A 56926-nucleotide genomic window follows, 5' to 3' on the forward strand; every position below is an offset into this window, starting at 1 on the left:
GACATCCTCTCGGACCTCGGGGCCGGCCTTGTCGGCGGGCTCGGGATCGTGCCCGGCGCGAACATCGGCGACGACGCGGCGGTCTTCGAGGCGGTGCACGGGTCGGCGCCGGACATCGCGGGCAAGGGCTACGCGAACCCGACGGCGCTCGTGCAGAGCGCCGTGATGATGCTGCGGCACCTCGGCGAGCACGACGCGGGAGATCGGATCGAGCGGGCCCTGACGACGCTCTACCGGGCCGGCCAGGTGCGCACGCGCGACCTCGGCGGCGCCGCGAGCACGAGCGACTTCACCCGGGCGCTCTGCGCGGAGATCGAAAGGCCTCGCGCGGAGGCCTAGCGGAGGGCATCCTGATCCCGCAGACGTGGGATCCGCCTTCACGTGGCTGCTCGAGTGGTGCGCCGAGCTCGTCGGCGCGACGGACGGGGCTGCCGGCGCCGCGGGCGACGACGCGAGGCGCCGGCGGCGGCTGCTGCTCTTCCTCACGCTCTCGTCGCTCGTCGCGGCGAGCTATTTCCTCAGCGAGATCTGGGGCGTGAAGGGCCTGCTCCCGGCCGCCCTGTTCTTCGCGCTCGCGGTGAAGGCGACGCGCGCCGTCCTCGACGCGCGCGCGTCCGTGTGGCGCGCCGCCGCGCTCGACCTCGAGGACCCGGCGCAGCGCCCGCGCGCCGGCGCGGATCCGTGGTTCTCGCCGCCGACGGCGAGGGTCCTGCGCGCGCTGGCCGCCGTGATCGACGCCGCGCGCCGGGAGCGCTACGCGGCCGCGCTGGAGCGGCTCCCGTCGATCGATCGGGCCGCGCTCCGGCCCGACGAGGCGCGGCTGCTCGAAGCGGCCCGCGCGCTGCTCTCGCTGGGCCTCGGCGACCCGGCGCGCGCGGCGCAGCAGGCGATCGTCGCGCTGCCCACGGGGATCGACGCCATCGACGCGCGGCTCGGCCGCGTGGTGATCGCCGACGCGTGGAGGAGCCCCGCGCGGCTCGAGGCGATCGATCGCGCGTGGCGGCAGGAGCTCCGGGGCGGCGTGGCGTCCGAGGCGCTCGAGCGCCTCCTGTCGCTGTCGCGGCTGCGCTTCGCGCCGCACGCGGTGGAGGCGCTCCAGCCCGTCGAGGCGCGCGCGCTGTCGGCCGAGGCCTGGTCGATCGGCGAGGAGGAGCTCGCCGCGGCGCTCGAGTCCCGCGCGCGGAGCGGCGTCTACCGCTGAGCCGGCGGCTCGCGGCGGCGGCTCACGGCGGCGGCTCGCGCGGCACGGCGGGCGCGATCTCGCGCAGCAGGCGGAGGCCGCCGAGCGAGATCTCGACCACCGCGGCGAGCCGCTCCGCCACGAGCTGCTCCGCCGAGGGCCCCGCGGCGCGTGTCTCCGCGACGAAGGCGAAGCAGCGCCGGCCGGAGCCGCCGAAGGCGACCGCGAAGCCGTCGATCGGCGCTCCCGGCGGGGAGTCGGCGACGCCGATCACCACGACCGTGTCGAACCCCTCCGGCACGTCGATCCGGCGCTCGGCGGCGGTGAGGCCCTCGCCGGGGCGCGGCAGGTCGCGCCAGAGCCGCGCGCGCGCCTCGCACGCCGCGCGGCTCGCGCGGCCGTCCTCGCGCCAGGTGCGCACGAGCAGCGACGTCGACGACGCGGCGTGGGTCGCGACGAGCCAGGGGCCCTCGCCGTCCTCGACGCGGAAGCCGCGCGCGTCGGGCAGGGGGAGCCGGAGATCGAAGCGATCCGAGCGGTATTCGCCGAGCTCGCCGTCGCCGAGCGTCGACGCCGCCTGTGCGGGCGTCGCGGGCCTCGGCGGCCCGGGCGGCGCGGCCGGGGCGGGCACGCACGCGGGTACCAGGGCGAGCAGCGCGGCGGCCGGCGCGAGGGCGCGGCGCGGCGCGCGCGCCTTCGGCTGCAGCGCGTGCCCCGGCGCTCCTTCGGGCTCGGCGCGCGGCTCCGGCCTCATCGCGTGAGCAGCACGAGCAACGCGCCTGCGCCGCCCTCCGCGTCCGGGGCCGTCGCGAAGGCGGCGACGTGGCGGGCGACACGGCCGTTGCTCAGCCAGGCGGCGATCTCGCCGCGGAGCACGGCGTGGCCGCCGGGCGAGTGGTTGCCCTTGCCGTGGACGATGGCGACGACGCGGTCGCCGTCTCGCTGGCGCTTGCACACGAACGCCTCGACGGCCTCGCGCGCCGCCTCGAGCCTCAGGCCGTGCAGATCGAGGGTGCCGTCGACGGCGTAGCGGGCGCGGCGGAGCCGCCTGAGCTCGCGCGGATCGACGTCGAGGCGCCGGCCCTCTATGCGCTCGCTGTCGTCCGTGGTCTCGAACTTGATCCCCTCGATGACGAGCGAGCGCATGCGCGAGCGCGCGTCCTCGTCCGGATCGAACGCGATCGTCGGGAGCGCGGCCCGCTCGACGCGGCTGGCGGTGACCGGGATCCGGGTCGCGCGATCCTCGAGCACGCGGACGCCGGCCATGTAGATAGCGAAGGTCTCGGGGTCGACGGGCCGCGGCGCCGGCTCGGCGCCTGCTCGCGGCGCCGCGCCTGCGCCCGGGGGCGCGGGCGATCTCGTCCTGGGCTTCGCCTCGGGCGAGCCTGCCGTCGTCCTGGGCTTCGCCTCGGGCGAGGCCGCCGTCGCCTTGGGCTTCGCCTCGGGCGCCGGCTTGGCCTTGTTCAGCTGCCGGAGCGTGGAGAACGGCTGATAGAACGCCTCATTCACCTTGCGCGCCGCCGCCTTCGCGGCTTGCTCCGGGCTGGCCGTCGTTCTCGTGTCTCTCTCGCGCTTCGCGCTCTTCGCCATCCCCCAGAACATCGCTCGCGAGGCCGCGGAGTGCAAACCGGACGGCTTCGATGCCGGCGAGCTGCCCGTCCTCGAAGTGCCAGTCGGGGTCGTCGAGGCCGGGGAAGTCGTGCGGGTTGCGGATGTCCTCGGCCGTGAGCGTCGGGATGAGGCGCCTCGCGAGGTCGATGACCTTGGCCCTCTGCGCTCCCTCCATGTCGGCGAGCAGCGCGAAGATGCGGTGGAAGAGCTCGGCGGGCGAGGGGGCGGCGGGCGGGGCGCCTGGGCGGCCCGCGTCGTGAGAGCGCATCGGGCGCAGCATACGCCATCGGGCCGGGCGCGCCGCGGCGCGAGGAACGCGGACCCAGCCGCCCCCGGCGGCCGCTCCTGGATCGAGGTCAGCGAGGCTCTCCGAGGCGCAGGATCGGCCCGGGGCGATGCTCTGCCGGCGTTGCCTCTGATCGCCCGGGGTCATCGGGCTGCCCGTAGGGATGGAAGTCCCCGTACGGCCTGAAGGGTCTGGCCGGCCGGAAGTGCCCATACGGCCTGAAGGGTCTGATCGGCCGGAAGTGCCCATACGGCCTGTGCGGCCAGAACGGCCGGAACGGCCGGAAATGCCCATGATATGGGACATCATCCGGGGGAATCCTGGCGTCGGGGAAGTCCGAGCTCGTTGTCTCCTCGACGAGCACGAGATCTTCGATGGGCGTCGTGCTCCCCGCAGCAGCCATCTGCGCGGTGCCGAGCGCCATTCCGGACAGCGCCAGGGCCCCGAGCGCTTTGACCAGCTTCATCACGGAATCCTTTCACGATGCGAGCGTCTCGCCGGGAATCATCCCGTGCGGGTTGCGTCCACGGCGATGCAAGCGTGAGGCCCGTTCGCGGCAGACCGCCGCCGCGCGCGCGCCTCGCACGCCGCGGGGCGTCTCGTGTGCGCGCGGTGGACAGCGACCGGTACCGGCCTGCGCGCGTGCGCGTCGATATCGACGCGACCGTCCCCTTCCCGGCTCAGGGCGTGATCAGGACATTCGACAGATCATCGACGATCCTGCCGACATCGCCGCCGTCGAGATTGACGAGCACGGTGATGGAAGCATCCTTGTCGACCGCGTAATAAGACGACGACGTGAAGCCCCAGATACCGCCGTCGTGACCGACCTGGACGCCGAGCGGAGATTCCCGGCGCGACAGCCCGAGGCCGTACCCGGTGACCTCGCCGAGGGGCGCGTCGACCCACGCGGTCATCTCTTCGAGCTCGGCGGGACCGAGCAGCGTGCCGTCGAGCACCTTGCGGTAGAAGCGCGTGAGATCGCCCGTGGTCGAGACCAGCGCGCCCGCGGCGCCGGCCGCCGACGCGTCGATCGCGGAGGTCATCTCGACGAGCTCCCCCCGGCTCCGCCCGTAACCGTGCACGAGGCCGGGCAGGGCCTCCTCGGCGCCGTCGAGGTAGGTGTGCGCGAGCCCCGCCGGCTCGAGGACGCGGGCGCGGAGCAGCTCGCCGATGGGCTCTCCCGAGGCCGCTTCGACGATCAGGCCGGCGATGATGTAGTTCGTGTTGGAGTAGGCGAAGCCGCGCCCTGGCTCGAAATACGGCGGCTTCGACGCCGCGAGCGCGATGAGCTCCGCGGGTGTCCACGCGCGCGTCGGATCGTCGAATGCCGCGGTCCAGAACTCGTCGAGCGCCGTGTAGTCGAAGACGCCGCTCGTGTGGTTCAGGATCTGTCGCACGGAGATCTGCTCTCCGCGGGGGACACCGCCGACGTACGCCGAGACGGCGTCGTCGAGCGACAGCCGGCCTTCCGCGCGGAGCATCAGCGCCAGCGTGGAGACGAAGGTCTTCGTGATGCTCCCTGCGCGGAAGAGATCGCCGGGCTGGATGGCCACGTCGGCCTCGGTGTCCGCGACCCCCGCCGCGCCGAGCCAGCTGCACCCGCCGAGATGCACGGCGGCGGCCGCGCCGGGGAGCCGCTGCACCTCCACGGCCGCGTCGAGCGCACTCTGGAGCTCGACCGAGAGCTCGTCACAGCCGGCGCCCGGCGCAGGGTCTGAGCCTCCAGGTCCAGCGGCGGCGCTCTCGACTCCGACGCTCCCACGGTCCTCGTCGTCCGTGGTGGCCACCATGTCGAGCGGAGCGGGCGAGGAGCTCGTGCACCCCGCGAGCAGGACAACGCCAATACAAGAAGAGAAGAGAGCTGTCGGCCGAAGGACACGGCTCATCGATCGGGTCTCCATGGCCTCCCCGTGAGGTCCATTGCTGCGCTCCGCCGCGCCGCTCCCGATCTCCAGGGGCGGCCCGCGAAGGACGGGCATCAAGACGCGACGGGTCCGACCGTGTCAACCGGCCCGCAACGATGCGGGTGCTCTCGCTCACGCAGGACGTCGATAACGCAGCTTATCGCGTGAGTCGGCAGACAGGCCGTTCCCACGAATCATGCGCGACGGCGAGCGCCCGCAGCAAGGTGATCACGGCGATCGAGTGGCTGATCCGGCCGTCCTGCATCGCCGCCCTCACGTCATCTGCGCTCATCAGGACCGCTTCCGTGCTCTCGTGCTCGTCGCCCTCGGGCTCGCCGACCCGCCGCGCGCCGCGCGCCAGGTAGAGGAAGCAGCGGTTCGCCTGGAGCGCAGGATTCGGGTGCACCCACCCGAGCGTCTCGAGCGACTCCACGGCATACCCCGTCTCCTCCAGGAGCTCGCGCGGCGCGGCGGCCGCCGGCTCTTCCCCTGGATCGACAAGGCCGCCAGCCGTCTCGATGGTCACCGCGTCGACCCCGTGCCGGTACTGCCGCACCAGGACGAACTGACCTTCATCCGTGATCGCGGCCACCGAGATCCAGTCGGCGAGCTCCAGCGTGAAGGCGGGATAAGACGCGCCCGCAGCCATGACTTCATGGCGATGGATCGCGAGCGGACCGAACGTACCGGCGAGCGCCGAGGCGTGCCTGCGAGGAATCGTGATACCCATCCCGCCTCACTACTACGGCGTGCCTCTCGCCGCCTTCTCCGGCATCGCTCCTGTCTTCTGCGACACCGCTCCCGCCTTCTCCTGCGTCGGGCTCGCCGTCTCCGACGCTCCCGCCTTCTCCTGCGTCGGGCTCGCCGTCTCCGACGCTCCCGCCTTCTCCTGCGTCGCGCTCGCCGTCTCCGGCGCTCCCGCCGTCTCCAGCGCCGCGCTCGCCGCCTTCTCCGGCGCCGCGCTCGCCTTGTCCGGCGCGGGACCCGCCATCTTCTCCGGCGCCGCGCTCGCGGACTTCTCCTTCTCGCCGCGCTCCCGCCGGAGCACCTCCTCCGCGTCCTCGCCGGGCATCCGCTCGGTCGCCCCTCGCCCTTCGTCCTGCGGCGGCGGCCACGCGGTCACATAGCGGGGTGCCTCGCCGGGTCCGGACGCATCGATCCACGAGACGCTCCCCGTCCCTGGCGCGCGCACATCGACGTGCACGAACGAGCTGTTCGGATAATACCCGCAGCCCGTGTCGGCGAGCGCGCGGCAGGCGGCTGCGAGCTCGTCGTTACGCACCCCGGCGATGCGCAGATCGAGCGCCCGGCCCGTCTGGTGCAAGCTGCCCTGGCTCTGCGGCCGGTACCCGCTCACGAGCGACACGAGCCGGCCCGGGTACCGCCGCGCCAGCGCGTCGATGCGGGAGAGCAGCCCGGGATCGAGCAGCCGCACGCCGGGCGCGATCTCCCCTGCCTGCACCCCGCTCGCCCTGCTCCCGGCGGCTCGCGGCGCATCGCCGGCGCGCCGCCCCTTGCGGCTCGCCGCTTCCGGCCTCCGCGCGGACGCGCCCTCGTCGGACAGGATCGGCCGCGGCGTGCCCCACGGGCGCGCAAGCAAGGAGAGGGCGCGCCGGGCCTCCTCGCGCGGTTTCCCCTTGCAGTCGACCAGCTCGAGGCGCTCGGGCTCCAGCCCGCTGCGATCCATCGACAGGACCGGTCCGTGGCACGGCTTCGGAGGCGCCTCCCGCTCCACCCCCTTCTTCGCTCCGCGCCGCTTGCTCTCGGCCGTGCGCGCCGCCCGTCTCTTCTCCTTCTTCCTCTCGCCGCCCGCCTTCTTCTTGGCGACCACCTTTTTCCCGCCGCCCGCCTTCGCCGAGCCACCCGCGTTTCCCTCCGCGTCTGCAGCCGCGTGCGGCGCCTCCTTGCGGGTACGGGCCCTCTCCTTCCGGTTCCGGCCCCCCGCCCCGCTCGTCTTCTCGTCGCCGGTCGCCGCCGAGGCGCTCTTCGCGCGACGATCGGGCGAGCTCTCCCGCGTCGTCGTTCGTGGAGCTTGCTCCGCGCCTGCGGGGCTCGCCGGCGCCCGATCCCGACGGGTCGGCTCGCTCTTCTCTTCCCTCGATTCCCCGGACCTCTCGGCAGCAGCGTGCGCCCTGGGCAGCGGCTCCGCGCAGACGGGCCCCGCCAGGATCGCCGGCACCGCGATGCTCACCAGCACCGAGAGCGCGGCCGCGCGAGCACGCCTCAGGCGCGCACGCGGCTCCCCTCTGCGCACAGCTCCCCCTGCGTCCCGCGGCGCCGCGCCTTCACTGCTCACGGATCGAAGGCTCATCATGGAAAGCTCCAGTCGGGTCGGGTGCGAGTGCCATCCGCCAAGGAGCGGATCTCCCAGACACGGCGTCGCCGCCCGTCCGCAGGATGTGGGATTGGGAAGGGCAGTCAGCGGTCCGCTTCTTGAATCGACCTGGAACGAGACCGGCTACCTCGAAACAGCGTCTCCGAGACGCCCCTCGCGGAAGCTCGCAAGCTCGGAAGGGAGACTCGGAAGGCAAGCTCAGAAGGGACCGAACCTGAGGGCAGGAATGGCATGAAGTGCGGAGGGCAGCCCAATTTTCTGCGGCGCTGACCAAAGGCTGTGGTAGGAACCCAGCTGCCTCGCGGCTGCGGTCGGGTCGTGAGCGCGGCTCCGGGGTGCATGGGGGCAGAGCCCCTCGTCACGCGGTCCGCGGCCGGGTATCGCCCGGCGCACCACGCACTGCGGCGTGGCCCTACCTTCACGATCAACGCAGCCAGCGTGATCAGCGCGGAGATAGGCGTCGCGTCCCTTGCGCAACATCGTCCGGGCCATCGCGGATCGCGGGGGAAGCGCCCGGCCCAACACGCACCAGCCTCATTCACCACAACATCGATGCAAGCGGGGCGCCACACGCGGGATGCGGAAGCCGAACCCGGTGGCGCGTCCATGATCGCTCCGAGGTCACCAGGGGCACGACATGCGGCGAATTCGTAGAGACGCAACCAAGGTCTGGCACAATCCCGAGCTCCACACGGCCTATGGCCGTGGTCAGCCGAACAGCGCGGGGCTGCCGCGTCCGACGCAGAGCGGCGAGGACCGGCGGGCAGCCAAGCAACACCGCGCCGCGCTCGAGGCGCTGTTCTCTCCGCGCAAGGAGCCGGAGGCAGAGGACAGCAAGGGCGGGCGCGTCAAGTCCGGACGCGACGCCGCGTCCAAGGCGCCGGGGCGCATCGTCCTCGCGCCGCCTCCGCAGAGCGACCCGAAGGCCGTCGAGCGCCAGCGGCTCCTGTCGAAGCTGCTCTGCGCGTCGGGCCGGCCCAACATCTCCAAGGCCGCGAACGAGTTCCTCCGCGCCGGCCACACCTTCCCCGCGGAGCAGGACGTGTACCTGCAGCTGCTCGAGCACAGCGACGAGCAGCGCATCCAGGAGGCGATCGACGAGCTCGCGGGCATCCTCGTCGGCGAGCTGCCGAAGCGGCGCGCCGTGCTCGAGTCGCGGCTCCGCCGCATCGAGGAGTTCGCGGAGGAGCCCGCGACGCGCGAGGCCGCCGAGCGGCTGCGCCGCCAGGTGAGCGGCAGGCCCGAGGCCCCGGCCGCGGACGGCGCGCCCCGGCGCAGCGCGGATGGGGGCGTCTCCGAAGCGAGCGGCGAGGCGGAATGACGCGCGCGGAATTCGAGGCCGAGCTCCGCAAGCTGATCCAGGCGTTCGAGACGGGCACCGGCAACGAGCGGTGCGTCGCGTGCGTCTCGTGCGAGCGCTGCGTCGACTGCACGTTCTGCCGCAACTCGAAGGCGCTGCAGCGGTGCCACTACTGCGTCGACACCCAGCGCTCCTCGGACAGCACGCACTGCCGCGGCTGCCGCGATCTCATCGCGTGCAGCCACTGCGTCGCGTCCGAGCGGTGCACGCAGTCGTCGTACCTCGTGCGCTCGGTCGACTGCACCGGCTGCACCTACTGCTTCGGCTGCGTGGGGCTCGTCCGGAAGGACTTCCACATCCTCAACCAGCCGTACGATCGCGGCACCTACTTCAAGCTCACGGCCAAGCTGATGCGCGAGCTCGGGCTGAGCGCGGGCACCGGGGCGGAGCCCGCCGCCGCCGCGCCGAGTCGAAGCGCGGCCGCGCAGCGCTAGCGATGCGCGCGGTCGTTCAGCGCGCGCTCGGCGCGCGCGTCGAGGTCGGAGGCCAGGTGGTCGGCGCGATCGAGCGCGGCCTCGTGGCCTTCGTCGGCGCCGCGAAGGACGATGACGACGCCGACGCCGACCACGTCGCGAGCAAGATCGCGGGCCTCCGCGTGTTCAGCGACGACGCAGGCAAGATGTCGCGGGCGCTCGCGGACGTGCGCGGCGGCGGCGTGCTCGCGATCAGCCAGTTCACGCTCTTCGGGGACGTCCGGCGCGGCCTGAGGCCGAGCTTCGACGGCGCCATGGAGCCCGTGCGCGCCGAGGCGCTGTACGATCGCTTCGTCGCCGCCTTGCGGGCCCGCGGCCTCACGGTGGCCACGGGCCGCTTCCGCGCCGACATGCGCGTGTTCGTCGAGAACGACGGCCCGGTCACCATCCTCATCGATTCGAAGCGGACGTTCTGAGGGATCTGCCGCGATCGGCGGCGACGGCCCCCCCTTTTCCCCGAGCGCCGCGCAGGCTACGGGGGAGGCATGCGGGTCACCATCGTGGGCGCGGGGGCGCTCGGGCGGATCTACGGCGTGCGCCTCGCCACCCAGGGAGACGACGTCACGTTCGTGGTCCGGCCCGAGCGCGCCGGCGACGTACGGCCGTTCGTGGTCGAGCAGGTGAACGGCGCCGATCGACGCGACACGCTCGACCGCCCGCGCCTCGCGGCCGAGATCCCGGCCGACGCGGACGTCATCCTGATCACCGTGCGCTTCGATCAGCTCGTCCCGCGCGCTGACCTCGACGGCGCCGCGCAGCGCGCGGCGGGCGGCAGGTCGGTGGCGGATCTGCTCCGCGGCGGCCCGGCCGCGCCCGCCGTGGTGCTCACGCCGCTCCTGCCCAGGCAGCGCGCCGACCTCGAGGAGGCCGCCCGGCGCCGCATCACCCCCGCGATGCCGGGCGTCTCGGGCTACCTCGACGAGCGCGGCGTGGTCCGCGCCTGGATCACCGAGCTCGCGCCCACGCTCATCGACGAAGAGGGAGGCGCCCCCGCGGAGCGACCGCCGCTCGAGGAGCTCGCGCGCCGCCTCACGAGCGCCGGTGTCCCGGCGCGGCTCGAGCCCGACGTGGGCGCGCAGAACGTGGCCACCACGACCGCGTTCTTCCCGCTGATCGCCGCCATCGACGCGGGCGGCGGGGCGAGCGCCCTCCTCGAGAACGACGGCGTGCTCCGCACCGTGATCGAGGCCACCAGGGAGTCCGTGGCGCTCGCGGACCGGCTGGGCAAGGTGGCCCCGTGGACGAAGCTCCTCCTCCGGTTCATCGGGCCGCTCACGCTGAAGCCGGGCGTCGCGCTCGTGCGCCTGCTGGCCCCGGAGTTCTTGCGGTTCCTCGACGTGCATTTCGGCTCCAAGCTCCACGCGCAGCACCTCGCGATGGGCGCCACCGTCCTCGAGATGGGCCGAGAGCGCGGCGTGAGCATGCCGGCGCTCGAGCGGCTGCTCGCGCACCTCGGCGGCCATCCGCGGGCGCGCTGAGCCGCGGCTTCCCGCGCGCGTCGGCGTGCCGCGGCGTCGGCGTGCCGCGGCGTCAGCGCGCGCGCGCGGCCGCGAGCTGCGCGGCGAGCACGATCGCCTCGCGCATGCCGCGCGGGTCGGCGCGCCCCGTTCCCGCGAGATCGTACGCGGTGCCATGGTCGACGCTCGTGCGCACGATCGGCAGGCCGAGCGTGACGTTCACGGCCTCGCCGAAGCCCAGGAGCTTGCTCGGGATCGTCGCCTGGTCGTGGTACATGGCGACGACCCCGTCGAGCGCGCCGCGCGCCGCGAGCCGGAACGCCGTCTCCGCGCCGACGGGCCCGGTCAGCTCCGCCGCCGGGCCCGAGCGCGAGAGCCGCCGCGCCGCGAGGCGGATCCCCGGCGTGATCCGCACCTGCTCTTCGTCGCCGAGGAGCCCGCCTTCGCCTGCGTGCGGGTTGAGCGCGGCGACGGCCACGCGCGGCCTCTCGCGGCCGAGATCGCCGAGCAGCCGCGCGAGCCACACCGCGGCGCGCGCCACCTCGCGCGGGCTCACCGCGTCCGGCACCTCGCGCAGCGGCACGTGGGTCGTCACGAGGGCGGTCACGAGCTTGCCCGAGGCGAAGGCCATCGTGACCTCGCGCGCGCGGAGCCGCCGGCCCAGGTGCTCGGTGTGCCCGAGGAAGTCCGCGGACCCCGGCGCGCCGCTCGTGGCGATCGCGTGCTTCGACGCAGGCCCCGTGACCAGCGCCGCAGCGACGCCTTCGCGGACCAGGTCCGTCGCCGCGTCGATCCACGCGAGCTGCGCCGCGCCGTCCTCGGCCTCGGGCCGACCGAACGCGCTCGGCCGCGAGAGCCGCGCGCTGCCCGCCCAGAGCCCGATCGCGCCGGGCGCGAGCTCCTCGATGGCGGCGCGCCCATCGACAACGACGAGCCGGCGGGCCGCGACGCGGACGAGCCTCGCTGCCCGCCGGATGATCGCCTCATCGCCGACGAGCACGCAGCGCGCGCCCTCGACGGACGCCGCGCCGGCCACGGCCACCTCGGGGCCCACCCCGCTGGGGCACCCGACGCTGATCGCGACGATCGGCGGCCCGGCGGGGCGCGAGCGACCGCCGCCGCGCGCCGCACCGGCGGCGGTCGCTCGCGCCCCGCCGCGGCGAGCCGGCGACGTCATCGGGTGATGCGCCGCTCGCGCCCGGGCGGCGTGGCGTCGCTCACCGAGGGCGCCGCTCGCCGCTTGGCTTGCGCGGCCTCTTCCTCGTCGCCCTCGCCCTCGTCCTCGTCGCCCTCGTCGTCGCTGTCGTCGTCCTCGTCCTCGTCGCGCAGCTCCCCGCGCTCGTCGCCCTGGGCCTCCTCGCCGGCCCCGCTCCGCTGGAGCGCCCTGCTCGCATCGCCGCCCTCGGGACCACCGGCGCCGGGGATCGGCGACTCGAGGCGGTACCCGGCCCCGCGCAGCGTGACGAGCGGCAGCGCCGCGCCGAGCTTCGCCCGGAGACGCCTCACGTGGATGTCGACGGTCCGCGCGCCGCCCTCGTACTGGCTGCCCCAGACCCGGCGAAGGAGCTCTGTTCGCGACACAACTTTTCCGCGGCGCTCGCACACGTACGAGAGCAGCGCGAACTCCTTCGCGGTGAGCGGCACGTGCATGCCGCCGACCGAGACGTCGTGGGCCGCGCGATCGATGACGATCGCGCCCACCTTCACCCGCTCCTCGGTCGCGAACTCGCTGCGGCGCCACTCGACGAGGCGCACGCGCGCGTAGAGCTCGGCCGGCACGTACGGCACGAGCAGGAAGTCGTCGAAGCCGCTGGACGGCTCGATCCGCGCGATCTGCGCGACGCTCACGGCGACCAGCGCGCCGACCTCCTCGAGGCGCGGCTCGCGGCGCAGCGCGCGCAGCGCCGCGGCCGCCAGGTCCGGCCTGTCGAGCGCCTCGACGACGATCGCCCGCGCCTTGCTCTCGTCGTCGTGGAAGAGCCGCGGTGGATCATCCCAGAGATCCAGGGTTCGCACGTCAGCGCCCAGCGAGCGCAAGACCGATGCGGCACCCTCGTCGCGCTCCAGATCCGGTCCGTGTCCAACGATGGCTATGAACGAGCGACGCGCCATGAACGCCCCGTATACGGGTGTCACGCCGGGCCGGCAAGACGCACCGCGCTAAACCCACCAATGCCGCTGCGAGGCTTACCTTTCGCCTGGCGTTCCAGCCTTGAAAATCAGCCGATCCGCGTTCCGCCGACCGTGATGAGATCGATCTTGATTGTGGGACAGCCAACACCCACGGGGACGCTCTGTCCGTCCTTGCCGCACGTCCAGATGCCGTCGGAGACGGCGACGTCGTGGCCGAGCATGGTGACGCGCCGGAGCACCTCGGGGCCGTTGCCGATGAGGTTCACGCCCTTGAGGGGCGCGGTCAGCTTGCCGTCCTCGATGAGGTAGCTCTCGGTCAGAGAGAACACGAAATCGCCGTTCGAGATGTCGACCTGGCCGCCGCCGAACTTCTTCGCGAAGACGCCTCGCTTCACGGACCTCACGATCTCCTCGGGATCATGCGGGCCCGCGAGCAGGATGGTGTTCGTCATCCTGGGCATCGGCGCGGCGGCGAAGCTCTCGCGCCGCCCGTTGCCGGTCGGCGTGAGCCCGAAGTGCCGGGCCGAGAGCCGGTCGTGCATGTACCCGACGAGCTTGCCGTTCTCGATGAGCGTGCTGCGCTCGGGCTCGTGGCCCTCGTCGTCCACGTTGATCGTGCCGCGCGACTGGAGGAGCGTCGCGTCGTCCACCACCGTGCAGAGCGGGCTCGCGACGTCCTTGCCGATCTGCCCCGCGTAGTTGCTGGTCCCCTTGCGGTTGAAGTCCGCCTCGAGCCCGTGCCCCACCGCCTCGTGGAGCAGGATGCCGCTGTCGCCCGGGGCGAGCACGACGTTCATCTCGCCGGCGGGCGCGTCGCGGGCGTCGAGCATCGCGACCGCCTGCCGGGCGGCCTCCTCGGCGTGCCACTCCGGCGACTTGCCCTCGAAGTAGGCCGTCGTCATGCGCCCGCCGCCGCCGCTCGAGCCTTCCTGGCGCTTTCCGCCGCGCTCGGCGAGCGCCCGCACGCCGAAGCGGATGAGCGGCTGCACGTCGTGCGCCATCCGCCCGTCGCTCGTGGCCACGAGGACCTCGCGCACCTCCTCGACGAAGCTCGCCTCCGCCTTGACGATGCTGGGATCGTAGGCGAGCGCCGCGGCGCTCGCGCGCTCGAGCAGCGCGCGCTTCGCGAGCCCGGGGGCGTCGAGCGAGATGCTGGGCAGCTCGTAGCGGGTCGGCAGCTCGCGGCGCCTGAGCTCGATCTTCTCCTTGCCGCCCGAGCCCGTCGCGATCTGCGCCGCCGTCTCGGCCGCGCGCCGCATCGCCTCCCAGGTGAGGTCCTCCGTGTACGCGTACCCGGTGGCGTCTCCTCGCTGGACGCGGACGCCGACCCCCATCGACACCCCACGGGAGGCCGCCTTGAGGATCCCTTCGTCGAAAGTGAACCCGCCTCCGGCGCGGTACTCGAAGAAGAGGTCAGCGTAATCACCACCCTTGGACAGGGCGACCGAGAGGAGCCGCTCGCAAAGCGCGGCGTCGACGGCATTTTCCTCTCCAGGAGCGAACGGGGCGCGGTAGGCCTGGCTGCGCGACATGGTGCCCAACTCTAGGTCCATTCGCCGGGACGGTCGAGAAACGGCGGCGCTCCGGAGCGCCCTCCCGCCGGCGCCCGCGCTCGCCCCCGGCGACGGCCGAGCTCGCGGACCTACCCCCTGCCCTTTCATCCGGCGCGGCGCGCATACATCGCCCGCGCGCGATGGGTGCCCCGGGCGCGCCCGCCCGCGATGAGCACCCCGCGCCCCCGCGCCTCCGGCGATCGCGGGGGCCGCGGGTCGGCGGGTCGTAGAAGATCGCACGAAATGTGCAACAAGGCCGCTCGACTGCTAGGCTTAACGCTGTCTTCGCGGGATTGGCGGCGCTCGCCACCTTCCCCGCGATCTTCGCGAATCCCCGGCCGTTCAGCGCGTTCCTACCGGGTAGGGCGCGCTCTTCGACGCGCCTCGACGGACCGCCCAGCGTCCGACCGGGGCGGGGGCTCGCGGCCACCGCGCCAGGCGGTGGCCGCGCCAGACAGGGGCCCCCGGGGGGCCGCACACTGCAAACAAGCACCTTCGCGGTAGCTTCCGGAACTTCCGGTGCCGCGCGCTTGTACGTGGTGGCGGGATTGGCTAGGTGTTTTTTAGGCGAGGTGAGGGATGCCGACGAGGCGCCCGAGCAACGCCTTGCTGCCCTCAGCAGGAGATTCCCATCGCCGTGGCGGTCGATCGCGACAAGGTACTCCAGACCGCGCAGAAGCTTGTCGAGCGGAAGCGCTTCGACAAGGCGATCGCCGAGTACCAGAAGCTGGTCGCAGACGATCCGAAGGACGTCCGCACGCTGCTCAAGATCGGCGACCTCTACCTGAAGACGGAGGAGTACGTCGAGGCGATCACCACCTACGAGCGCGTCGGCCAGTTCTACTCGCTTCAGGGCTTCGCGCTCAAGGCGATCGCCGTTTACAAGCAGATCCGCGAGATCATCCACAAGCACGTCCCGCAGTACGAGGATCGCTTCGGCCACATCGTCCCGCGCCTCGCGGAGATCTACACGCAGCTCGGGCTCACGAGCGACGCGCTCGCCGCCTACGACGAGGTCGCGACGCGCCTGCTCCGCGCGGGGCGCGACCGCGACGCGATCGACATCTTCAAGCGGGTCGTCGACCTCGACCCGAACAACCCCCTCGCCTATCTCCGCCTCGCGGAGGCGCTGATCCGGGTCCGCGACTACGACGCCGCGATCCAGCGCTTCGGGACGGCGGCCGAGCTCCTGCTCAAGCTCGGGCGGCGCGACGACGCGCTGAAGGTGGTCGAGCGCCTGCTGCAGCACCGCCCCGACGCCCGATTCGCCCGCATGGCCGCCGAGATCTACCTCGACCGCGGCGACCCGAGCGACGGGATGTCGGCCCTGACCAAGCTCCAGATCGCGTTCAAGGAGAACCCGAAGGACCTGGAGACGCTCGCGCTCCTCGCCCGCGCCTTCGACCTGCTCGGGCAGCCGGCCAAGGCGATCGAGGTGCAGAAGGAGTCGGCGCGCATCGCCAAGGAGGCCGGGCGGGTCGACCAGTTCACCGCGCTCGTCTCGGCCCTGATCACGCGCGCCCCGAACGACGAGGGCGTGCGCCAGCTCGCCGCCCAGATCGCGCCCTCGTCGAGGAACACGCGCGCGTCGATCGACGTCGAGCTCGAGGAGGAGGAGGACGAGGAGGCGGAGGAGCTCGACGTCGAGGACGACGAGCCCGCGTCCGCGGTGCCGATCCCGCTCCGCGCGTCGCAGCCCTCGACGTCGCCGATCGCGAGCCCGAGGCAGCTCGTCGCGCACGCCGAGAGCCTCCGGCGCGACCGGCAGTACGACAAGGCGATCGCCCTCCTCCAGGGCGGCGTCGCCCGGCTGCCGGCCGCTCGAGAGCTGCGCGAGAAGCTCTGCGACATCCTGATCGAGGCGGGCGACCAGGACGCCGCCGTCGAGCAGATGCTCGCGTTCGCGCAGCAGCTGGCCAGCGAGGACGCCGTCGACGACGCGGCGAGGCTCCTCGACGAGGTGCTGCTCCTCGATCCCGGCAACGCCCAGGCCACGGAGATGCTCAACCTGCTCGGCTACGCCGTGCCGCAGGAGGAGGAGCTCGCGGAGGAAGACGCCGCCGGGCCGGGAGCCTCGCCGACGGCCGGCGAGAACGACGCGTATGCGTCCGAGGTGCCGAGCCAGGACCTCTACGACCCCGACGCGCCGCTGCCCGCGTACACCCTCGATGAAGACGGCGTCGTCGAGGCGCTCCCCCGGCGGCCCGAGCTCGTCACGCACCTCGACGATCCGTTCGCGAACGAGCCCCCGCTGCCGAGCTTCCCGATCGAGGACGTCGAGGAGCTCGAGGACGTCGAGGAGCTCGAGGCCATCGACGACGAGGAGGAGGAGACGGCGTCGGTCAACCCGAGCCGCGCGCCTGAGCACCCCCTCGCCGTCGCTGCGTCCCAGGCTCCGCCCCCGGCGTCCTCGATACCTCCCCCGCCCGTGCTCGCCGCGCCGCCGCCGGCGCTGTACAGCCCGGTGTCGGGCCGACCTGCGTCGGTCCGGCCGGTGTCGGGCCGCTCCGTGCCGCCGGGCTCCTTGCGGCGCGCGGACGCGCTCGACGAGGACGCGCTCGAGGAGGTCGAGTTCTTCGCGCAGCACGGGATGTTCGACGAGGCGCGGAACATCCTCGAGGAGCAGCTGGCGCGGCTGCCGAACCACCCGCTCCTGATGGAACGGCTGCGCGAGGTCACGGAGCTGGCCTCGGACGCGCGGGTGGTGGTGCGAGCGGCGACCGACAACGAGAGCGGCACGCGGGCCGTCCCGCGCGGCAGCGAGCGGCCGGACGAGGATCGCGCGTTCGACATCGCCGAGTCGCTCAAGATGATCGACGAGCTCGAGGTCGTGCCGGGCTCGGTGACGGGCGTCCAGGACGATCCTCGGCAGATCAGCGTCGAGAGCGTCTTCGAGCAGTTCAAGGCGGGCGTCGCGGCGCAGATCTCCGAGTCCGACGCGTCGACGCACTACGATCTCGGCGTCGCCTACAAGGAGATGGGCCTCTACGCCGACGCCATCGGCGAGTTCGAGCTCGCCGCCCGCGACCCCGGGCGAGAGTGCGTCTGCCAGTCGATGATCGGCGTCACCCACCTCCAGATGGGCAACATCGAGGCGGGCATCGACGCGCTCATCCGCGGGCTGCACGCCTCGCACAAGACGGTCGAGCAGGAGCTCGCGCTGACCTACGAGATCGCGAACGCCTACGAGATGCGCGGCGTCCCCGAGCAGGCGCTCTACTACTTCCAGCGCGTCGCCCGGATGAGCCCGAGCTACAGCGACCCGCGCGGCAGCGTGGCGGAGCGGCTGCGCCGCATCGACGTCCCGAAGCCGGCCGCGCGCGCCGTCGGCGCCGAGATGATCGCGGACGAGTTCGACGCCGCCTTCGACGATATGCTCCCGAGCGGCAAGCTGCCCTGAACCCATAGCGCGCGCGGGCGCGCCCTGGAACCGCCAGAAATTGGGCCACGGCGGGCGCTCTCCGGTACCGGACGGGCATGAACCGACCGCTCCTCCTCGCCGCCCTCACCTCGGTCCTGGCTGCTGGCTGCGGCGCCGGGATCGAGACGAACGCTCGCTCCGGTCGCCCGCAGGACGCCTCCGCCAAGGTGGCGGCGCAAGCGCGGCGCGAGGTCCCGCAGCGCGCGGAGGGCTCGCTCGACGAGCGCGGCCCGATCGCCGAGCAGGCGCCCGGCGCGCGCAAGCCCGGCGATTATGTGGCCTACCGGTTCTCGGGCAGCTTCAGGAAGACGCCGCTGCTCCTCACGCAGCGTGTGGTCGCGCGCGAGGGGGACGTCCTCGTGGTCGACGTGACCCTCGAGGACGGCAAGCAGACCGAGGCGCTGCGGGTCCGCATGAGCGACGAGCCCAGCAGGCGCGGTGAGATCCTCGGCGCGGCGTGGATCGACGACGGCGCGGAGCGGCCGGCGACCCTCTCGGCCTACGACGCGATGATGGCCAAGACCGCGCTCGCCGCCGACGAGAACGAGGACGTGCTCGGCAGCGAGGCGGTGAACGTCGAGGTCGGCGGCTCCTCCATCCCGTGCCAGCGGACGAGCTTCCGCGTGCGCATCGGCAAGACGAAGGCGACGATGCGCACGCTCCAGAGCGACGACTTCGCCTGGGGCGACGTGGGCGGTGAGATCACGGCGGAGGACGGGCGCGTGCTCTACCGCGCCGAGCTGATCGACAGGGGCCACGCGGATGAGCGCGCGGCCGCCGGCGCAGAGCCGGGCCCCGCGCCCCGGCCGGCGACCGTGGCGCGCTCCACCGACGAGGACGAGGCGTACGACGACTACGAAGATTGAGCCGGCAGGGGCGCGTCGCCCCGATTTCCCTTCGCGACGAGGATCTCGATCGAGCGCGCGGCCGCCGCTTTGACCAGGTGGCCCATCTTCGGGTGCTCGGGCTCGAAATCCGGCTCGATCCCCTCGGCGCGCAGCGCCTCCGTGCAGACCGGACCGATGGACGCGACCACGCCCCGCGCGAGCGCGGCGCGCAGCCGCTCGACGAGCCCCTCCTCGGCCGCCACGAGGAGCGCGTGCTCGACCTGCGCGCGGCTCGTGAAGAGCGTGATCGCCGCGCCGCCGTCCGCCATGAGGCGGAGCGCCTGCCGGAGCGGCGCCGTGTCCTCCGGGAGCGCCCAGCGGTACACCGGCACCGGCGTGACCTGCGCGCCGGCCGCCGAGAGGCTCGCGTAGAGCTCGTGGCTCGGCGCGCCGTGCTCCTGGACGGCGACGCGCTTTCCGCGCAGATCGCCGAGCGCGCTGACGGCCTCGACGATCTCTCGCCAGGTGTTCGGCTCGCGGACGGTGATGAAGCGGGTCAGGCCCAGCTCGCGCAGCGCCGCGGCCGGCTTGGGGCCGCGAACGACGATCTGCACGGACGAGAGCGCCGCCGCCAGGAGAGATACGCCCTGGGCGTCCGCGCCACCGTCACCCTCGGACGCCCCGCCGCTTCCCTGGTTCGGCTCGAGCGCAGGCGCTGCCTCGGCCACGAGCGCCCGGGTCCCGACGCCGGTCATCAGGATCACGAGGTCGAACTCGGCGCCCGCGAGGCGCCGCGCGAAATCGAGGGCGCGCTCGTTCCTCTCGATGGGCACCTCGCGAAGCGTGGGCGCCGTGATGGGCACGCCGCCATGCCGCTGGATCAGCGAGGCCATCTCGGAGGCGCGGCGGCTCTCGAAGCAGATGACGCGACGCCCGGCGAAGTCAGACGGCGCGGGCGGAGACGGACGGTCGTTTCGTGGGTGGGTGGGCGTGCTCACCCGCGCAGCATAGCCCGGGTCCGGCGCTGGCGGGTTTCGGGCGGTGGACCAGTTTGCTAAGCTCCTCCGTGTGAGCCATCCGATGAGCAACGAGGCTTCCGGGGTCCAGGGGAGCGGGCTCTCGCGTGCGACGTCGGAGAACGACGTCGGCCCTGATCCCGTCATCGGCGCGGGCATCGCGCTGCTCGGCATCTTCTTGATGGGGGTGGGGGGCGCGCAGGGCGCGCACTACCTCTTCAACTTCGGCGTGCTCGTGGCGGTGCTCGGAGCCGTCCTGTTCGTCCTGTTCGTGGCGCTCACGGCGCTGAAGCAGCGACGGGCGCTCGGCCTCGCGAGCCGCGCTCCGAGCCCCGAGGGCAGCGCCGAGCAGCGCGACGCGCGCGACTGATCGGCCGAGCGCCACTGGCGTCCGGCAGCAGCGCGACGCGCGCGAAAGATCAGCCGAGCGGCGCTTGCGCCCGACAGCAGCGCGACATGCGCGACGGCTCGGACGAGCGCGCCTGTGCCCGGCTCATGCCGGGGGCTCGCCGCCGGGATCGCTCCGGTCGTCCGGCGGCGCAGGGGAACCAGCCTGATGGCCGGCCTCGACGGAGAGGTCGGGCTCGATGTCAGCGAGCGAGACGCCGAGCTCCTCGGCGATGCGCTCGATCTCGGCCCGCTCGGCCGCCGTGGGCGCGCCGTCCGCCGCCGCGAGCCGGATCAAGAGGCGCACGACCTCCACCCGCTCGCTCGCGTTGCAGAGCGCCTTGAGCTCGCGGTAACAGCGGTCGACCTCGCCCTCCTGGAGCGCGGGCAGCTTGCCCTGGAGCGCGTTGAAGACCGCCTCGACGCCGCTCGGCGCGAGCCCGTCGACGTGCGTGAGCAGCTCGCGGAGCAGCTCGTCTTCCTTGTCGGAGAAGCGGCCGTCGACGCACGCGACCTTGCCGAGCAGGACGATGACGGTGGCGATGTAGCGGAGGACGACCGCCTCGTCGTCCGGGAGCGCCGCGCGGAGCTCCGTCAGGAGGGCGTCGAGGTTCGGGAACGAGCCCCCCTGCTTCAGGCCGAGCCAGGCGAGGAGTCCCACGTGATGAGGCTACCAGATCCTCGCCGGACAGGGCAGCCCGGCGGAGCCCCGCCCTCTACGCCCGTCACCGCGATCGTCCATGTCCCCGTGGCTGTCGTCGCCTTCGTCCATTTCCCAGCGACCTACTCCTCGCCACCGCGGTCCGCAATCCAATCGTCCACGGGGTTGTCGGACTTCGGGGTCTTCAGGATCGAGCCGTCGGGCCCGTCCTTGCGCACCACGAGCGTGCGCCGCGTCGTGGTGTCGGGCGTCTCGCGCGCGACCACGGTGATCACGTTGACCCCCGGCCGGAGCGGCGCCTCGAACGCGAACTCGGCCTTCTTCGGGTCGGCGCCGTCGCGGTTCGACTTGTAATAGAGCTTCCGCGACCCGACGAAGATGAAGGTGTCGAGCAGCCGCTCGCTGTCCGACGCCGTCCCCGTGATCTTCACGGTGCCGGCGGTCGTCGCCAGCGCCGCCGCGGCGATGTCCAGCGTCGGGGGCGCGTGCGAGTAGAGGTCCTCGAACGCGACCGCCGCCGGGGCCGGCCCGCCGCCAGCGGCCACCTCGCGCGCCGCGACGAACGCGAAGCGCCCCGCGCCGAGGTCGATCTTGAGGAACCCGCCTGGCGCCTCGCCGAGCACCTTGACCACGGCGCCCGCCGGGAGCCGGCCGAAGCCGCGCGCGCTCGCCTCGGGCGACGGGAGCAGGGTCGCCCCCTCCGCCCCGGCCTTCATGGTGGAGCCGCCGCCGCTCAGCTGGATGCGCGGCGAGATCGGGATCTTCACCTTCTCGCTGGCGAACTCGCGGAGATCGCGATCGCCGACCGAGAGCGTGAGGGTCGCCTCGGGCTCCGACAGCTGCTGCTCCACGTCGAAGCTGAAGACGACCTTGCGCACGTCGCCCGGCTTGATGTTCGAGATGTCGAAGCGCCCCGCGTGCAGCATGAGCCCGTCGCCCGAGAGGTTCGCGATGTTCGCCTGCGTCTCGTACGACGGCCCCTTGCCGACGTTCTTGACGGTCAGGTACATGCTGACCCGCTCGCCCTTCTGGATGAGCCCGTCGCCGTTGCCCTCGCGGTCGTCCGCGATCTGGTAGGCGTACTGGAAGAGCGGCCGGTCGAGCGCGCGCACCGTGGGCCGGATCTCGACCGCCGGCGGCTCCGGCGCGGCGGCGACCTCGAACTTCACCTTGAGGCCGTCGCTCCGCGAGAGGGCGTCCATCGGGATCGTGCAGACGCGCTTCTCGTTCGCCTTCCTCGGCTTCGTCGAGCCGACCTTCCGCCCCTCGACGTCGCACCAGCCGAGCGGCGCCTTCGCGCTCTTCGTCTGGCCGGGGCCGATCTTGCCGAAGATGAGCTCCTTGCTGTCGAAGTACGGGTTGTCGCTCTCCGTCGTCCCGCGGAGCCGGTAGACCGGCTGCTTTCCGTTGTTCTTGACCGTGACCCGGAGCTCCATCGGCTGCCCCGCGGTCACCTCGGCGTTGGGACGATCGGTCTCGACCTTCACGTCGAGCTCGGACTTCGCCGCCGGCGTGACCGCCTCGGGCGCGTCGGACCAGTCGACGCCGAGCTTCGTCAGCTCGGCCGCGACCTTGCCGAGCTCCTCCTTGCCGACCTGCTCGATGTAGTCGTGCATCGCCCGGAGCTGCTGGAGCCTCGGCGTGGAGGGCGGCATCCGCGCGGCGAGCTCCCGCGCGAAGCGGATGGGGAAGTCGATGGAGAAGTCCTCGTCGATGTCGCCCCCGCGCTCCCGCATCTTCTCGCGATCGGCGCTCGTGAGCTGGTAGCGGACGACCTCGGACGGCTTGCCCGCGGCCGCCGCGCGCGCGTTCGAGAGGTGCGCCGAGAGATCGCGCTCCCGGAGCCCATCCTTCTGGACCGTGAGATCCATCTCGAGCTCGTCGACCGTCATGGGATCGAGCTCGATGTCCGGCGTGACGCCGACGCCCTGGATGGAGATGTCGCCCGGCGTCAGGTACTGCGCGATCGTGAGCTTGAGGGCCGCCTTCTCGGCCGTGACGTCGGGGAAGACGAGCTGCACGCTGCCCTTGCCGAACGTCTGCGAGCCCACGATGACGGCGCGATCGTTGTTCTTCAGCGCGCCGGCCACGATCTCGCTCGCGCTCGCGCTGTTGCCGCTCACGAGCACCACGATCGGGTACAGCGGCTCGGTGCCCGGCCCCTTGGCGCGCTTCTCCTCGCGCCCCTCGGAGGCGCCGACCGTGGACACGATGACGCCGTCGGCGAGGAACTTGTCGGCGATGCGCGCGGCCTGATCGAGCAGGCCGCCCGGGTTGCCGCGCAGATCGAGCACGAGCCCCTTCAGCTGCCCCTTGCTGCGCAGCCCGTCGAGCGCCGCATCGAGCTCCGCGGTCGAGGTCGCCTGGAACGTCTTGAGCCGGACGTAGCCGACGCCGCCCTCGAGGGCGCGCGACTCGACGGACCTCACCTTGATCACCTCGCGGGTCAGCTCGAAGGCCTTCGGCCCCTGCCACCCTCCCTCGCCCTCGCGGGTCACCCACACGGTGACCGGGGTGCCGGGATCGCCGCGGAGCCTCCGCACAGCGTCGTCGAGCGGCATGTTGAGCGTCGACTCGTTGTTGATCTTCACGATCCGATCGAGCCGCTTGAGGCCCGCCCTGCCCGCGGGCGTGTCGGGCATCGGGTTCAGGACAGTGAGCATCTGGTCGCGGATCGAGATCACGACGCCGAGCCCGCCGAACGCGCCCGACGTGGAGAGGTTCATCTCCTTGTACGCCTCGGGGCTCAGGAACGACGAGTGCGGGTCGAGCGTGTGCAGCATGCCGTTGCACGCGGCGTACTCGACGTCCCGCAGATCGACCTCCGTGCCGCGGAGGTTCTTCTGGAGGAAGGTGAAGACCTCGCGGAGGCGCGCGGAGACGTCCCAGGGGCCCTGGATGTTGTCGATCCGGAACTTCTTCTCGCTGGTCTCGACGCGGACGGTGACCTCGTTCGGGTCCTCGTTGAGGACGATCACCTGCGCGACGTCGCGCTGGACGGCGTTGAGCGCCGACAGCAGCATCTCCTTCGGCTTGACGCGATCCGGCTCGACGTACTTGTCCCGGATCATCTTCAGCGTCTCGTTGACGGCCTCGAGGCGGGTGAGGTCGTACGGCGCCTTGGCCACCTGCCCGGTGACCGCGAGCGCCGGCTCGAACCCGCGCCAGAGCCCGCCAGGGCCGAACTGAAGGACGAAGTACGCTGCCAGCGGGAACGCGGCGGAGACGACGAGCGCCTTGGCGACGCGCTCCAGGGGTCGGTGAGCCATACGGCGATCGAGTATAGACGCGCTCCAGCGAGCGTCGACCGACGTCGGCGCGCGATCACCCCGATCGCCCCCGAGCGCCCCGAGCGCCGCGTTCCAGCGCGGGCGCTACACGGGCTTCTGCGTGTCTTCTTGCTTCTCTTCGGGCTTCGCCGGCAGCTGCTTGGCGGGATCCTCGTCGTCCTCGTCGCGGATCCCCTTCTTGAAATTCCGGATGCCCTCGCCGATCCCCTTCCCGATGTCAGCGATCCTCCCCGCGCCGAAGAGGAGCAAGGCGAGGCCGATGAGCAGAGCGATTTCGAGCGGTCCGATGCGGCCCATAGCGTTGATCCCTTGAAGGCTGCCGCGCGCTCGGCGGCAGGTCGGCGGGCCACGGCCCGGTTTGCGTCGACCCATACCACCCATCCTCCACACCGGCAATGCAGCGGTTCGAAGCGCTGAGACCCGTGCTAGGCTCGCGCACCGGCTTCGCTGGAGGAGAGACGAGGCGCGTGTGCACCCGTTCACTCCGCCAGCGGTTCACAAATCAAGAACGGCTCGACGGCCCAGACGGGATCGCCAGCCGGCCGGCCCGGACGCCAGCCTCGGATGAGGCCGGCGGTGATCCATGGCTTGAGCCCTCGCAGGCTTCGCGACAGTCGACACGGGGAAAACACGATGCCGATGAACCGCTTGAATCGAAAGGCAGCGCATTGTCTGGCAGGAGCGTCGGTGGCCGCGGCGGTGCTCGCCGGCGCCGCCGGGCGCGCGAGCGCTCAGCAGGCGAGCGAGGGCGACACGGTGAGCGTCGACGGCAAGGGGATCGTCGGCGGCGCGCTGCTCGGCGGCGAGGTCGTGATGCTGACCATGGGGGCGATCGGGGTCGAGCGCGCCTGGCCGTACCTCGTGTTCGGCGGGCTCGGCGCGGTGGGCGGCGGCGTCGCCGGCTACTTCGTCGAGGCGGCGGATCCGCCCGCGGAGGTGCCGCTCTACATGCTCGCCGGCGGCATGGCGCTGGTCATCCCGACCCTCGTCGTCACCCTGAACGCCACCGCGTACAAGCCCCCCGACTCCGACCAGAGCGAGCCGATCCGCAACGAGCCGGCCGCGGAGCCCCCGCAGCCGGGGATCAACGTCCAGCTCACGACGGACGCCGCGCAGATCCTCCGGCGGGCCCGCTGGGAAGAGCCCCGGCTCGGCCTCGTCGACATCACGCCGCGCCGGGTCGCGCTCGGCGTGCCCGCGCTCTCGTTCAAGCCGCTCTACTCGCAGGACGAGATGTTCAAGTTCGGCGTGGCGCAGGGGCACGAGGTCCGCGTCCCCGTCCTCCGGGCGACCTTCTGAGGGGCCCGGGGTCGCCCCGGGCGGCGGCGCGGGGCAGGCGCCCCCCTGCCCCGCGCGCCGGTCTCTGTGCCGATCCCTACGCTCGGCGTTAGGCTCTCGCCGTGGCCGACCTCCACGATCCTCCGCTCCCCTGGTCCACGCGGCTCTGGTTCGCCTTCGCGTGCTTCTTCCGCGTGCTGTTCGATTCCCAGTTCGCCGCGCGGGCCTGGCAGGCGCGCTCGGCCGTCGCCGCCCTGCCGCCGTCCGAGCGCCCTGAGCCGCGCGGGCTCGAGCGGGATCGCGCAGGCGGCGCGCCCGAGGCCGCCGCGGCCGCGGCGAGCGAGCCCGCCCCCGTGCCGGTCGCCGCCCCCGCGCCGCACGCCGCGCCCGCGGTGAGCTCGGCGCTCCAGCTGCTCTCGCTGCTCCAGCGCGAGGGGCGGCTCGTCGACTTCCTCGAGCAGGACATCGCCTCGTTCGGCGACGCGGACGTCGGCGTGGCGGCGAGGATGGTCCACGAGGGCTGCCGCAAGGCGCTGCGCAGCCACGCGAAGCTCGCGCCCGTGCGGCGCGAGGACGAGGGGGAGAAGGTGACGCTCGAGGCCGGCTACAACCCCTCGGAGATCAAGCTGATCGGCAACGTATCCGGGACCGCGCCCTACAGAGGGGTGCTGCGCCACCGGGGCTGGCGCGCCGACGACGTCTCGCTGCCGACGCCGGTCGCCGGCCACGACGCCAGCATCATCGCCCCCGCGGAGGTCGAGCTATGAGCGCGCGCTACATCATCGGCATCGATCTGGGCACCACCCACTGCGCGCTCGCCTACGCGCGCCTGCCGGAGGAGGGAGCCGACGCGCGGCTCACGCCGTCGCCCGAGGTGATGGCGGCCCCGCAGCTCGTGGCGCAGGGGACGCTCGAGGCGCGACCGCTCCTGCCGTCCTTCATGTACATCCCTCACGAGAGCGAGGGCCCCCAGGCCCTGCCCTGGGACGCCGAGCGGCGCTTCGCCGTCGGCGAGCACGCCCGCGCGCGCGGCGTCGACGCGCCGGCGCGCCTCATCTCGAGCGCGAAGAGCTGGCTCAGCCACGCTGGCATCGACCGGCGCGGATCGACGCTCCCGCTCGGCGCGCCCGAGGACATCGAGAAGATCTCGCCCGTCGAGGCGTCGTGGCGGTACCTCGAGCACCTCACCGAGGCGTGGGATCACCTGTTCGCGAAGGACGATCCGGCGCTCGCCCTCGCGAAGCAGGAGATCGTGATCACGGTGCCCGCGTCGTTCGACGCCGCCGCGCGCGATCTCACCGTCGAGGCGGCGAGCGCCGCGGGGTTCGAGGACCTCACCCTGCTCGAGGAGCCGCAGGCCGCCGTGTACGCCTGGATCGACGCGGCCGGCGAGGCGTGGCGCAAGCACCTCCACCCGGGCGACGTGCTGCTCGTGATCGACGTCGGCGGCGGGACCACCGACTTCTCCGCGATCGCCGCGGTCCCGCGCGACGGCTCGCTCGAGCTCGTCCGCGTGGCGGTCGGCGACCACATCCTGCTCGGCGGCGACAACATGGACCTCGCGCTCGCGCACGTCGTGAAGGCGAAGCTCGCGGCCGAGGGCAAGGAGCTCGATCGCTGGCAGATGACGTCGCTCACCCACGCCACGCGCGTCGCGAAGGAGCGGCTGCTCGGCGATCCGTCGATCAGCGAGGCGCCGATCGCGATCGCCGGCCGCGGATCGAAGCTGCTCGGGGCGGCGATCCGGACCGAGCTCACGCGGGACGAGATCACCCGGACGCTCGTGGACGGGTTCTTCCCCGAGGTCCCCTCGTCCGCGCGCCCCGCGACCCGCGCGCGCGCCGGCCTGACGCAGCTCGGCCTCCCGTACGCGCAGGACCCGGCGATCACCCGCCACCTGGCCGCGTTCCTGGGGCGGCAGGCCGGCGCGACGTCGAAGCTTCCGGGCTTCGCCCCGCAGGGAGGGGCGAACGCCGAGCCCGGCCGCGCGCCGCTCCTCCTGCACCCGACCGCGGTGCTCTTCAACGGGGGCGTCATGAAGAGCGCGGCGCTGCGCGAGCGGCTCGTCGCGACGCTCGGCGCCTGGCTCGAGCAGGACGGCGCGCCCCGGCCGCGGGTGCTCCCGAGCGACGACCTGGATCTCGCGGTCGCGCGCGGCGCCGCCGCCTACGGCCTCGCGCGGCGCGGCCGCGGGCTCCGGATCCGCGGCGGGACAGCGCGGGCCTACTACGTGGGCATCGAGGGGGCCGTCCCCGCGGTGCCCGGCCTGGAGCCGCCCATCACGGCGCTCTGCCTCGCGCCGTTCGGCATGGAGGAAGGCACCGAGGCGACGCTGCCGCCGCAGGAGTTCGGCGTGGTGGTCGGCGAGCCGGTGCGCTTCCGCTTCTTCAGCTCGTCGGTGCGCCGGGATGACCAGGCCGGGACCGAGCTCGAGGACTGGAAGCCCGGAGAGCTCGAGGAGCTCTCGCCGATCGAGGTCACCTTGCCCGCGGAGGGCCGCCGCGAGGGCGACATGGTGCCGGTGCAGCTGCGCGCGTCGGTCACCGAGGTGGGGACGCTGCTCCTGGAGGCGATCCCCCGGGAGGCGCAGAAGCCGAACGAGCGCTGGCGGATCGAGCTGTCGGTGCGCGCCGAGGCGTGAACACGGGGGTGCCCGACATGGCACCGATGATTCGCAGGCTCCGCGTCATCCATTCGACGAGATATACCTACGATCGCCCGGTGGAGCGCAGCGTGCACAAGCTGCATCTCTGCCCGGTGCACGACCGGGATCAACGGGTGCTCTCGCACACGCTCACGATCGACCCCCGCGTGACCACCATGGAGTTCGAGGACATCTTCGGTAACCGGGTCACGCGCTTCGAGATCACCGCCCCGTATACCGCGCTCACGATCTCGGCCGACTCGATCGTGGAGCTCTACGACGCCGATCCGTTCGCGTTCGCGAAGAAGGAGATGCGGCCCGCGTTCCCCCCCGTCTGGATGCCGTGGGAGCAGGCGATCATCGCGCCGTACGTGCGCCCGGCGGAGCTCCCCGACACCCAGCTCCAGGCGCTCTTCGATTATGCCATGTCGTTCGTCGAGAAGAACGACGAGGACCTGATGGAGACGCTCTTCGCGATCAACTTGACGCTCTTCCGCGAATACCAATACGTGCCGGGCTCGACGAACCTGGCGACCACCCCGTATGACGTCTTCGTGAACCGGCGCGGGGTCTGCCAGGATTTCGCGAACCTGTTCATCTGCATGGCGCGGCTCCTCGGCATTCCGGCGCGCTACGTGTGCGGATATCTCTATACCGGCAACGTCGGCGCGAGCCGCGCCGGCTCCGACGCGACCCACGCGTGGGTGCAGCTCTACATCCCGAACATCGGCTGGAAGGGGTTCGACCCCACGAACGGCGTGCTGGCCAGCCTCGGCCACGTGCGGGTCGGTTACGGCCGCGACTACACGGACGCAACGCCGACAGCGGGGACGCTCTACACCGCCGCCGCCGAGACAATGAACGTCGATGTGACGGTGAGCGAGGTCGACTAGCTCTCTCCGCGGGATCGCCCGCGCACCGACAGGCGCCTGTCGCACCGAGCCCACAGCGACAGCGGAGAGCGCGAAACGGCGGCCGCGGGCGAGGCAGGCTTCCCGCCCCTCCCTGCGGCCGCGGCGCGAATCGCCGAAGGTCGCTCGGACGGATCCGCGAGACCTCGGCGCGTCGAGATCACTGGCCGTCCAGGAGACAGGCGGTGCCCTGCTCGATGCACGCGCCCTCAGCGGTGGTGGCCGCCTCGGTGCCGCACGCCTCGCACGCCGCGTCCGCTACTTCGTCCGTTGTGCACGCGACATAGCAGGGGTCGCCGTCCGCCGCGCCACACGTCTCGCAGATACACTGCGTAACTGCCTGGTATTTCGGGATCGAGGACTCGCAGAGGTCCGCCGGGTCGGCGTCGGCCACGAGGGGCGCCGAGCAGGTCACACACTCCTCGCTGCCGCCCGTGCCGCCGCCACCGCCCTCGCCGCTGCCGCCCTCGCCGCTGCCGCCCGTGCCGCCGCCGCCGCCCTCGCCGGCCGAGCTGCTCGCGGTGGTCCCGCCGCCCGAGCCCGTCGTCGTTTCGGTGTCGTCCCCACACCCTGCGGAGAAGGCGGTCGCGCCAAGGATGAGAGCCATCGAGCCAATGCTGACAAGATTCATGTTACGCATGTTGTCCTCCGGCGCGCTCGAACGAGCGCCCGTCGTCGATCGTCGCTTCGTCTATCAGTCCCAACGGGACTCGCCGGTCGCGACAACCCCCGCGTGCCGGCGGCGGCACACTACTCCACCCAGGCTGTGACGCTCAACTATCTTCCATGCGACGCGCGAAAACAGCTGTCCGCGCCTCGCCCGGTCGAGCGACCCGAAACACCATGGCATGCGCGTTGAGGACGAGCCCACCCAGCGCCGGCGGCTCGGGGATCGCCTGACTCCGACGCCCTGACGAAACAGCACCGAAATCGCGCGTCGCGAACCGCGCGCATCGCCGTGGCGGGGGCTCGCGGCTCACGCTCGCCGCAAGCATGGCACCGAATCCCGCAAGTCGCGAGTTCTGAGCCTCCTTGTGCTCCACGGAACGCCACGCCGTCACCGGGATCGCCGCCGCCCGCGCCATGCGCTGACCGCAGCGCTGCGCCATTTCGATGCCTCGCGCGAATCTGGAGATGACGGCGGACGCCGCCGGGAGCGCGCGCCCTCGACGACTTGAAGGGGGAAGTTGGAAAGCGCTGGCGACTTGAAGGGGGAAGTTGGAAAGCGCTCGTGACAGCGGCCCTGGAGCACGGATCTGCTATGTTCAGAGGCGCGGCGCCTGCGTCGCGCGCGATCGCAGAGCCCGGCCTCGCGCTGCGGTCGCGCGCGACGGGCGCCAGCGATACGGCCCCACGCGCGCCGCGGAGCGACGGCGACGCGCGGGGCTCGTCGCGCGTCACGGGGGAGGGCACGATGGGCATTCGGTTACGCGTGTTACGCGTGTTACGCGTGTTGCGCGTGTTGCGCGTGTGTCAGGCGGCGACGCTCGCGGGCCTGTGCGCCTGCGCGAGCACGCCCGTGCAATGGGCCTCGCCGGAAGGGCAGCCGAAGCTCCCGCCCCCACGGGAGATCAACGCCGTCGCGCGGCCGGACGCCGCGCGCTGCGCGGCGATCGTCGGGGCCACGCTCATCGACGGCCGGGGAGGGCCGCCCGTGCGCGACGCCGTCGTCGTGGTCCGCGGCGACCGCATCGTCGCCGCGGGCGCGCGCGGCGCCACCGGCGTCCCGGCCGGCGCGGAGGTCGTCCCCGGCGCGGGGCTCTGGGTGCTGCCCGGCCTCATCGACGCGCACTTCCACCTCGACGGCGATGACGGGCTGCCCGGCGTCGTCCTGCAGCGCGGCGTCACCTCGCTGCGCGAGCCGGGGAACTGGATCGAGGCGTACGACGCCGCGCGCAAGCTCGGCCCGACGCCGCGGCTGTTCCTGACGGGGCCGCTGCTCGACGCGCCGTATCCGGCCTATCCGGAGAGCGCGATGCTGGTGCGCGACGCCGCCGAGGCGCGCTGGGCCGTCGATCAGCTGGTCGAGCGCGGGGCATCGGCGATCAAGGTCTATTTCCGCCTGCCCCTCGGGCTCGTCGAGGAGGTCGCCAAGGCCGCGCACGCGCGCGGGGTGATCGCCGTCGCGCACCTCGAGACCGTGGACGCCGCGGCCGCGGTCCGCGCCGGGCTCGACGGCATCGAGCACATCACGTCGCTCGGCACGGCCCTCGTGCCGCCGCGCGAGGCGGAGCGCTACCGCCAGTCGGTGATCGCCGACAACGACGCGCGTTTTCCGGGGCGCTTCGAGGTCTTTCGCGGCATCTCCCTCGGCGCGCCGCGGACCCGAGCGCTGCTCGGGCTGCTCGCGGCGCGGGGCACGTTCCTCACCCCGACGCTCGCCATCTTCGAGCGCCGCGCCAGCGACGCGGGCGCGACGGAGACCCAGGTGCGCGGCTTCGAGAACATGATGAAGCTCACCCTCGCGGCGCGCCGCGCCGGGGTGCGGGTGGTCGTCGGCTCCCACGGCAAGGCGCCGGGCGCCGAGCGAGGCTGGGCCTACCAGCACGAGATGGAGCTGCTCGTCGAGAGCGGCCTCTCGCCCATGGAGGTCCTCGTCGCTGGCACGCTCGAGAACGCCAGGTACTTCCGCGCCGACGACCGGCTCGGCAGCGTCGAGCCGGGCAAGCTCGCCGACCTCGTCCTGATCGAAGGCGACCCGCTCGCGGACATCCGGGCGATGCGCCGCGTGAAGCGGGTCATGCTGAACGGGAGGTGGGTCGGCCCGGCTCAGGCCGAGTGAGCCGCACGCGCGCTCGCCGCCGCGGGCTCGGCGCGCGCGCTACGTGGAGTTACGTGGAGCTGCGCGGACAGGACGAGCGAACGCGGAGCGCGCCGCCGCCATCGCGCGGCGCGCTCCGACAGAGGGCCTTCAGCCCATCTCGATCTCGACGCGCACCGTCGAGCCGGCCGGCGACAGGGGAATCACGTTCCCCGCGACGGTCTTGCCGTCCACGGTCAGCTTCTTCACGCCCTTGCACACCCCCGAGTTCTTGACGCTGATCTCGTAGGTGGCGCCGCGGAAGCGGCGGGAGATGGAGAAGCTCTTCCACGCCTTGGGCACGCAGGGATCCAGCTTCAGGCCGTCGTACTGGGGCTGCACGCCGAGGATCCCCTGGCTGACGGACACGAACGTCCAGGCCGCGGTGCCCGTGAGCCAGGCATTCTTGGCCTCACCGAAGACCGGGGCGTCCTTGCCGGCGATCATCTGCGCATAGACGTAGGGCTCGGCGCGATAGGTCTCGATCTGGCTCTCCTTGGCCGAGGGGCAGATGGAGAGATAGTACTCCAGCGCGCGCTCCCCTTCGCCCAGGAGACACCAGCCGAGGTGGATCCAGGTGTTGTTGTGGCAGAAGATGCCCGCGTTCTCCTTCACGCCCGGCGGATACGAGGTGACCTCGCCGAGCTCGAGGTGATAGGTCGAGTACGCGGGCTGCTGCAGAACGATGCCGTTCTTCGTGTAGAGGTGCTTGTGCACGCTCTCCATCGCCTGCTTGGCGCGGCCGTTGTCCGCGCCGGCGCCGCCCAGGACGCACCAGCCCTGGCTCTCGATGAAGATCTTCCCCTCCTCGTTCTCCTTGCTCCCGACCGGCCGGCTCTCGGCATCGTAGGCGCGGCGGTACCACTCGCCGTCCCAGGCCTCCTTCTCGACCACGGCCAGCATCTCCGCGTACTGCTCACGCATGCGCGCCGCGTCGGACTTCTGGCCCATCCAGTCGTAGAGACCGGCCATCTCGCGGCTGGCATAGAGGAAGAGGCCGGCGATCATCACGGACTCGGCCTTCGAGTCCTTCACGTCGCCCGCGGTCTGGAAGCTCTCGTTGGGCTCGGTGCTGAAACAGTTCAGGTTGAGGCAGTCGTTCCAGTCCGCGTGGCCGATCAGCGGCAGGCCGTGGGGGCCCCGCTTCTTCATCGTGTAGGCGATGGACGTCTCCAGGTGGTGAAGGAGGTCCTCCTTGGAGCCCGGCTTGTCGGCGTAGCCCACGGGCTCCTTGAGGATGCCCTTGTCGCCGGTCTCCTTGATGTACGCGCACGTGGAGAGGATCAGCCACAGATGATCGTCGTAGAAGTCGCCGCCGATGTCGGCGTTCCCCTTCTTCGTCAGCGGCTGGTACTGGTGGTAGCAGGTGCCGTCGCTGAGCTGGGTGGCGGCGATGTCGAGGATGCGCTGGCGGGCGCGCTCGGGGACGAGGTGCACGAAGCCCAGGAGATCCTGGTTCGAGTCGCGGAAGCCCATGCCCCGGCCGATGCCGGTCTCGTACATGCTGGCCGACCGAGAGAGGTTGAAGGTCGCCATGCACTGGTACTGATTCCAGGTGTTGAGCATGCGACGCGCGTGCTCGTCCGGGCAGTCGGCCTGGAAGTTCGAGAGGATCCCAGCCCAGTCCGCCTTCAGCTGGGCGAACGCGCCGTCGACGACGCCGGGCGCCGAGTACTTGGCGAGGATCTCCTTGCCCTTCTGCTTGTTCAGGACGAAGGGCGCCTTGAACTTGGGCAGGTCCCCGTGGTCCACGTACGAGAGCACGAAGCTCATCGTCTCGCTCGCGCCGGGCTCGAGCGAGAGGCTCACCTGGTGGCTGCCGATCGGGTTCCAGCCGAACGCCTTGGAGTTCGTGGCCTTCCCCTTGGCCGGCACCTGGGCCTCGTGGAGGCCGTGGTGGACGCTGCCGCAGAAGGCGTCACGGCTCGTGTCGAACCCGTCGATGGCGCGCGTGCAGGCGAAGAGCGTGTAATGGGAGCGGCGCTCGCGGAACTCGGTCTTGTGGTAGATGGCGCTCCCCTCGATCTCCACCTCGCCGATGGAGTAGGTGCGCTGGTAGTTCGTCATGTCATTGAGCGCCTCGAAGAAGCAGAACTCCTGATAGGAGAAGAGCTGGATGTCCTTCTTCGAGCCGCTCTTGTTGGTGACCCGGGTGCGCCAGATCTCCACGTTCTCGCCGGGAACGATGAAGTAGAGCACCTCCACCTCGACGCCGTTCTTCTCGCCCGTGATCTTCGTGTAGCCCAGGCCGTGGCGGCACTCGTAGCGATCGAGGGCCGTCTTGAGGGGCTTCCACATGGGGTTCCACACGACCCCGCCGTCGTTCACGTACAGGTAGCGCCCGCCGAGATCCATGGGCACGTTGTTGTACCGGTAGCGCGTGAGCCGGCGCAGCTTGGCGTCCTTCCAGAACGTGTAGCCGCCCGCCGTGTTGGTGCAGAGGCCGAACATCTCGTCCGAGCCCAGGTAGTTGAGCCAGGGCAGCGGCGTGTCGGGCCGGGTGATGACGTACTCGCGGCTCTCGTCGTCGAAGTGGCCGTACTGATTGCTCATGGACGCGCGGTCTCCGTGGATAGCGACAGAAAAAAACCCGGAGGCAGCGCTGCCCCGGGTCGGATAAGCCGATGATTGTCAGGCCTGGGGCCTCCGAGCGAGCTCAGAGGGCCGCCACTCTAGACCCCGGCGCCTCCGCTTGTCAACGGGGCCTGGGGGCGCGCTCGCCGGCGTTTTGCCAGCAAGAACGCCGCGCTCCGTCGCACGCTGTCGCGTCCGCCGCGCTCCGCCGCGCTCTGTGCCGTGTTGGCGCATGGCGCGTGTGCGGCAGACAACCCACGATTCCAGTGAAGAAAAAATTTTACACACCGCAGCTCCGCGGGCCGCGCCTCGCTCGCGGAGCCGCGTATCCGCCGCTTCAACCGGCCTTGAACGTGTCGTAACGGCCGGCGCGCGGCGCGACGCGCGCCTCCAGCGCGGCGCGCTCGGCGGGCGGCATCGGGAAGGAGAGGGACCGCGCGCCCAGGTTCTCGCGCACCTCGGCGATCGACGAGCAACCGATGATCACCGTGTCGGCGTGGCTCGCCGCGTAGCGGATGAGCTCGGTCGCGCTCGCGGCGCCATCCTGGAGCAGGCGGCCCGCGGCCATGATCTTCATGCCGATGACGCCGACGCCGCGCCGCCGCGCCTCCTCGACCACGGTCGTCAGGAACGGGAGCCGCGCCGGATCTGCGGGGTTGACCGCGCACAGCACGGTATCCACAGGATAACGCCGCATCGCCTCCAGGAGGATCCGCGGGTCGTGGTGGCCGGTGATCCCGACGTGGCGCACGCGGCCGTCGGCCCTGGCCTGCTCCACGGCCTCGATGGCGCCCCGCTTGCCGAAGATGGCGTCGAGCTCCTCGAGATCCCGCAGATCGTGCAGCTGCCATGAATCGAGGTGGTCTGTCCCGAGCCGACGCAGGCTGTCGTCGAGCAGCCGCAGCGCGCCGTCGCGATCGCGCGCGTGGGTCTTGGAGGCGAGGAAGACCTGCTCGCGCGCCTTCGGGCCGGCGGCGCGGAAGGCCTCACCGTAGTAGTCCTGGCTCTGCTGGTATGCAGGCGCGGTGTCGCAGTACCTGACCCCGAGGCGCAGGGCCTCCAGGATCACGGGCACCGCCTCGCGGTGACGGCCGGTCGTCCGGAGGATCCCCTCGCCCCCGAGCGACACCGGCTCGACCTGCGCGCCGGTCCGCCCGAGCGTGCGCGCCGGCGCTTCGCCGACCGCGGGCGCCGCCGGCGACGGGCAGCCCGCTGCTCCGACCGCCACGGCCGCTGCGGTCGTGGCGACCGCTCCCAGCACGCCACGACGGCCACCGTCGGCACTTCCCGTCTCGCTCGGCTCGCGCATACGGCCCTCCTGGAGAGGACTCTACCAACCGACGGGTCGAACGTAAACCGAGGCCCGGATCCATGCAGTCCGATGGCTCGGGCGAGCGGCGGCGGGTGCGCCGCTCGCCTCATCGAGGCCGCGGCCCGGGGGAGGACGCCGTCTTCAGCGCGCAGCCGAGCGAGGGGCGACCGTCAGGGACGAGCCTTGGGCGCTCGGAAGTGGCCGTCAGTCCCTCGCTACCACCGGTCGTCGGAGTCGTCGTCGTCCGACCGATCGTCGTCCTCGAACACCAGCCTGCCAATCACCACCTGGCGCACCGTCGTGGGGTAATAGGCCGTGACGGCGGCCGTGCTCCAGGTGTGCCCGACGATGGTCTCCGAGGTGTTCGTGTAGAGCCGCATCGTCCCGTAGCCAGCGCCGGAGGCCCCCCGGCCGCTCGATGCGTACCTGGAGTCGGACGAGCCGTGGTGCGTGCTCGTCGAGTCGACGATGCTCACCTCGAACTGGAATGTGCCCGCGACGAGGGGGCTGACGGGGAGCTTCGCCCTCGGCGCCCGGCGGAGGATCGCGACGTGCCCGGTCGAGGACTCGCCAGCGGGGTAGCGGATGGCGATGATGTCGGCGGCGCGCGCGTCCTTGGGATCGTGGATCCTCTCGAATCCGTTCTCCTCGACGATGGCGTCGTAGTAGGCGGCCGCGCTCGGGCTCCGGCTGCCCAGCCAGCCGTTGAGCGACGCTTCGGTGAAGCCGTAGCCCCGCTTGAGCAGCTCCGTCAGGAAGGTGGCGCACTGCGTCCGGTTCGCGTAGCGCCGCGCGCCGGCCACACCGGCCCAGCTGATGAAGCTGGGGCTCGAGTTGTATTCGTTGTTCTCAGGGCTGATGTTGTCCACGAGGCTCTCCGCCCACCTGAGGTGGTCGGCGTGATGCGCGGCCGCGGTGCGCGGCGAGAGCCACACGAGCCCCGGAAGGACGAGACAAGCGATCTCCAGCATACGACGATGAACGCTCGCCATGATCCACCTTGCAATGCAGTGAGTTGCTCGAACTGGCGCGTCGCACTCAGCGCGCGGATTCCCGTGATATATTAAGTACGATCGAGAGGCGCCGTTCAATACAAATTTGCAACACAACCATCTTTGGGAGTCGCTTGTCCCACAGGCGCACAGAAGGACAGGCATCCCCACAACAAACCTCGCGACCGCCGCCCCGCACAACGCGTCACACGCCGACGAAATCAGTCGATTTCGACTGAGGGCCTGTGTTAATCTGGCCTGTTGTTCCGACGCCCGGGTGGCCCGGGGAGCAGGCGCGGGGAGGGGCGTGTCGGAGCCGGAGCGACGAGCGGGCGGCCTCGATCGGCCGCCAGCCGGTCACTTCGACTTGATGCGGAACTCCACGCGCCGGTTCATGGCGCGGCAGCCCTCGTCGTTCGTGAAGCAGAGCGGCGCGCCGGCGCCGTACCCCGGCGCCGTCATCGGCGTCGCGACGCCGCGCTGGACGAGATAGCGGACCACGGCGTTCGCGCGGCGCTCGGACAGCTTGATGTTGTGCTCCACGCTGCCCTGGTTGTCCGTGTGCCCCTCGACCGTGAGCGCGGTGATCTCCGGGTGCGTCCGCAGGATGTTCGCCACCGCGTCGAGGACCGAGAACGACTCCGGCCGGATCTCGTCCTTGTCGAGGTCGTAGAAGATGGGCCGGGCGATCTTGATGCGATCCCCCTCGATGACCGCCTCGGCAGGCGCCGCCGGCTGGACGGCCACGGGCGGAGGAGGAGGCGGCGGCGCCGCGCTCGCCGCCACCGACATCTCGGTCTTCGCCGACCCGCACCCCGCCGCAAGGGCGCCCAGGACCACAAGCCAGATCGCTCGGTTCGCTCGCATTTCGCGGCTCTAGCACGGGGAATCGCCCGGAAGAACCGGAAGAAGCGCGCCGGCGGCCGTCGACTCCCGCCCGGGCACGCGCGGCCGGACGACCGGTGAGACCACGGTGCACCCGGCGACGGCCCCCCGCGCGGGCGCGCGCAGCCACGCCGGACCTGCGGAATGCGCCGCGGCGATCCAGTATCGTTGCTGCGCGCACGCATGTCCGCCCCCGCGAAGAGCCCGAGCCTGATCGTCGGAATCGACCTCGGCACCACCCACACCGTCGTGGCGTGGGCCGAGCGCGACGCCGGTCCCGGCGCGATCCGCGTCTTCTCGATCCCGCAGCTCGTGACCGCCACCGAGATCGAGGCGCGCCCGCTGCTGCCGTCCCTGCTCTACGCGCCCCTCCCCGGCGAGGCGCCCGCCGATCCGTTCGGCGACGCGCCCTTCGCGATCGGCGAGCACGCGCGCCGGCGCGGCGGCGAGATCCCCGGGCGGCTCGTCGCCTCGGCGAAGAGCTGGCTCTGCCACCCCGCCGTCGACCGCACGGCGCCCATCCTGCCCTGGGGCGCGGCCGAGGAGGCGGCCTCCCTGCCGCGCGTCTCGCCGCTCGACGCGAGCGCCCGGATCCTCGCCCACGTGCGGCGCACCTGGGACGACGCCTTCCCGGAGCGCCCGCTCGCGGCGCAGGAGGTCGTGCTCACCGTGCCAGCCTCGTTCGACGAGGTCGCGCGCGAGCTCACCGTCGAGGCCGCCCGCCGCGCCGGCCTCTCGGCGCGCCTCCTCGAGGAGCCGCAGGCCGCGTTCTACGACTTCATGCGGCTCGCCGGCGCCGAGGGCCTCGACGCCCTGCTCGACCGCTCGGGCGGCGAGGCGATGGTGCTCGTCTGCGACGTCGGCGGCGGCACGACGGATCTGTCGCTCATCCGGGTCGCCCGGGGCGCTGGCGCGGCCAAGGACCACCCCGAGGTCTCCCGCGTCGCGGTCGGCCACCACCTCTTGCTCGGCGGCGACAACATGGACCTGGCGCTCGCCCACCTCTGCGAGCCGCGCCTCGTGGGCGCAGGGGAGAAGCTCGACCCGGCGCGCTTCGGCCAGCTCGTGCTGGCCTGCCGCGCCGCCAAGGAGCGCCTGCTCGGCGGCGGGGCCTCGTCCGAAGGCGCCGGCAGCGCCGCGCCTGCGCCGCCGGACGACGCGCCTGTCACGGTGCTCTCGCATGGCGCGCGGCTCGTGGGCGGCGCGCTGACGACGCGCCTCGGCCGCGACGAGGTCGAGGGCGTCGTGCTGGACGGCTTCTTCCCGGACGCGCCGCGGGACGCCCGGCCGCAGCGCGGGCGGAGCGGGCTCGTCGCGTTCGGGCTGCCCTACGAGCGCGACGTCGCGATCACCCGGCACGTGGCCTGGTTCTTCGCGCGCCACGCCCCGGAGGCGCGAGGGCCGACCGCGCTGCTCCTGAACGGCGGCGTCTTCCGCGCCCGCCGCGTCGCGGAGCGCCTCGCGCGGGTCGTCGAGCGCTGGGGCGGCCCGCCGCTCGATCTGCTCCCGCACGCCGATCCCGACCTCGCGGTGGCGCGGGGCGCGGTCGCGTACGGCCTCGCCCTCGCGGGCCGCGGCGTGCGCATCGAGGGGGGCGCGGCGCGCGGCTACTACGTCGGCCTCGAGCCGCCCGCCGGCGGGGGGCCGCGGCCAGCGGTCTGCGTCGTGCCGCGCGGCGCGAAGGAGGGCAGCGTCCACGCGGCGGCCGGGCGGACCTTCGCGCTCGTCGTGGGGCGCCCGGTGCGGTTCGACCTGTTCGCGTCGGACGACGCGCGCGTCGATCGCGCCGGCGACCTCGTCCCCCTCGAGGCCGACCGGTTCGAGGCGCTGCCGCCGATCGCGGTGGCGTTCGACGCGGGAGACGCGGCGCGCGCCGCGACCGGCAAGCAGGCGGAGGTGCGGGTGCAGATCGAGGGAGAGCTCACCGCGATCGGCACCCTGGATCTCGCCTGCGTCGAGGTGGACGCCGCGGCGCCGCGCCGCTTCCGGCTGGCGTTCCAGCTGCGCGAGGACGGCCGCGGCGCGCGCGCCGCCGAGGCCGAGGGCGGCGCCCCGGCGGAGCGGGCGCAGGCGAGGCCCCACGCCGCGGCGGCGCCGGGCGGCAAGCGCCTCGACGAGGCCCGGGAGGCGATCGAGCGGGTGTTCGGCAAGGGGCGGCCCGACGTGGCGCCGCGGGAGGCGAAGAACCTCGTGCGCGAGCTCGAGCGCGTCCTCGGGGAGCGCGCCACCTGGACGACGGAGACCGCGCGGGCGCTGCTCGACACCCTCGTCCCGAGCGCGCGCTCGCGGCGGCGATCGGCCGATCACGAGCGCATGTTCTGGTCGCTCGCCGGCTACTGCCTCCGCCCCGGGTTCGGCGACGCGGGCGACCCGGCGCGCGTCGCCGCGCTCGCGCCGCTCTTCGCCGAGCGGCTGGCGTTCCCGCAGGAGGCGCGCTCCTGGCAGCAGTTCTGGATCGCCTGGCGCCGCATCGCGGGCGGCCTCGACGAGCCGCTGCAGGTCGCGATCCGGGATCTGGCGGATCCGTTCCTGGCCCCGGCCGAGCAGCGGCTGAAGAAGCCGAAGGGGGTGAAGCCGGAGGCGCTCGACGATCTGCTCGAGCTCTGCGCGTCGCTCGAGCGCGTGCCCGCCGGCCGGCGGAGCGAGCTCGGCGCGTGGATCCTGGAGCGCACATGGACCGACCGCGACGCGCGGCTCTGGGCGGCGATCGGCCGCCTCGGCGCGCGCGTTCCGGCGTACGCGAGCGTCCACCATGTGGTGTCGCCGGCGGCGGCCGAGCGGTGGATAGACCACCTGCTGCGCGAGAAGTGGCAGGAGCTGCCGTCCGCGGCGCCGGCCGCGGTGCAGCTCGCGCGCAGGACCGGGGACCGGGCGCGCGACGTCTCGGACCGGGTCCGCGGCGAGGTGGAGCGGCGGCTCGTCAAGGTGGACGCCCCCGAGGCGTGGGTCAACGCGGTGCGCGAGGTGGTGGCCGTCGAGGAGTCCGAGCGCGCGGCGTTCTTTGGAGAGGGGCTGCCGGTGGGGCTGCGGCTTGTGAGCGAGTAGGGAAAGCCCTTTTGCGCGCTTCGAGGTCCGCTGGGGGCCTCACTTCCAGAAAACGCAGGCGCCGTCCACCCCCCCGCAGACCACCTCCGGACTCAGGCGGTCACAGGTCGATATCCCTTCGCTCGGCGGGGGATCATGGCAGAGATCGCCGCCCCGGCGGTCAACGGCGAAGTCGGCCCCTGAACCTGCACCCGCTCTACTCGCCGGAAGCCGCCTCGATGCACGCCTCGAGCTCCGGCGTCGCCCGCCAGCCGCACTCGCCCGACGCGCCCCGCTCGCACACGCCGTGCTCCTTGTAACACCCGTACTCCTCGAGCCACTCGCACGTGGTGACGATATCCACACCCTTGTTCGCGCAGACCTGACCGCTGCAGCCCGTCACCACGCACGGCGCAGCCTCGCCGCCGCCAAGGCACGCCTCGAGCTCCGGCGTCGCCCGCCAGCCGCACTCGCCCGACGCGCCCCGCTCGCACACGCCGTGCTCCTTGTAACACGCGTATTCCTCACGGTACTCGCAGGTCGTGGCCACCTCCTCGTCCGCGCAGACCTGCCCGCTGCAGCCCGTCACCACGCACGGGGCAGGCTTGCCGCCGCCAAGGCACGCCTCGAGCTCCGGCGTCGCCCGCCAGCCGCACTCGCCCGACGCGCCCCGCTCGCACACGCCGTGCTCCTTGTAACACGCGTATTCCTCACGGTACTCGCAGGTCGTGACGATCTCCTCATCGGCGTCGGCGCAGACCTGACCGCTGCAGCCGGTCACCACGCACGGCGCAGGCTCGCCGCCGCCGAGGCACGCTTCGAGCTCCGGCGTCGCCCGCCAGCCGCACTCGCCCGACGCGCCCCGCTCGCACACGCTGTGCTCCTGGTAACACGCATATTCCTCCCGGTACTCGCAGTCCGTGACCACGTCCTCGTCCGCGCAGACCTGGCCGCTGCAGCCGGTCACCTGGCACGAGGCCGGCTCGCCGCCCGCCACCCCACCTCCGCCAGGGCCAGCTTCCCCGCCCTCGATCGGGCCCTGACAGCCTTTGCCCTTGGCGCCGGTGAGCAAAGGTACGAAGAGCACGAGCATCGCAACGACGAGTCGGTGACGTTTGCTGAAAAGATCCATCGTCAAGCCTCCTATCAAGAGATAGACGAACCTGCCATTCGGCAGCCGCGGGCGCCAGGATTCACACGTCGTGCCAAGCATGGCGCCAGCGCCCCCCACGCATCCACGCGCGCAGACGCGATGCTCCCGCGGTGACGAGCAGCTGCCGACAAGCCGCGTGAGCCGCCTCCTGGTGATGAGAGCTCACCCCGGGATCAGGGCATCGAACATCACCACGGCGCACGCCTTGCGGGCAGACCCCTGACCGCCGACAGCCCGCCGGCCGCACACTCTGGCACAGGCCGCGGTAATACCGGCAAATTCCTTGGATTTTTCGTGGGGCTCCGCGTGGCCCGTTATTTGCTAAGTGCGCCGGGCACGGGACCTGAACAGCGCACGCGCACCGGCGCAGACATGACGCCCTGTGTCTCGTCCTCAACGAGGTGAACTATGACCTTCCTGTCTAGAACTTACGCCGGCTGGCTCGTCCTCGCGACGGCGGCGGCCTCGGCCGGACTCACCGGCTGCGGGAACGGCTCGACGGGGCCTTCCGAAACCGGCTCGACCGATTTCATCTCTGACAATCCGAGGGCCGGCGGAGGAAGAGATACGGCCGAGGATGGCGGCAGCGCCTCGGCGGGCACCGGAGGCGACGGCGACCCGACCGCGCCCCCGGCCGACGGAGACGCCGAGCGCGCGATCACCGAGGCCGACATCATCCAGGTCAAGGACGGCAAGCTCTACGCGCTCTCGCAGTACTCGGGGCTCAGCATCATCGACATCTCCCGGCGCGACCGGCTGAGCCTCCTCGGGCGCTACCGGGCGAGCGGGATCCCCTTCGAGATGTACCTGCGCGACGGGATCGTCTACGCGATGTTCTCGTCGTGGACCCAATACATCTACGACGCGGCTACCGGCGAGTACTCCTATGAGCAATCGAGCCACATCGAGGCGCTCGACGTCTCCGACCCGGCGGATATCCAGCAGATCGGCTCGTTCGACCTGCCGGGCGCCATCTCCGACTCGCGCATCGTCGGCGACGTGCTCTATACCGTCACGTTCGAGGACGGCGGTTGCTGGGGGTGCAAGCAGTCGCGGAACACCACGATCACCTCCCTGGCCGTCGGCGCCCCCGCCGAGATCGCCGTGGTCGATCAGCTGAGCTACGACGACGACCCCAACGACTACGGGTGGCAGCGCAGCGTGAGCGTCACCCAGGACCGCATGTACATCGCGGGCATCGAGTGGGACGGCACCGACGAGGGGCACTCCACCATCCAGGTCGTCGACATCTCCGATCCCGGCGGCGCGCTCGTCGAGGGCGCGAGCGTCGAGGCCGTCGGCCAGATCCAGAGCCGCTGGCAGATGGACGAGCACGAGGGCGTCCTCCGCGTCGTCAGCCAGCCGGGCCTCTGGCGGACCAACGCGCTGCCCGGCGTCCAGACCTTCGCCGTCGCGTCCTCGCAAGAGCTCACGCCCCTCGGCTTCACCGAGCTCACCCTGCCCAGGCCCGAGACGCTGCGCTCCGTGCGCTTCGACGGCGACCGCGCCTACGCGATCACGGCGGAGCAGACCGACCCGCTCTTCACCATCGATCTCAGCGATCCGGAGCACCCCGCCCAGCTCGGCGAGCTCGAGATGCCCGGCTGGGTCTACCACATGGAGCCGCGCGGCGACCGGCTGCTCGCCCTCGGCTTCGACAACGCCGCCACCGATGGCTCGCTCCACGTCTCGCTCTTCGACGTCTCCGACCTCACGAAGCCCACGATGCTGGAGCGCGTCCATTTCGGCGGCGACTGGGCGAGCTTCGCCGAGGGCCAGGACCGGATCCACAAGGCCTTCACCATCCTCGATGATCTCGGCACCATCCTCGTGCCGTACAGCGGCTGGGACATCGACGAGGCCGAGGGCTGCGGCTCGTACGAGAGCGGCGTCCAGCTGGTCGACTTCACGGCCGACACGCTCACGAAGCGCGGCTCGGCGCCGGCGCGCGGCCAGGCGCGCCGCGCCTTCGTCCACGACACGCGGCTCTTCGCCGTCTCCGACCAGGAGGTCGGGACGTTCAACATCGATGATCGCGACGCCCCGGTCGAGGCCGCCGACCTGGCCCTGGCGACGGTCGTCAGCAACACGGTCGCCACCGGCGATCTCGTGGTCCGCATGGGCGCGGACTGGTGGACACAGGCCGCGGAGCTCGAGGTCGTGTACGCGGCGGAGCCGGGGCGCGCCGAGCCGATCGGCAAGCTCGACCTCTCGACGCTGGCCTCCGGATCGAAGAGCGACTGCTATGGATCCGGCCTCATCAGCGCGCAGCTCTTCGCGCACGGGCAATACGCCTACCTGCTCTGGCCCTCGTACGCGGACTCGACGAAGACGAGCCTCGCCGTCATCGATCTCACGAACCCCGAAGCCCCCCGGATCGCGAGCCAGCGCGATCTGCCGTTCACCAGCAACGCGCTCTACTATAACGGGTACTACGGCAGGATCGTCCCCACGGGCGCCGCCGTGGTCCAGGCAGGGAGCACGCTCGTGCTCCGCAACGTCGAGGACCAGTACTACTACTACGAGGACGGCAGCGGCGCCCCGCCGCCGCAGCCCCGCGATCCGTCGCTCGAGATCATCGACCTCTCGAACCCGTCGAGCCCGACGCACCGCTCGCTGCCCCTGCCCGACGGCGCCGGTTACACGGGCCTGCAGCTCGACGGGACCACCGTGCTGACATCGCACTGGGTGCCCCTGCAGAACGACCCCTCCAGGGCGCGCTTCTACGTCGACCGCATCGACGTGGCCGATCCCTCCTCGGCGGTCGTGCGGACGCCGGTCAACGTGCCCGGCTCGCTGCTGGCCTTCGATGGCGCGTCGGACCGCGCGCTCACGGTCGATTACGAGACGGTCGAGCTCGAGGTCGCGGGCTATCGGGAGTGCTACAGCGCGTTCAGCTACTACGCCGAGTTCGTGCCGGCGAACCAGGAGAACTACGATGGCCCCGGCGTCTGCCGCGGGACGCGCCACACCCTCAAGCTGCTCGATGTCGGCAGCGCGAGCGCGCGCCTCCGGGACGAGCACTCGCTCGACGACGGCACCCGCCTGGACCAGGTGTTCGTGGGCGATGACCGCGTGTTCATGTACACCTCCGGGTACTACGCCGTGGGCGACGCGGTGGGCGGGGGCGCGTACACGTCCGGGATCCTCGTGGCCAGCGGGCTCGAGGGAGGCAGCATCGACGTCGCGACGAAGGAGCTCTCGAGCCCCGAGGCCGGCTGGCCGCGCGCCGTGGACGGGACGCGCCTCCTCCTCGCCGGCTACAACCCGCCCGGGCTCTCGGTGCTCGACGCGGCCGACCTCGACGAGATGACGCTCGAAATGAAGGGCGAGCTCTCGTCGTACGTCTCGCAGGTGACGATCTCCGGCGACACCGCGCTCTGCGCGCTCTGGTACCACGGGCTCGAGGTCGTCGACCTCGGCGACTGATCCGCGCGCCGCCGCTTCACGCCGCGCGGCTCGTCACGGGCGGCGCGGCGAAGGCGCCGCGCGGGCGCTACCCTCCCCCGTAGATCTGCCCGATCTTCTGCACCGAATCCCACACGTACACGCAGCCCGAGCTCAGCAGGAGCCCCGGCAGGATCACCGCCGACCAGGCGAGCGAGAGCCGCGCGCTCGGCGCGGGGCGCTCCGTCTCCACCAGCGCGGCGCGGGCGAGGCGCCGGACCGCGTCGGCCCGTGCCGGGTCGAGCGGGGCGACCGGCGGCAGATCGGCGAGGCCCCTCGCCAGAGGATCCTCTCCTGAGAACGGCTTCATCGAGAACCTCCTCGCGTCTGTCCATCCGTCGCATCGGCGGCGTCCGCGGCGGAGATCGAGGTCGTCGATCCCCGCCGGGGCCGCTCAGCATTTCGCCTTTCGAGGCGGGCCGCAAGCTCGGCGCGGGCGCGCGACAGGCGCTTGCGCGCGGCGTCCTCGCGGATGCCGAGCACCTGGGCGACCCGCGCCGTGTCGAGCCCCTCGACGGCCCCGAGGAGCAACACCTCGCGGTGCACCGCCGCGAGATCGCGGAGCGCCGCCTCCAGCGCCGCCACGTCGGCTCGAGCGTCCGCCGCGCCCTCGGGCTCGGGCGCGGCCGGCGCGGGCTCGCGGGAGAACAGCGCGGCGCGGGCGAGGTCGAGCAAGGCGGAGCGGCGGTGGCTCCGGTAACGATTCCTGGCGATCGTGAACAGCCACGCGGCGAGATCGGTGTCCTCGGCGAGCCGGCCGGCGTGGCGCGCGACGGCGAGCCAGGTGTCCTGGAACAGGTCCTCGGCGACGTCGCGCCGGCCGGAGAGGCGCACGAGGAAGCTGAAGATCCGGGGGTGGTAGCGCGCGTAGAGCGCGTCGAAGGCGCGCGGATCGCGGCGCCTCAGGCGCGCCGCGAGCTCGGCGTCGGACGGAGCTGCTGCGCCCTCCCTCTCCACGCCGGCATAACGCGCGAGGGCCGCGGGCGTGACAAGGAAGTTTTCCGGTCACGGGATCCGCGGCGCCGCGTTGGGGCTCGTGAAGGCCGGCGCACACGGCGGCGACGACACGCGGCAGGCAGAGAAGAGCAGACGAGAGGGAGGCACCGATGTTCGATTTCTTCGTCGAGGGCGGCTGGGGGATGTGGCCTATCCTGGTCTTCGGGATGGTCACGGTCGGCGCGGGGCTGCAGTTCGCCCGGCGGCCGGAGCCCGGCAAGCTCGGGTTCATCGTGGCCATGGGGCTGACGACGCTGGTCGCGACCATCCACGCGACGTGGATCGACCTCGGCGCGGTGTTCAGTTACCTGTCCGACCCGGCGAAGGTGCCCGACGGCGAGCTCGCGCGTGTGCTCGTCGTGGGGCTGAAGGAGAGCACGCGTCCCGGGTCGCTCGGCGGGTTGCTGCTCGCCATCGCGTGCCTGCTCTCGGCGGTGGGCGTCCTGCGCGCCGGTCGGGCGGCGTGATCCGCGGCGCGGCGCGGCGCGGCGGCGCGGCGGCGGGTCTCGCCCAGCGCCGGCGCTTGGCGCCGGAGCCCGGGTGCGGCACACAAGGTCCATGGGCAGAGCCGAGCTCGCGCAGCTGATCGACCGCGATGGCCTCGACGCCTCGGAGGGCTCGCGAGGCCGCCTCGCGATCGCCGTCCCGGCGGCGTGGGCGCGCGACGGCGCCGACATCGAGATCGCCGTGCCCGCCCGCGTCACCTGCGCCCGCTGCGACGGCGGCGGGTGCGACAGCTGCGCCCGGAGCGGCGCGCACCGCGCCCCGGCGGAGGTCGCCGCGAGGACGCTGCGGCTCCGGCTCCCCCCCGATCTCAGCGGCGGCGTGACGCTCCGCCTCGTGCGCCCGTTCGGCGAGCACGCCCCGCTCGATCAGCTCCTCGTCGAGCTCCGCGAAGACAGCGCGGCGTCGCCGGGCGTGCACCGCGTCACGCCGCCCCCGTCGGACGCGCTCGCGCGCTCTCCGGGGGCGAGCGGCGGGCGCTTCCGTAGGCTCGGCGCCGAGCTCGGCGCGCCGGCCGTCATCGCGACCCTCGCCGCGATCGCGGCGGTCCTGGGGCTCCTGCTCGGCCGCTGAGGGCGCAGGGAGGCCGCGCGCTCCGCCCTCGGTCGACGCGGGCGAGGCCGGCTGGAGGGCCTCGCTGCCGTGCTTTGCTCATGCTAGCGAGAGGCCAGCGGACGCGCGCGGGAGCCGACGGCACCGCCACCGCCGCGCAGGGAGAGCAAGCACATGAGCCTCAGCGAGCCCATGCGGGCCAGGATCGCCACCATCATCCGCGAGAGCGATGTCGTCCTGTTCATGAAAGGCACGCGCACCGTGCCGCAGTGCGGGTTTTCCGCCACGGTGGTGAACATCCTCGACGAGCACCTCCCCGAGTACCAGACGGTGGACGTGCTCTCGGATCCCGCGCTGCGCGACGGCATCAAGGAGTTCTCGAGCTGGCCGACGATCCCGCAGCTCTACGTCCGCGGCGAGTTCATCGGCGGCTGCGACATCGTGAAGGAGCTGCACGCGACCGGGGAGCTCGTGAAGGCGCTCGGGCTCGCGCAGGGCGAGGCGCAGGCGCCGCCCACGCTCCGCGTGACCGCGGCGGCGCTCGCGGCGTTCGCGGCCGCGAAAGAGTCCGAGGCCGACTTCGTCCACATCGAGATCGACCCGTCCTACAACTACGGCCTTTACTTCGGCCCGCGGCAGGCAGGCGACGTCGAGGCCCAGGCGGGCGGGGCGGTGTTCCTGCTCGACCGCGCGAGCGCGCGGCGCGCCGAGGGGCTGTCGATCGACTTCGTCGAGGGCCCCTCCGGCGGCGGCTTCAAGCTGGAGAGCCCGAACGAGCCGCCGAAGGTCAAGCAGATCTCGTCGACCGCGCTCAAGGCCCTTCTGAACAGCGGCGAGGCGATCGAGCTGTTCGACGTCCGGACCGAGCAGGAGCGCAAGATCGCCACGATCGAGGGGGCCCGTCACCTCGATCAGGCAGGGCAGCGGTACCTGGAGACGCTCGCGAAGGACGCGCGGATCGTCTTCCACTGCCACCACGGCGGCCGCAGCCAGGCAGCCGCCGAGCACTACCTCACGAAGGGCTACAGGAACCTTTACAACCTCCAGGGCGGAATCGACGCGTGGTCGCAAGATGTCGACCCCTCGGTGCCGCGGTACTGAGCGCCTCGGCCAGAGGCACGCCCACGACGAGCAGCCGCACACCCACGACGAGAGAGGCGCGGGTATCGCGCCTCGATAGAATTTTGTAGCCACAACGGCCGACGTCCGAGAGCCTTCAGGGCCGGCGTGGGATCATGTATGCGTGAGGTGTGGGTGCCGACGATCAGTCGACGATCAGGGCGTCCGACACCGCGCCGTCGGCGTCGCCGGAGGGGGCGACGCCTGGCCTGGTGGTCATCTTCGCCCGCGGCCAGCCTGCCTGCGCGCCGATCCCGCTCGAGGGCGGCGCGGTCGTGCTGGGCCGCGCAGCGGCGGACGACACGGTGGTGGTCGAGGACGAGCAGGTGTCGCGCCGGCACGCCCGCGTCGCACTGTCGGGCGCGGGTCTCCGGATCACCGATCTCGGCAGCAGGAACGGCACCTTCGTCGATGGAGCGCAGATCGAGGATCAGGTCTTCTCGTCGCCCCCGCGCGTGATCCGGCTCGGGAGCACGCTGCTGCGCTTCACCGCGGACATCGAGCCGTTCCAGCGCGGCGGGGTCCTGGAGCACGAGGACGGGCTTGTCGGCCCCACGCTCAGGCAGGTCCGCGAGGCGATCCACCGCGCGGGGATGCGCGGGGATACCTTGCTGCTCACCGGGCCGAGCGGCTCGGGCAAGGAGCTCGCGGCGCGCGCCTACCACGCGGCGACGGGGCGGGGCGGCCCCTTCGTCGCCGTGAACTGCGCCGCGATCCCGGAGGGCCTCGCGGAGCGGCTGTTCTTCGGGGCGCGGCGCGGCGCCTACTCGGACGCGAACGCCGACGCCGAGGGCTATGTCCAGGCTGCCCACGGCGGCACGCTGTTCCTCGACGAGATCGCGGAGCTCGATCCGGCGGTTCAGCCGAAGCTGCTCCGCGTCCTCGAGACCCGGGAGGTGGTCGCGCTCGGCGACACGCGCCCGCGCAAGGTGGAGTTCCGCCTGTGCGCGGCCACGTTGAAGGATCTCCAGGCCGAGGTCGCGGCGCGCCGGTTCCGGGACGACCTCTATTACCGGATCGGCCGGCCCGAGGTGCGGATCCCGTCGCTGACGGAGCGGCTCGAGGAGATCCCCTGGCTGGTGGCGGCGGAGCTCAGGCGCACCGGCGCTCGGCTCGCGCCGGGGGCCAGCTTCCTGGAGTGCTGCGCGCTGCGCGCGTGGCCGGGCAACGTGCGGGAGCTGCTCTGCGAGGTGAGGCAGGCGGGCATCGCGGCGCTCGCGGCCGGGCGCACCGCCGTGGAGGTGGCGGATCTCGCGCCGTCGGCGGGCCTCGACATCACGGAGGTCGCGAGGCGCACGCCGGCGCCGCCGGAGATGCAGCGCCTCGCCATCGAGACGGCGCTGCGGCGCGAGCAGGGGAACGTCACGCGGGCGGCGCGCTCGCTCGGGATGCACCGGAACCAGCTGCGCCGGTGGCTCGCCCGGCATGGCGTCGACTCGGCGGCGTTCGCGGGCGCGGGCAAGCGCAAGGGCGGCGCCTCCCTCCCCTCCGCCGAGGACGGCGAGCGCCACGAGCCCTCGTGACCGGCGGCGGATGAGCGGTTGAATCCGGCGGTCGACAGCCTAGGAAGGCGGACAGGGGGTCTTCATGAGCTCAGAGATCAGAACCACGGATCTGTGCGACGAGCACCCGGACGTCCTCGTCGCCGATCCGATCTTCCGGGATTACGGCGGAGCTCGGCTGTTTCACGGGCGCATCACCACGGTGAAGGTCCATGAAGACAACGTGCTCGTCCGCAAGGCGCTCGAAGAGCCCGGCCAGGGGCGGGTGCTCGTCGTGGACGGAGGCGGCTCCCTCCGCTGCGCGCTCCTCGGAGACAACATCGCCGCCATGGCCCACCAGAACGGCTGGGCCGGCGTGATCGTTCATGGGTGCATCCGCGACGCGGAGGCGATCGGCCAGATCCCGATCGGCGTGAAGGCCCTCGCGACGCACCCGAGGAAGAGCGCCAAGAAGGGCGCGGGGGACCGCGACATCGCCGTGACGTTCGCCGGGGTCACGTGGGTTCCTGGCGAGCTCGTCTATGCCGATCATGACGGCATCGTTTGCGCGCAGGCGCAACTCGCCTGAGGGCCCGCGCGCGCTCGCGTCCGAGGTGCGGCAAAACGCACGTCCCTGGGCGCTTTTGCCACACCTCGAGAGGAGGGCGCGCGGCGGCTGCGCCCGGTATGGCTGGGCTCGGATCCGGTCAGGACGCGCGAACGTCGCGCGCCGCGTCGAAGCGCGCCAACTGGCGCGGCCAATGCATCACGAGCAGGGAAGGAGCGATCAACACTCGTAGAATCGGGAGGACAAGAATGGGCAACATCACATCGGACCTGAAGAGCGATCTGAACAAGAGCCTGGAGTCGCTCCAGACCCTGCGCGACGAGATCCGCGTCAGGCTCCACCTTGCCGGCATGGACGCGAAGGACGCGTGGGACAAGCTGGAGCCCAAGCTCCTCGACGCCGAGAAGCTGGCTGACGACGTCTCCGAGGCCTCGCGGCACGCGCTGCGCGAGATCGTGGAGAAGGTGAAGGAGTTCCGCTCGTCGCTCCCCTCCTGAGCGCCGCGCCACCGCGGCGGGATCGAGACGGAATCGAGACGGAATCGAGACGAGATCGAGACGAGATCGAGGTGGGGGCGCGACGCCGGGTCAGCCCCGGAGCGCGGCCGCCACGACGCGCGCGACGCTCCCCCACCCTGGATCCACCGCGCAGGCCGCGAGCCTCTCCCCGACGACGTGGGAGCGCCGGTGATCGTAGAAGCCGGGCGGCCGCGGGAAGGCGGTGAGCGGCGCGCGCAGGAGGGTCTTCTCGACCTGCGCGAGCATCGTCGTGTTGTGCACGAAACCGAGCCCGCTCCGGATGTCGGCGAGCGTCGAGCCCGGGTGGCCACCCCAGGGCGGGACGACGGCCGCGTGCGCGGCGGCGGGCGCCTGGTTCACCGCGATCACGCCGTACCGGAGATCGAGCAGCGCGCGATCGATCGCGGCCCCGACGGCGGGGTCCTCCTCGCTCATCGGGTGCACGACGATCGTCGCGCCAAGGCTGCCCCGGAGCCGCTCGTTGCAGAAGCGGGTCGCCGCGTCCAGGAACTCGACCGGATCGCTCGATCCGACCTCGACGACGGAGAGCGCGCCGCCGAGCGGCTCGGTCGAGAACAGCGGCTCGGCGGCGTCCGACGCGGCGAGCCCGGTGATCAGCGTCCAGGGGAGCTCGCCGGGCCCTGGCGCGCCGATGCGCGCGACCCCGCACGGCAGCGGCACGTCGGCGGAGGCCTCGAGGCGCTCGGGCTCGATCGGCGCGCGCCCGGCGATGAGCGCGGCGTACCGCGCCTCGGCCTCTGGGTGGGCGGCGCGCCGCGGCGGCACGGCGGCGAGCGCACGGCGCAGCATCCGGAGGAGCAGCGGCCGCTGCGTGAAGCCCCTGGGCAGCACGAGGACGCTCGCGGCGTGGCTGCCGTGCGACGCGCCGCTCACGACCTGGCTCGCGAGGCACCTCACCTGGAACCAGAGCTCGTCGCCGCCGTAGAGCCACGGCATCACGAGGACCGGGCTGGCGCCGCCGAGCGTGGAGGAGATGGGCTTGTCCAGCAGCCGCTCTCCCGACGCCCGCCGGCGCGCCTGCGTCGGGCCCGGCGGCCCCCAGACGAGCGCGTCGTGCGCGCCCGCCGGGCCGGTGACGTGGACCTCCGAGACGGCGGGGTGAGCCGCGAGGTAGGCGCGCGAATCCGCGCCGCCGTAGACGAAGCGGAGGAGCCCACGCGCGACGAGCGGCGCGAGGGCGCGCTCCATCAGCGCGCCGAGGGGCGCGCTCCGCGGGCTCATCGCGAGCGCGACGACGCGCCCCTCGACGAAGAGCTTGTGCAGCGCTTCCCGGAGGGGGACGCCGGCGACGTCGCCCGCGCCGAGCACCAGCGCGACGCCTCCTTCGGGGTCGCGCTGCTGGTAGAAGCGCGCCTGCTCTTCCCGGACGCTCTCGCGCGTCGCCCCGGGCTGCATCAGCACGCGCGCGCGGAGGGGCCCGTGCAGAGCGGTGTCCTTCAGGCGCGTCGGGAACACCTCCACCTCGATCCGGCCGTCCGCGCGGGCGCGCACCGCCCCGCGGTCGAGCCGGGGCCGCCCGCGCGCGGCGATGTCCTCGAGCGCCTCGGCCAGGCGGCGCACCTGCGAGAGCGTGACGCAAGGCCCCGCGAGCCACGCCTCGCCGCTCGCCGCCGAGCCGGGATCGAGCCCGCGGTCGGCGCACGACGCCTCGACCTCGGCGCGCGCGGCGGCGAGCAGGCCCGGGAGCGACGAGCGGAGCAGGGAGGCCTTCTCGATGGCTGGCATGCGAGCGAACCCGAGCGCGGCGTCGCCCAGCTCGGACAGCGCACGATCGAGCTCGGCCGGGGGTGTCTCGGCGCTGCGCGGAGCGCGCGGCGTAGAGACCGCCGGCACGGCCGCTGCGCCGCTCGAGGCGGCGCTTCCGGGCGCGAGTTCTGTGACGGCGACGACTTCGGGGACTGGCATCGGGACGGAGATTACAGGCTGGAGATCGCGCGCGCGAGCGCGGCGACGGTTCGCGGCGCGCGTGTAGCCGGCGTGCTCGGGATTCGGTACAGTCCGCCGCCATGGATTGCGCTTTCACCACGGGTCTGGGCCCCGCGCGCGCGCCCTCCTCCAGGGCAGCTCTCCGCCCGGCAGCCTGCGGCCTCCTTCTCGGCCTCGGCGCGCTCCTCCTCGCGCCAGCGGCGACAGCGCAACAGAGCGCTCAGCCGCTCCCGCAGGGCCAGGCGCAGCCCGGCGGAGCTGCCCAGGCGCCGTCCGGGTATCCCCAGCAGCAGGGGTATCCTCAGCAAGGCTACCCTCAGCAGCAGGGGTATCCTCAGCAAGGCTACCCTCAGCAGCAGGGGTATCCTCAGCAAGGCTACCCTCAGCAGCAAGGGTATCCTCAGCAAGGCTACCCTCAGCAGCAGGGATATCCTCAACAGCAAGGGTACCCTCAGCAGCAGGGATATCCTCAGCAGGGATACCCCCAGCAAGGTTATCCTCAGCAAGGCTACCCTCAGCAGCAGGGATATCCTCAGCAGGGATACCCCCAGCAAGGTTATCCTCAGCAGGGATACCCCCAGCAGGGTTATCCTCAGCAGGGATACCCCCAGCAGCCGCCCGGCTATGGTCAGGGCTACGCCTTGCCGGCCGGGCCCCCGCCGCCCCCGAAGCCCCCCGAGTCCACCTGCTGCCGCTGGTCGGTCCGCTACAACGCCCTGGATCTCCTGTTCGGGAAGATGACGTTCGAGGGCGAGGTCGCGATCATCGGGCCGCTCACCATCGGGATCGCGCCGTCGTGGATCTGGGGCTCGCTCGAGGACGCGTCGCTCGACACGACCGGCTACGCGCTCGCGGCCGACGTCGGTGTCTACGTCGAAGGCAAGGCGCTGCGGGGCTTCTGGGTGAAAGGACGCCTCGGCTACGAGTCGTTCGAGGCGGTCATCACCCCTCCCGGGCGGCTCGAGGGCCGCGGCGATGTGAGCAGCGTCGTCCTCGGCGGCATGGTGGGGAGCACGAACGTGCTCAGCCGAGACGGCGGATTCGCCATGTCGGGAGGCTTCGGGATCGGCGTGGCGCTCGCCGATCCCGTGACGATCACCGCGGGCCCCTACCAGTATTCCTTCTACGAGAAGGCGGGGAAGATCAAGCTCATGGGGTCGCTCTCGCTCGGCGTCGTCTTCTGATCGACGCGCTCGCCTTGTCGTCGCCAATCCGCGCGCGACGCCGGCCCGGCGGGTGCGCGCGGCCCCCACGCGGGACGGCCGGCGTCCCTGGAACTTGGCCCCGCGCGCGGCGACGTGGGACTCCTGCACCATGCCCTCTCGCATCGCCCGCCGCCCCGGGCCGGCGCTGCTGCTCCCGTTCCTGGCGGCGCTCCTGTCGATCGCGTTCGCCCTCCCCGCGCGCGCGTGGGTCGAGGTGCACATCGCCGGAGACGACGTGCGCCTGTCGATCGACCGGGCCGGCGCCGCCACGGTCGAGCACAAGGTCACGCTCAAGATCTCGGGCGGGCCGCTCCGCGGGCTCGACATCCAGGGCGTCGACCCGGACGCCCAGCTCGATCCGGGAAGCTACGCCGTGCCCTTCAAGGCCGCGGAGGCGGGCTCGCTCGCGTCCGCGACGCCGGTCGCGATCGAGCTCCTGCCGCCCGACACCCGGCCGCGCGAGGACGGCACGCGCCGCCCCGCGGCGATGCGGGCCCGCTTCGACGGCAAGGGGCTGAGCCGCGGGGTCTTCGTGCTCTTCTTCCGCTACCGCACGGACCTCATGAAGCGCGGGCTCATCCGCCAGGACGGCCCGAGCTCCCGCGTCTCCTGGAGCGGCCCCATCTGGGACGACGGCTACGACTCGGCGCGGCTCACCGTCGCGCTCCCGGCCGCGCCCGACGAGCCGCGCGTCGACGAGCCGCGCGCCGGCGAGGCGGCGTCCCCCGACGCGCTCCCGGCGCCGACGACGCTCTCCACGCTCCGCCGCGCGCTCGACAAGGACGAGCTCGAGCTGCTCCGCCCGTACGCCCCCAAGTCCGAGCCGATCCGGTGGGCGATCCGCGCCGACGCGCGCGCCTTCCAGCCCGAGCCCGCCGCGGCGAAGCCCGGGGCCGACGCGCTCGGCCGCATCTCGGACGCCGCGGCCGGCAGCCCAGATCGCAGCCGCACCCTCTACGTGGCCGCGGGCGTGGTCCTCTTCGCGCTCTACAGCGCCCTCGTCGCGCTCAAGGCGCGCGAGCACGAGCGCCTCGCGCGCGCCGCGGGCGCCCTGCCGCGGCCCCTCGTCCCGATCCCGCTCGCGCCGCGCGCCGCGCTCGCGGGGCTCGCGCTCGTCGCGGGCGTCGCCCTGGAGCTCCTCCTCAGGGACGGCACGCCGGGCGCCGCGCTCGTGGCCGCGGCGACCGCGCTCGCCGCGCACCGCACGCCCCGCCCGGAGCGCGCCGCCGCGACCTTGCGGCGCCCTGGCAAGTGGCTCCCCATCGCGGAGGCCGAGGCGTTCCGCGAGCCGCCGCGGGCGCGCGGCGTCTACCTCGACGTCTCGACGCGCGCCGGCAAGGCGCTGCTCGTTGCGCTGCTCGCCGGGCTCGGCGCGGGCGTCCACGCCGTGGCGGCCGCCTCGCCGTACCACGCCCACCTGCTGGCGCTCGACGCGACGGCGCTGCTCGCGATCTTCTGCACCGGCCGGCTCGCCGAGCTCCCCGCCGATCCGGCGGCGCGGCCGGTCGCGTTCCTGCGCGACGTCGCGCGGCGCGTGCGGCGCCTGCGGAAGGCGCCCGCCGGCGCCCCGGCCGCGGCGCAGGAGCTCCGCGTCGTCGGCCGCCTCCGCATCCCGGACGGCAGCCCCGACGCCGACGAGCTCCGGCTCGGCCTCTCGCCGCGCGTGGCGCTCCCCGGCTTCGTCGGGATCGAGGTCGGCGTCGTCTACGCGCCCGGCGCCGGCGGCGCCATCGGGCTGCCCGAGGTCCTCTTGCGCGTCGCCCCCGGCTCGCCGTGCGAGCGCGCCGTCGAGGGGCTCGCGAAGAGCGGCCGTTCCTCGCGCGGCCGGCGCCCCGGCGAGCGCGTGCTCGCGTTCGCGCCGCGCCTGCCGACCGCGAGGATGACGGCGGCCATCGCCGCCGCGCTGGTCCGCGCCGTGTCCACCCCGCCCGCGGGCGCCACGCCGACGAAGCCGGCCGGCGCGACCCGCGCGCCGCGCCCCCGCAAGAAGGCGGTCTCCGCCGCGGCGTAGCGCCGGATCAACCCCCGTCCGGACACGCGTTGGCGACCCGCGAGCCCCTCGTCAGCGTTCGTAAGCCTTCGTAAGCATTCGTAGACAGCGCGCGAACATCTCGATATATGGCCGCGCGATGAGCTTCGGAGTTGCGAGCTCGAGCTTTCTTACGCGGTTCCAGCCCATGCGCACGCCGCTGCTCGCCAGCGAGCGGATCTACGCTGCTGCCGGGGGCTTGCTCGGGCTGCTGGCCACCGGGCTCGTGATGCACGCTTGCCTTGGCCCCACCGCGCACGCGCCGCTCCTGATAGCGCCGATCGGCGCTTCGACCGTGCTCGTGTTCGGGGTCCCCGCGAGCCCGCTCGCCCAGCCCTGGTCCGTGCTCGGCGGCAACGTGCTGGCGGCCGTCATCGGCGTCACGGCGGCTCGCGTCATCCCCGATCCGCTGTGCGCCGGCGCCGTCGCGGTCGCGGTCACCATCGCCGTCACGAGCCTGCTCCGGTGCTTGCACCCGCCCGCGGGCGCGGTGGCGCTCACGGCGGTCATCGGCGGCCCGGCCGTGACGAGCCTCGGCTATCACTTCGCGCTCGTGCCGGTCGCCATCAACTCCCTGCTGCTCGTGGCAGCCGGGATGGTGTTCAACAACCTGGTGCGCCGCAGCTACCCGCACGTCGTGGCCTTGCCGGCCTCGCCCCACGGCACCGCCGATGCCCCGCCCGAGCTCCGCGTCGGCTTCTCGCCGAGCGACATCGACGCCGCCCTCGAGCGCCTCGGAACGCCGCTCGACGTCGAGCGCGACGATCTGATCGCCCTCGTCCGGCACGTCGAAGAGGAGGCGCACCGGCGCCTGCGCGGAGGCGTCACCTGCGGCGAGATCATGTCGCGCGATCTGGTCACGATTCACCCCGATGATCCGAGCGCGCTCGCGCTCCGCCGCCTCCGCGAGCGCGCCCTGCGCGTCTTGCCGGTGGTCGACGAGCGAGGCGTCGTGCACGGCGCGATCGACGTCTCGATCGCGTCTGCGATGCCCGAGGCCGCCGTGCGCGACCTGCCGTCCATCTACTTCGAGACCGCCGGCGAGGACACGCCGATCAACGAGCTCTTCCAGCTCCTCTCCCGCGGGCGC

49 protein-coding genes (2 of these 49 only partly in view) are annotated in these 56926 nt (G+C 72.6%); 25 read left to right on the forward strand and 24 right to left on the reverse strand.

All coding sequences use genetic code 11. The annotated features are described in order from the left end of the window. Nucleotides 1-339: the 3' portion of an isocitrate/isopropylmalate dehydrogenase family protein gene (locus tag WMF34_RS32865; RefSeq protein ID WP_012239050.1), read on the forward strand. 678 nt of this gene lie to the left of the window's left edge; the window shows 339 of its 1017 coding nt (coding positions 679-1017); its start codon lies off the left edge, out of view; the stop codon is at nucleotides 337-339. Between the two features lie 25 nt (nucleotides 340-364). Further along, nucleotides 365-1201, forward strand: coding sequence for a hypothetical protein (locus tag WMF34_RS32870; protein ID WP_437990287.1), 837 nt, complete (start codon nucleotides 365-367; stop codon nucleotides 1199-1201). A 22-nt stretch (nucleotides 1202-1223) separates the two neighbouring features. Here the strand turns inward: WMF34_RS32870 and WMF34_RS32875 are convergent, their stop codons facing one another. The 7 genes from WMF34_RS32875 to WMF34_RS32905 form a co-directional block, all read right to left on the reverse strand. After that, entirely contained in the window at nucleotides 1224-1934 is a 711-nt protein-coding gene (locus tag WMF34_RS32875) for a hypothetical protein (RefSeq protein WP_437990288.1), read from the reverse strand. After that, nucleotides 1931-2689: a Smr/MutS family protein gene (locus WMF34_RS32880; RefSeq protein WP_437994680.1), complete on the reverse strand. Its 759-nt coding sequence runs from the start codon at nucleotides 2687-2689 to the stop codon at nucleotides 1931-1933. Before WMF34_RS32880 ends, WMF34_RS32875 begins: the two co-directional genes overlap by 4 nt. Next, a complete protein-coding gene (locus WMF34_RS32885) occupies nucleotides 2682-3059 on the reverse strand; it encodes a hypothetical protein (RefSeq protein WP_080599315.1) in 378 nt (125 codons plus the stop codon). The genes WMF34_RS32880 and WMF34_RS32885 overlap by 8 nt, the downstream gene beginning before the upstream one ends. Nucleotides 3060-3147: 88 nt before the next feature. Next, nucleotides 3148-3543: a hypothetical protein gene (locus WMF34_RS32890; RefSeq protein WP_044966367.1), complete on the reverse strand. Its 396-nt coding sequence runs from the start codon at nucleotides 3541-3543 to the stop codon at nucleotides 3148-3150. Nucleotides 3544-3757: 214 nt separating this feature from the next. Then, nucleotides 3758-4966 carry a serine hydrolase domain-containing protein gene (locus WMF34_RS32895; protein WP_437990289.1) on the reverse strand — a complete coding sequence of 403 codons (1209 nt, stop codon included), beginning with the start codon at nucleotides 4964-4966 and terminating at the stop codon, nucleotides 3758-3760. 175 nt (nucleotides 4967-5141) lie between these two features. Continuing rightward, a complete protein-coding gene (locus tag WMF34_RS32900; protein WP_437990290.1) occupies nucleotides 5142-5714 on the reverse strand; it encodes an NUDIX hydrolase in 573 nt (190 codons plus the stop codon). Between the two features lie 12 nt (nucleotides 5715-5726). Further along, nucleotides 5727-7181 carry a DUF882 domain-containing protein gene (locus tag WMF34_RS32905; RefSeq protein ID WP_437990291.1) on the reverse strand — a complete coding sequence of 485 codons (1455 nt, stop codon included), beginning with the start codon at nucleotides 7179-7181 and terminating at the stop codon, nucleotides 5727-5729. Nucleotides 7182-7956: 775 nt separating this feature from the next. On the opposite strand from WMF34_RS32905, the gene WMF34_RS32910 reads away from it, so the two are divergent. The 4 genes from WMF34_RS32910 to WMF34_RS32925 all read left to right on the forward strand — a co-directional run bounded on the left by WMF34_RS32910 (nucleotide 7957) and on the right by WMF34_RS32925 (nucleotide 10630). Further along, nucleotides 7957-8640, forward strand: a complete 684-nt coding sequence (locus WMF34_RS32910; RefSeq protein WP_437990292.1) for a hypothetical protein — start codon at nucleotides 7957-7959, stop codon at nucleotides 8638-8640. After that, nucleotides 8637-9113, forward strand: coding sequence for a hypothetical protein (locus WMF34_RS32915; RefSeq protein ID WP_012239059.1), 477 nt, complete (start codon nucleotides 8637-8639; stop codon nucleotides 9111-9113). Before WMF34_RS32910 ends, WMF34_RS32915 begins: the two co-directional genes overlap by 4 nt. A gap of 2 nt (nucleotides 9114-9115) precedes the next feature. Next, nucleotides 9116-9568 carry a D-aminoacyl-tRNA deacylase gene (dtd, locus tag WMF34_RS32920; RefSeq protein ID WP_012239060.1) on the forward strand — a complete coding sequence of 151 codons (453 nt, stop codon included), beginning with the start codon at nucleotides 9116-9118 and terminating at the stop codon, nucleotides 9566-9568. Nucleotides 9569-9637: 69 nt separating this feature from the next. Beyond that, nucleotides 9638-10630, forward strand: a complete 993-nt coding sequence (locus WMF34_RS32925; RefSeq protein ID WP_437990293.1) for a ketopantoate reductase family protein — start codon at nucleotides 9638-9640, stop codon at nucleotides 10628-10630. Between the two features lie 52 nt (nucleotides 10631-10682). Here the strand turns inward: WMF34_RS32925 and pdxA are convergent, their stop codons facing one another. The 3 genes from pdxA to WMF34_RS32940 all read right to left on the reverse strand — a co-directional run bounded on the left by pdxA (nucleotide 10683) and on the right by WMF34_RS32940 (nucleotide 14274). Further along, nucleotides 10683-11786 (reverse strand): 4-hydroxythreonine-4-phosphate dehydrogenase PdxA, encoded by a 1104-nt coding sequence (gene pdxA, locus WMF34_RS32930; RefSeq protein ID WP_437990294.1) that lies wholly within the window; start codon nucleotides 11784-11786, stop codon nucleotides 10683-10685. Next, nucleotides 11783-12625: a winged helix-turn-helix domain-containing protein gene (locus tag WMF34_RS32935; RefSeq protein WP_437990295.1), complete on the reverse strand. Its 843-nt coding sequence runs from the start codon at nucleotides 12623-12625 to the stop codon at nucleotides 11783-11785. The genes pdxA and WMF34_RS32935 overlap by 4 nt, the downstream gene beginning before the upstream one ends. 203 nt (nucleotides 12626-12828) lie before the next feature. After that, a complete protein-coding gene (locus WMF34_RS32940) occupies nucleotides 12829-14274 on the reverse strand; it encodes a TldD/PmbA family protein (protein WP_012239064.1) in 1446 nt (481 codons plus the stop codon). A 658-nt stretch (nucleotides 14275-14932) separates the two neighbouring features. On the opposite strand from WMF34_RS32940, the gene WMF34_RS32945 reads away from it, so the two are divergent. After that, a complete protein-coding gene (locus WMF34_RS32945) occupies nucleotides 14933-17695 on the forward strand; it encodes a tetratricopeptide repeat protein (protein WP_157907071.1) in 2763 nt (920 codons plus the stop codon). Nucleotides 17696-17772: 77 nt separating this feature from the next. Next, nucleotides 17773-18582 carry a hypothetical protein gene (locus tag WMF34_RS32950; protein WP_437990296.1) on the forward strand — a complete coding sequence of 270 codons (810 nt, stop codon included), beginning with the start codon at nucleotides 17773-17775 and terminating at the stop codon, nucleotides 18580-18582. Here WMF34_RS32950 and WMF34_RS32955 read toward each other — a convergent pair. Next, entirely contained in the window at nucleotides 18570-19541 is a 972-nt protein-coding gene (locus tag WMF34_RS32955; protein WP_044966373.1) for a uroporphyrinogen-III synthase, read from the reverse strand. The two genes, WMF34_RS32950 and WMF34_RS32955, sit on opposite strands and share 13 nt — an antisense overlap. An 82-nt stretch (nucleotides 19542-19623) precedes the next feature. On the opposite strand from WMF34_RS32955, the gene WMF34_RS32960 reads away from it, so the two are divergent. Next, on the forward strand, nucleotides 19624-19929 hold the full coding sequence (locus WMF34_RS32960; protein WP_044966374.1) for a hypothetical protein: 306 nt from the start codon (nucleotides 19624-19626) through the stop codon (nucleotides 19927-19929). A 123-nt stretch (nucleotides 19930-20052) separates the two neighbouring features. On the opposite strand, the gene WMF34_RS32965 is transcribed toward WMF34_RS32960, so the two are convergent. From WMF34_RS32965 to WMF34_RS32975, 3 genes are all read right to left on the reverse strand, one after another. Next, nucleotides 20053-20607: a TerB family tellurite resistance protein gene (locus WMF34_RS32965; RefSeq protein WP_012239068.1), complete on the reverse strand. Its 555-nt coding sequence runs from the start codon at nucleotides 20605-20607 to the stop codon at nucleotides 20053-20055. 122 nt (nucleotides 20608-20729) lie between these two features. Beyond that, a complete protein-coding gene (locus tag WMF34_RS32970; protein WP_437990297.1) occupies nucleotides 20730-23876 on the reverse strand; it encodes an MXAN_5808 family serine peptidase in 3147 nt (1048 codons plus the stop codon). Between the two features lie 105 nt (nucleotides 23877-23981). Further along, nucleotides 23982-24194: a twin-arginine translocase TatA/TatE family subunit gene (locus WMF34_RS32975; RefSeq protein WP_437990298.1), complete on the reverse strand. Its 213-nt coding sequence runs from the start codon at nucleotides 24192-24194 to the stop codon at nucleotides 23982-23984. Nucleotides 24195-24536: 342 nt separating this feature from the next. Between WMF34_RS32975 and WMF34_RS32980 the strand changes: the two genes are divergently transcribed. The 4 genes from WMF34_RS32980 to WMF34_RS32995 all read left to right on the forward strand — a co-directional run bounded on the left by WMF34_RS32980 (nucleotide 24537) and on the right by WMF34_RS32995 (nucleotide 28712). Beyond that, nucleotides 24537-25196: a hypothetical protein gene (locus tag WMF34_RS32980; RefSeq protein ID WP_231864371.1), complete on the forward strand. Its 660-nt coding sequence runs from the start codon at nucleotides 24537-24539 to the stop codon at nucleotides 25194-25196. A 101-nt stretch (nucleotides 25197-25297) separates the two neighbouring features. Continuing rightward, entirely contained in the window at nucleotides 25298-25942 is a 645-nt protein-coding gene (locus WMF34_RS32985; RefSeq protein WP_437990299.1) for a DUF2760 domain-containing protein, read from the forward strand. Continuing rightward, nucleotides 25939-27816 carry an Hsp70 family protein gene (locus tag WMF34_RS32990; RefSeq protein WP_437990300.1) on the forward strand — a complete coding sequence of 626 codons (1878 nt, stop codon included), beginning with the start codon at nucleotides 25939-25941 and terminating at the stop codon, nucleotides 27814-27816. The genes WMF34_RS32985 and WMF34_RS32990 overlap by 4 nt, the downstream gene beginning before the upstream one ends. A 17-nt stretch (nucleotides 27817-27833) precedes the next feature. Then, nucleotides 27834-28712 carry a transglutaminase family protein gene (locus WMF34_RS32995; protein ID WP_437990301.1) on the forward strand — a complete coding sequence of 293 codons (879 nt, stop codon included), beginning with the start codon at nucleotides 27834-27836 and terminating at the stop codon, nucleotides 28710-28712. A gap of 178 nt (nucleotides 28713-28890) precedes the next feature. Here WMF34_RS32995 and WMF34_RS33000 read toward each other — a convergent pair whose 3' ends face one another. Then, nucleotides 28891-29361, reverse strand: coding sequence for a hypothetical protein (locus tag WMF34_RS33000; protein ID WP_157907073.1), 471 nt, complete (start codon nucleotides 29359-29361; stop codon nucleotides 28891-28893). 828 nt (nucleotides 29362-30189) lie between these two features. On the opposite strand from WMF34_RS33000, the gene WMF34_RS33005 reads away from it, so the two are divergent. Next, nucleotides 30190-31512, forward strand: coding sequence for an amidohydrolase family protein (locus WMF34_RS33005; protein WP_437990302.1), 1323 nt, complete (start codon nucleotides 30190-30192; stop codon nucleotides 31510-31512). Between the two features lie 129 nt (nucleotides 31513-31641). Here WMF34_RS33005 and WMF34_RS33010 read toward each other — a convergent pair whose 3' ends face one another. From WMF34_RS33010 to WMF34_RS33025, 4 genes are all read right to left on the reverse strand, one after another. Beyond that, nucleotides 31642-34083 (reverse strand): GH36-type glycosyl hydrolase domain-containing protein, encoded by a 2442-nt coding sequence (locus WMF34_RS33010; protein ID WP_012239078.1) that lies wholly within the window; start codon nucleotides 34081-34083, stop codon nucleotides 31642-31644. Between the two features lie 358 nt (nucleotides 34084-34441). Then, nucleotides 34442-35413: an aldo/keto reductase gene (locus tag WMF34_RS33015; RefSeq protein ID WP_437990303.1), complete on the reverse strand. Its 972-nt coding sequence runs from the start codon at nucleotides 35411-35413 to the stop codon at nucleotides 34442-34444. 218 nt (nucleotides 35414-35631) lie between these two features. Beyond that, entirely contained in the window at nucleotides 35632-36387 is a 756-nt protein-coding gene (locus WMF34_RS33020) for a hypothetical protein (protein ID WP_437990304.1), read from the reverse strand. 378 nt (nucleotides 36388-36765) lie between these two features. After that, a complete protein-coding gene (locus tag WMF34_RS33025; RefSeq protein ID WP_080599074.1) occupies nucleotides 36766-37275 on the reverse strand; it encodes an OmpA family protein in 510 nt (169 codons plus the stop codon). A gap of 201 nt (nucleotides 37276-37476) precedes the next feature. Here WMF34_RS33025 and WMF34_RS33030 point away from each other — a divergent pair, with 201 nt between their 5' ends. Next, nucleotides 37477-40338: an Hsp70 family protein gene (locus tag WMF34_RS33030; protein ID WP_437990305.1), complete on the forward strand. Its 2862-nt coding sequence runs from the start codon at nucleotides 37477-37479 to the stop codon at nucleotides 40336-40338. A 196-nt stretch (nucleotides 40339-40534) separates the two neighbouring features. Here the strand turns inward: WMF34_RS33030 and WMF34_RS33035 are convergent, their stop codons facing one another. Further along, the gene (locus tag WMF34_RS33035; RefSeq protein WP_231864372.1) at nucleotides 40535-41449 is read right to left on the reverse strand and encodes a hypothetical protein; all 915 of its coding nucleotides are present in this window, start codon (nucleotides 41447-41449) and stop codon (nucleotides 40535-40537) included. 429 nt (nucleotides 41450-41878) lie between these two features. Between WMF34_RS33035 and WMF34_RS33040 the strand changes: the two genes are divergently transcribed. Continuing rightward, entirely contained in the window at nucleotides 41879-44899 is a 3021-nt protein-coding gene (locus tag WMF34_RS33040) for a beta-propeller domain-containing protein (protein WP_437990306.1), read from the forward strand. 67 nt (nucleotides 44900-44966) lie between these two features. Here WMF34_RS33040 and WMF34_RS33045 read toward each other — a convergent pair whose 3' ends face one another. Continuing rightward, entirely contained in the window at nucleotides 44967-45227 is a 261-nt protein-coding gene (locus tag WMF34_RS33045) for a hypothetical protein (protein WP_012239085.1), read from the reverse strand. Continuing rightward, nucleotides 45224-45874, reverse strand: a complete 651-nt coding sequence (locus tag WMF34_RS33050; protein WP_012239086.1) for an RNA polymerase sigma factor — start codon at nucleotides 45872-45874, stop codon at nucleotides 45224-45226. The genes WMF34_RS33045 and WMF34_RS33050 overlap by 4 nt, the downstream gene beginning before the upstream one ends. A 149-nt stretch (nucleotides 45875-46023) precedes the next feature. Here WMF34_RS33050 and WMF34_RS33055 point away from each other — a divergent pair, with 149 nt between their 5' ends. From WMF34_RS33055 to WMF34_RS33080, 6 genes are all read left to right on the forward strand, one after another. Continuing rightward, nucleotides 46024-46380: a hypothetical protein gene (locus WMF34_RS33055; RefSeq protein ID WP_012239087.1), complete on the forward strand. Its 357-nt coding sequence runs from the start codon at nucleotides 46024-46026 to the stop codon at nucleotides 46378-46380. A gap of 91 nt (nucleotides 46381-46471) precedes the next feature. Next, nucleotides 46472-46990: a hypothetical protein gene (locus WMF34_RS33060; protein ID WP_437990307.1), complete on the forward strand. Its 519-nt coding sequence runs from the start codon at nucleotides 46472-46474 to the stop codon at nucleotides 46988-46990. 153 nt (nucleotides 46991-47143) lie between these two features. Then, entirely contained in the window at nucleotides 47144-48070 is a 927-nt protein-coding gene (gene grxD / locus WMF34_RS33065; RefSeq protein WP_012239089.1) for a Grx4 family monothiol glutaredoxin, read from the forward strand. Between the two features lie 149 nt (nucleotides 48071-48219). Next, nucleotides 48220-49611: a sigma-54-dependent Fis family transcriptional regulator gene (locus tag WMF34_RS33070; RefSeq protein ID WP_044966386.1), complete on the forward strand. Its 1392-nt coding sequence runs from the start codon at nucleotides 48220-48222 to the stop codon at nucleotides 49609-49611. 64 nt (nucleotides 49612-49675) lie between these two features. After that, entirely contained in the window at nucleotides 49676-50158 is a 483-nt protein-coding gene (gene rraA, locus WMF34_RS33075) for a ribonuclease E activity regulator RraA (protein WP_437740728.1), read from the forward strand. Nucleotides 50159-50385: 227 nt separating this feature from the next. After that, nucleotides 50386-50634: a hypothetical protein gene (locus WMF34_RS33080; RefSeq protein WP_012239092.1), complete on the forward strand. Its 249-nt coding sequence runs from the start codon at nucleotides 50386-50388 to the stop codon at nucleotides 50632-50634. A 90-nt stretch (nucleotides 50635-50724) separates the two neighbouring features. On the opposite strand, the gene WMF34_RS33085 is transcribed toward WMF34_RS33080, so the two are convergent. Then, nucleotides 50725-52509 (reverse strand): hypothetical protein, encoded by a 1785-nt coding sequence (locus WMF34_RS33085; RefSeq protein WP_437990308.1) that lies wholly within the window; start codon nucleotides 52507-52509, stop codon nucleotides 50725-50727. Nucleotides 52510-52592: 83 nt separating this feature from the next. Next, nucleotides 52593-53156: a hypothetical protein gene (locus tag WMF34_RS33090; RefSeq protein WP_437990309.1), complete on the reverse strand. Its 564-nt coding sequence runs from the start codon at nucleotides 53154-53156 to the stop codon at nucleotides 52593-52595. Nucleotides 53157-53243: 87 nt separating this feature from the next. On the opposite strand from WMF34_RS33090, the gene WMF34_RS33095 reads away from it, so the two are divergent. From WMF34_RS33095 to WMF34_RS33105, 3 genes are all read left to right on the forward strand, one after another. Further along, nucleotides 53244-53786: a hypothetical protein gene (locus tag WMF34_RS33095; RefSeq protein WP_157907074.1), complete on the forward strand. Its 543-nt coding sequence runs from the start codon at nucleotides 53244-53246 to the stop codon at nucleotides 53784-53786. 130 nt (nucleotides 53787-53916) lie between these two features. Next, a complete protein-coding gene (locus WMF34_RS33100; RefSeq protein WP_437990310.1) occupies nucleotides 53917-55818 on the forward strand; it encodes a hypothetical protein in 1902 nt (633 codons plus the stop codon). Between the two features lie 118 nt (nucleotides 55819-55936). Continuing rightward, on the forward strand, nucleotides 55937-56926 hold the 5' portion of the coding sequence (locus WMF34_RS33105) for an HPP family protein (RefSeq protein WP_437990311.1). The gene runs 120 nt beyond the window's last position; the window shows 990 of its 1110 coding nt (coding positions 1-990); its start codon is at nucleotides 55937-55939; its stop codon lies beyond the right edge, outside the window.

Source organism: Sorangium sp. So ce145, from assembly GCF_051525985.1.
Lineage (GTDB): Bacteria > Myxococcota_A > Polyangia > Polyangiales > Polyangiaceae > Sorangium > Sorangium cellulosum_B.

Excerpts from the sequence above, each read along its gene's own strand:
- WMF34_RS33080 (WP_012239092.1), top strand. The coding sequence starts at position 50,386 with ATGGGCAACATCACATCGGACCTGAAGAGCGATCTGAACAAGAGCCTG.
- pdxA (WP_437990294.1), bottom strand. The coding sequence starts at position 11,786 with ATGACGTCGCCGGCTCGCCGCGGCGGGGCGCGAGCGACCGCCGCCGGT.
- WMF34_RS33060 (WP_437990307.1), top strand. The coding sequence starts at position 46,472 with ATGGGCAGAGCCGAGCTCGCGCAGCTGATCGACCGCGATGGCCTCGAC.
- WMF34_RS32980 (WP_231864371.1), top strand. The coding sequence starts at position 24,537 with ATGAACCGCTTGAATCGAAAGGCAGCGCATTGTCTGGCAGGAGCGTCG.
- grxD (WP_012239089.1), top strand. The coding sequence starts at position 47,144 with ATGAGCCTCAGCGAGCCCATGCGGGCCAGGATCGCCACCATCATCCGC.
- WMF34_RS32950 (WP_437990296.1), top strand. The coding sequence starts at position 17,773 with ATGAACCGACCGCTCCTCCTCGCCGCCCTCACCTCGGTCCTGGCTGCT.
- WMF34_RS33030 (WP_437990305.1), top strand. The coding sequence starts at position 37,477 with ATGTCCGCCCCCGCGAAGAGCCCGAGCCTGATCGTCGGAATCGACCTC.
- WMF34_RS32890 (WP_044966367.1), bottom strand. The coding sequence starts at position 3,543 with ATGAAGCTGGTCAAAGCGCTCGGGGCCCTGGCGCTGTCCGGAATGGCG.
- WMF34_RS32975 (WP_437990298.1), bottom strand. The coding sequence starts at position 24,194 with ATGGGCCGCATCGGACCGCTCGAAATCGCTCTGCTCATCGGCCTCGCC.
- WMF34_RS32940 (WP_012239064.1), bottom strand. The coding sequence starts at position 14,274 with ATGTCGCGCAGCCAGGCCTACCGCGCCCCGTTCGCTCCTGGAGAGGAA.
- WMF34_RS33010 (WP_012239078.1), bottom strand. The coding sequence starts at position 34,083 with ATGAGCAATCAGTACGGCCACTTCGACGACGAGAGCCGCGAGTACGTC.
- WMF34_RS33020 (WP_437990304.1), bottom strand. The coding sequence starts at position 36,387 with ATGCTGGAGATCGCTTGTCTCGTCCTTCCGGGGCTCGTGTGGCTCTCG.
- WMF34_RS32960 (WP_044966374.1), top strand. The coding sequence starts at position 19,624 with ATGAGCAACGAGGCTTCCGGGGTCCAGGGGAGCGGGCTCTCGCGTGCG.
- WMF34_RS32900 (WP_437990290.1), bottom strand. The coding sequence starts at position 5,714 with ATGGGTATCACGATTCCTCGCAGGCACGCCTCGGCGCTCGCCGGTACG.
- WMF34_RS33100 (WP_437990310.1), top strand. The coding sequence starts at position 53,917 with ATGCCCTCTCGCATCGCCCGCCGCCCCGGGCCGGCGCTGCTGCTCCCG.
- WMF34_RS33055 (WP_012239087.1), top strand. The coding sequence starts at position 46,024 with ATGTTCGATTTCTTCGTCGAGGGCGGCTGGGGGATGTGGCCTATCCTG.
- WMF34_RS33035 (WP_231864372.1), bottom strand. The coding sequence starts at position 41,449 with ATGGATCTTTTCAGCAAACGTCACCGACTCGTCGTTGCGATGCTCGTG.
- WMF34_RS32910 (WP_437990292.1), top strand. The coding sequence starts at position 7,957 with ATGCGGCGAATTCGTAGAGACGCAACCAAGGTCTGGCACAATCCCGAG.
- WMF34_RS32895 (WP_437990289.1), bottom strand. The coding sequence starts at position 4,966 with ATGAGCCGTGTCCTTCGGCCGACAGCTCTCTTCTCTTCTTGTATTGGC.
- WMF34_RS33040 (WP_437990306.1), top strand. The coding sequence starts at position 41,879 with ATGACCTTCCTGTCTAGAACTTACGCCGGCTGGCTCGTCCTCGCGACG.
- dtd (WP_012239060.1), top strand. The coding sequence starts at position 9,116 with ATGCGCGCGGTCGTTCAGCGCGCGCTCGGCGCGCGCGTCGAGGTCGGA.
- WMF34_RS32885 (WP_080599315.1), bottom strand. The coding sequence starts at position 3,059 with ATGCGCTCTCACGACGCGGGCCGCCCAGGCGCCCCGCCCGCCGCCCCC.
- WMF34_RS32925 (WP_437990293.1), top strand. The coding sequence starts at position 9,638 with ATGCGGGTCACCATCGTGGGCGCGGGGGCGCTCGGGCGGATCTACGGC.
- WMF34_RS32990 (WP_437990300.1), top strand. The coding sequence starts at position 25,939 with ATGAGCGCGCGCTACATCATCGGCATCGATCTGGGCACCACCCACTGC.
- WMF34_RS32970 (WP_437990297.1), bottom strand. The coding sequence starts at position 23,876 with ATGGCTCACCGACCCCTGGAGCGCGTCGCCAAGGCGCTCGTCGTCTCC.
- WMF34_RS33025 (WP_080599074.1), bottom strand. The coding sequence starts at position 37,275 with ATGCGAGCGAACCGAGCGATCTGGCTTGTGGTCCTGGGCGCCCTTGCG.
- WMF34_RS33015 (WP_437990303.1), bottom strand. The coding sequence starts at position 35,413 with ATGCGCGAGCCGAGCGAGACGGGAAGTGCCGACGGTGGCCGTCGTGGC.
- WMF34_RS32875 (WP_437990288.1), bottom strand. The coding sequence starts at position 1,934 with ATGAGGCCGGAGCCGCGCGCCGAGCCCGAAGGAGCGCCGGGGCACGCG.
- WMF34_RS32995 (WP_437990301.1), top strand. The coding sequence starts at position 27,834 with ATGGCACCGATGATTCGCAGGCTCCGCGTCATCCATTCGACGAGATAT.
- WMF34_RS32915 (WP_012239059.1), top strand. The coding sequence starts at position 8,637 with ATGACGCGCGCGGAATTCGAGGCCGAGCTCCGCAAGCTGATCCAGGCG.
- rraA (WP_437740728.1), top strand. The coding sequence starts at position 49,676 with ATGAGCTCAGAGATCAGAACCACGGATCTGTGCGACGAGCACCCGGAC.
- WMF34_RS33000 (WP_157907073.1), bottom strand. The coding sequence starts at position 29,361 with ATGAATCTTGTCAGCATTGGCTCGATGGCTCTCATCCTTGGCGCGACC.
- WMF34_RS33045 (WP_012239085.1), bottom strand. The coding sequence starts at position 45,227 with ATGAAGCCGTTCTCAGGAGAGGATCCTCTGGCGAGGGGCCTCGCCGAT.